Annotated in this window: 49 protein-coding genes (1 of these 49 only partly in view); 19 read left to right on the top strand and 30 right to left on the bottom strand. The window is 61.6% G+C overall.

Features of this window, described 5'->3' with window-relative positions:
* A protein-coding gene (glp, locus tag PspS34_RS19960; RefSeq protein WP_150812304.1) for a gephyrin-like molybdotransferase Glp crosses the window boundary here: on the top strand, positions 1-140 show its 3' end. It extends 1,087 nt beyond the left edge of the window; 140 of the gene's 1,227 nt are visible here — the last part of the coding sequence; its start codon lies off the left edge, out of view; its stop codon occupies positions 138-140.
* A 63-nt stretch (positions 141-203) separates the two neighbouring features.
* Here glp and PspS34_RS28705 read toward each other — a convergent pair whose 3' ends face one another.
* Positions 204-518 carry a hypothetical protein gene (locus PspS34_RS28705; RefSeq protein WP_223473696.1) on the bottom strand — a complete coding sequence of 105 codons (315 nt, stop codon included), beginning with the start codon at positions 516-518 and terminating at the stop codon, positions 204-206.
* Positions 519-726: 208 nt separating this feature from the next.
* On the opposite strand from PspS34_RS28705, the gene yegS reads away from it, so the two are divergent.
* Positions 727-1,644: a lipid kinase YegS gene (yegS, locus tag PspS34_RS19950; protein WP_154860228.1), complete on the top strand. Its 918-nt coding sequence runs from the start codon at positions 727-729 to the stop codon at positions 1,642-1,644.
* Here the strand turns inward: yegS and PspS34_RS19945 are convergent.
* The 3 genes from PspS34_RS19945 to PspS34_RS19935 all read right to left on the bottom strand — a co-directional run bounded on the left by PspS34_RS19945 (position 1,628) and on the right by PspS34_RS19935 (position 4,047).
* Positions 1,628-2,287, bottom strand: coding sequence for a response regulator transcription factor (locus PspS34_RS19945; RefSeq protein WP_150812306.1), 660 nt, complete (start codon positions 2,285-2,287; stop codon positions 1,628-1,630). The genes yegS and PspS34_RS19945 overlap by 17 nt on opposite strands.
* Positions 2,284-3,177 (bottom strand): sensor histidine kinase, encoded by an 894-nt coding sequence (locus PspS34_RS19940; protein WP_159390422.1) that lies wholly within the window; start codon positions 3,175-3,177, stop codon positions 2,284-2,286. The genes PspS34_RS19945 and PspS34_RS19940 overlap by 4 nt, the downstream gene beginning before the upstream one ends.
* 399 nt (positions 3,178-3,576) lie before the next feature.
* Positions 3,577-4,047, bottom strand: coding sequence for a hypothetical protein (locus PspS34_RS19935; RefSeq protein WP_154860227.1), 471 nt, complete (start codon positions 4,045-4,047; stop codon positions 3,577-3,579).
* Between the two features lie 463 nt (positions 4,048-4,510).
* Here PspS34_RS19935 and PspS34_RS19930 point away from each other — a divergent pair, with 463 nt between their 5' ends.
* Together PspS34_RS19930 and PspS34_RS19925 are read left to right on the top strand one after the other, a co-directional pair.
* Positions 4,511-5,446 (top strand): chemotaxis protein CheV, encoded by a 936-nt coding sequence (locus tag PspS34_RS19930; protein ID WP_007973464.1) that lies wholly within the window; start codon positions 4,511-4,513, stop codon positions 5,444-5,446.
* Between the two features lie 187 nt (positions 5,447-5,633).
* A complete protein-coding gene (locus PspS34_RS19925) occupies positions 5,634-6,440 on the top strand; it encodes an MOSC domain-containing protein (protein WP_150812308.1) in 807 nt (268 codons plus the stop codon).
* Between the two features lie 72 nt (positions 6,441-6,512).
* Here the strand turns inward: PspS34_RS19925 and PspS34_RS19920 are convergent, their stop codons facing one another.
* From PspS34_RS19920 to PspS34_RS19885, 8 genes are all read right to left on the bottom strand, one after another.
* Entirely contained in the window at positions 6,513-6,797 is a 285-nt protein-coding gene (locus tag PspS34_RS19920; RefSeq protein WP_007940055.1) for a pyrimidine/purine nucleoside phosphorylase, read from the bottom strand.
* Positions 6,798-6,866: 69 nt separating this feature from the next.
* Positions 6,867-7,409: an exonuclease domain-containing protein gene (locus PspS34_RS19915; protein WP_057713849.1), complete on the bottom strand. Its 543-nt coding sequence runs from the start codon at positions 7,407-7,409 to the stop codon at positions 6,867-6,869.
* Between the two features lie 70 nt (positions 7,410-7,479).
* Entirely contained in the window at positions 7,480-9,441 is a 1,962-nt protein-coding gene (locus PspS34_RS19910; RefSeq protein ID WP_154947029.1) for an acetyl/propionyl/methylcrotonyl-CoA carboxylase subunit alpha, read from the bottom strand.
* Between the two features lie 117 nt (positions 9,442-9,558).
* Positions 9,559-10,356 carry an enoyl-CoA hydratase-related protein gene (locus PspS34_RS19905; protein WP_154947028.1) on the bottom strand — a complete coding sequence of 266 codons (798 nt, stop codon included), beginning with the start codon at positions 10,354-10,356 and terminating at the stop codon, positions 9,559-9,561.
* Positions 10,353-11,510 (bottom strand): citronellyl-CoA dehydrogenase, encoded by a 1,158-nt coding sequence (atuD, locus tag PspS34_RS19900; protein WP_154947027.1) that lies wholly within the window; start codon positions 11,508-11,510, stop codon positions 10,353-10,355. The genes PspS34_RS19905 and atuD overlap by 4 nt, the downstream gene beginning before the upstream one ends.
* Positions 11,511-11,535: 25 nt before the next feature.
* Positions 11,536-13,152, bottom strand: coding sequence for a geranyl-CoA carboxylase subunit beta (atuC, locus tag PspS34_RS19895; RefSeq protein WP_154860222.1), 1,617 nt, complete (start codon positions 13,150-13,152; stop codon positions 11,536-11,538).
* 3 nt (positions 13,153-13,155) lie between these two features.
* Positions 13,156-14,025: an SDR family oxidoreductase gene (locus PspS34_RS19890; protein WP_057713854.1), complete on the bottom strand. Its 870-nt coding sequence runs from the start codon at positions 14,023-14,025 to the stop codon at positions 13,156-13,158.
* Between the two features lie 12 nt (positions 14,026-14,037).
* Positions 14,038-15,840 (bottom strand): acyclic terpene utilization AtuA family protein, encoded by a 1,803-nt coding sequence (locus PspS34_RS19885; protein ID WP_154947026.1) that lies wholly within the window; start codon positions 15,838-15,840, stop codon positions 14,038-14,040.
* Positions 15,841-16,018: 178 nt separating this feature from the next.
* Between PspS34_RS19885 and PspS34_RS19880 the strand changes: the two genes are divergently transcribed.
* From PspS34_RS19880 to PspS34_RS19870, 3 genes are all read left to right on the top strand, one after another.
* On the top strand, positions 16,019-16,642 hold the full coding sequence (locus tag PspS34_RS19880; protein WP_150812314.1) for a TetR/AcrR family transcriptional regulator: 624 nt from the start codon (positions 16,019-16,021) through the stop codon (positions 16,640-16,642).
* 97 nt (positions 16,643-16,739) lie between these two features.
* The gene (locus tag PspS34_RS19875) at positions 16,740-17,558 is read left to right on the top strand and encodes a transporter substrate-binding domain-containing protein (RefSeq protein WP_150812315.1); all 819 of its coding nucleotides are present in this window, start codon (positions 16,740-16,742) and stop codon (positions 17,556-17,558) included.
* 75 nt (positions 17,559-17,633) lie between these two features.
* Entirely contained in the window at positions 17,634-18,647 is a 1,014-nt protein-coding gene (locus PspS34_RS19870) for a GNAT family N-acetyltransferase (protein WP_154860220.1), read from the top strand.
* Between the two features lie 133 nt (positions 18,648-18,780).
* Here the strand turns inward: PspS34_RS19870 and PspS34_RS19865 are convergent, their stop codons facing one another.
* The gene (locus tag PspS34_RS19865; protein ID WP_046040580.1) at positions 18,781-19,329 is read right to left on the bottom strand and encodes an RNA polymerase factor sigma-70; all 549 of its coding nucleotides are present in this window, start codon (positions 19,327-19,329) and stop codon (positions 18,781-18,783) included.
* A 376-nt stretch (positions 19,330-19,705) separates the two neighbouring features.
* Between PspS34_RS19865 and PspS34_RS19860 the strand changes: the two genes are divergently transcribed.
* Both PspS34_RS19860 and PspS34_RS19855 read left to right on the top strand, forming a co-directional pair.
* The gene (locus PspS34_RS19860; protein ID WP_159390282.1) at positions 19,706-32,704 is read left to right on the top strand and encodes a non-ribosomal peptide synthetase; all 12,999 of its coding nucleotides are present in this window, start codon (positions 19,706-19,708) and stop codon (positions 32,702-32,704) included.
* 211 nt (positions 32,705-32,915) lie between these two features.
* Positions 32,916-33,728 carry an alpha/beta fold hydrolase gene (locus tag PspS34_RS19855; protein ID WP_057713861.1) on the top strand — a complete coding sequence of 271 codons (813 nt, stop codon included), beginning with the start codon at positions 32,916-32,918 and terminating at the stop codon, positions 33,726-33,728.
* Positions 33,729-33,822: 94 nt separating this feature from the next.
* Here PspS34_RS19855 and dsbG read toward each other — a convergent pair whose 3' ends face one another.
* The 3 genes from dsbG to dsbD are packed head-to-tail and all read right to left on the bottom strand — an operon-like array spanning position 33,823 to position 37,156.
* Positions 33,823-34,590 (bottom strand): thiol:disulfide interchange protein DsbG, encoded by a 768-nt coding sequence (gene dsbG, locus PspS34_RS19850; protein ID WP_154947024.1) that lies wholly within the window; start codon positions 34,588-34,590, stop codon positions 33,823-33,825.
* Positions 34,566-35,420 (bottom strand): TlpA disulfide reductase family protein, encoded by an 855-nt coding sequence (locus PspS34_RS19845; protein WP_154947023.1) that lies wholly within the window; start codon positions 35,418-35,420, stop codon positions 34,566-34,568. The genes dsbG and PspS34_RS19845 overlap by 25 nt, the downstream gene beginning before the upstream one ends.
* Positions 35,420-37,156 (bottom strand): protein-disulfide reductase DsbD, encoded by a 1,737-nt coding sequence (dsbD, locus tag PspS34_RS19840; protein ID WP_154860218.1) that lies wholly within the window; start codon positions 37,154-37,156, stop codon positions 35,420-35,422. Before dsbD ends, PspS34_RS19845 begins: the two co-directional genes overlap by 1 nt.
* Before the next feature lie 154 nt (positions 37,157-37,310).
* Here dsbD and PspS34_RS19835 point away from each other — a divergent pair, with 154 nt between their 5' ends.
* The 4 genes from PspS34_RS19835 to PspS34_RS19820 all read left to right on the top strand — a co-directional run bounded on the left by PspS34_RS19835 (position 37,311) and on the right by PspS34_RS19820 (position 41,211).
* Positions 37,311-37,991 (top strand): response regulator, encoded by a 681-nt coding sequence (locus tag PspS34_RS19835; protein WP_057713866.1) that lies wholly within the window; start codon positions 37,311-37,313, stop codon positions 37,989-37,991.
* On the top strand, positions 37,988-39,313 hold the full coding sequence (locus PspS34_RS19830) for an ATP-binding protein (protein WP_150812323.1): 1,326 nt from the start codon (positions 37,988-37,990) through the stop codon (positions 39,311-39,313). The genes PspS34_RS19835 and PspS34_RS19830 overlap by 4 nt, the downstream gene beginning before the upstream one ends.
* Before the next feature lie 188 nt (positions 39,314-39,501).
* Positions 39,502-40,902 (top strand): aspartate aminotransferase family protein, encoded by a 1,401-nt coding sequence (locus tag PspS34_RS19825; RefSeq protein WP_057713868.1) that lies wholly within the window; start codon positions 39,502-39,504, stop codon positions 40,900-40,902.
* An 81-nt stretch (positions 40,903-40,983) separates the two neighbouring features.
* Positions 40,984-41,211, top strand: a complete 228-nt coding sequence (locus tag PspS34_RS19820) for an MbtH family protein (protein WP_057713869.1) — start codon at positions 40,984-40,986, stop codon at positions 41,209-41,211.
* Positions 41,212-41,388: 177 nt separating this feature from the next.
* Here the strand turns inward: PspS34_RS19820 and PspS34_RS19815 are convergent, their stop codons facing one another.
* The 10 genes from PspS34_RS19815 to soxR form a co-directional block, all read right to left on the bottom strand.
* Positions 41,389-42,291, bottom strand: coding sequence for a zinc ABC transporter substrate-binding protein (locus tag PspS34_RS19815; RefSeq protein WP_154947022.1), 903 nt, complete (start codon positions 42,289-42,291; stop codon positions 41,389-41,391).
* Positions 42,292-43,191 (bottom strand): metal ABC transporter permease, encoded by a 900-nt coding sequence (locus tag PspS34_RS19810; RefSeq protein WP_154947021.1) that lies wholly within the window; start codon positions 43,189-43,191, stop codon positions 42,292-42,294.
* Positions 43,191-43,949, bottom strand: a complete 759-nt coding sequence (locus tag PspS34_RS19805) for a metal ABC transporter ATP-binding protein (RefSeq protein ID WP_154947020.1) — start codon at positions 43,947-43,949, stop codon at positions 43,191-43,193. The genes PspS34_RS19810 and PspS34_RS19805 overlap by 1 nt, the downstream gene beginning before the upstream one ends.
* A complete protein-coding gene (locus PspS34_RS19800; RefSeq protein ID WP_154947019.1) occupies positions 43,946-44,872 on the bottom strand; it encodes a metal ABC transporter substrate-binding protein in 927 nt (308 codons plus the stop codon). Before PspS34_RS19800 ends, PspS34_RS19805 begins: the two co-directional genes overlap by 4 nt.
* A gap of 35 nt (positions 44,873-44,907) precedes the next feature.
* Positions 44,908-45,483 carry a DUF6162 family protein gene (locus PspS34_RS19795; protein ID WP_154947018.1) on the bottom strand — a complete coding sequence of 192 codons (576 nt, stop codon included), beginning with the start codon at positions 45,481-45,483 and terminating at the stop codon, positions 44,908-44,910.
* Positions 45,480-45,809, bottom strand: coding sequence for a hypothetical protein (locus tag PspS34_RS19790; RefSeq protein ID WP_057713874.1), 330 nt, complete (start codon positions 45,807-45,809; stop codon positions 45,480-45,482). Before PspS34_RS19790 ends, PspS34_RS19795 begins: the two co-directional genes overlap by 4 nt.
* On the bottom strand, positions 45,806-46,348 hold the full coding sequence (locus PspS34_RS19785; protein WP_154860210.1) for a thiamine pyrophosphate-binding protein: 543 nt from the start codon (positions 46,346-46,348) through the stop codon (positions 45,806-45,808). Before PspS34_RS19785 ends, PspS34_RS19790 begins: the two co-directional genes overlap by 4 nt.
* On the bottom strand, positions 46,345-47,547 hold the full coding sequence (locus PspS34_RS19780; RefSeq protein ID WP_154947017.1) for a PepSY domain-containing protein: 1,203 nt from the start codon (positions 47,545-47,547) through the stop codon (positions 46,345-46,347). The genes PspS34_RS19785 and PspS34_RS19780 overlap by 4 nt, the downstream gene beginning before the upstream one ends.
* 289 nt (positions 47,548-47,836) lie before the next feature.
* Entirely contained in the window at positions 47,837-48,295 is a 459-nt protein-coding gene (locus tag PspS34_RS19775; protein ID WP_057713877.1) for a VOC family protein, read from the bottom strand.
* A gap of 126 nt (positions 48,296-48,421) precedes the next feature.
* Entirely contained in the window at positions 48,422-48,877 is a 456-nt protein-coding gene (gene soxR / locus PspS34_RS19770) for a redox-sensitive transcriptional activator SoxR (protein ID WP_057713878.1), read from the bottom strand.
* 96 nt (positions 48,878-48,973) lie between these two features.
* On the opposite strand from soxR, the gene PspS34_RS19765 reads away from it, so the two are divergent.
* From PspS34_RS19765 to PspS34_RS19745, 5 genes are all read left to right on the top strand, one after another.
* Positions 48,974-49,345, top strand: a complete 372-nt coding sequence (locus PspS34_RS19765; RefSeq protein WP_154910787.1) for an antibiotic biosynthesis monooxygenase — start codon at positions 48,974-48,976, stop codon at positions 49,343-49,345.
* Positions 49,346-49,462: 117 nt separating this feature from the next.
* Positions 49,463-49,732 carry a hypothetical protein gene (locus PspS34_RS19760; RefSeq protein ID WP_057713880.1) on the top strand — a complete coding sequence of 90 codons (270 nt, stop codon included), beginning with the start codon at positions 49,463-49,465 and terminating at the stop codon, positions 49,730-49,732.
* Between the two features lie 101 nt (positions 49,733-49,833).
* A complete protein-coding gene (locus PspS34_RS19755) occupies positions 49,834-50,448 on the top strand; it encodes a LysE family translocator (RefSeq protein ID WP_090456994.1) in 615 nt (204 codons plus the stop codon).
* A gap of 206 nt (positions 50,449-50,654) precedes the next feature.
* Positions 50,655-51,812, top strand: a complete 1,158-nt coding sequence (locus PspS34_RS19750; protein ID WP_154947016.1) for an aminotransferase class V-fold PLP-dependent enzyme — start codon at positions 50,655-50,657, stop codon at positions 51,810-51,812.
* 65 nt (positions 51,813-51,877) lie between these two features.
* Complete coding sequence (locus PspS34_RS19745) at positions 51,878-53,686, top strand: aminopeptidase P family protein (protein WP_150812334.1); 1,809 nt, start codon at positions 51,878-51,880, stop codon at positions 53,684-53,686.
* Between the two features lie 88 nt (positions 53,687-53,774).
* Here PspS34_RS19745 and PspS34_RS19740 read toward each other — a convergent pair whose 3' ends face one another.
* Together PspS34_RS19740 and PspS34_RS19735 are read right to left on the bottom strand one after the other, a co-directional pair.
* Positions 53,775-54,365, bottom strand: a complete 591-nt coding sequence (locus PspS34_RS19740) for a 2-hydroxychromene-2-carboxylate isomerase (RefSeq protein ID WP_057713884.1) — start codon at positions 54,363-54,365, stop codon at positions 53,775-53,777.
* Positions 54,366-54,403: 38 nt separating this feature from the next.
* Positions 54,404-55,132: an SDR family oxidoreductase gene (locus PspS34_RS19735; protein ID WP_057713885.1), complete on the bottom strand. Its 729-nt coding sequence runs from the start codon at positions 55,130-55,132 to the stop codon at positions 54,404-54,406.
* A 93-nt stretch (positions 55,133-55,225) separates the two neighbouring features.
* On the opposite strand from PspS34_RS19735, the gene PspS34_RS19730 reads away from it, so the two are divergent.
* Positions 55,226-55,786: a TetR/AcrR family transcriptional regulator gene (locus PspS34_RS19730; RefSeq protein WP_090456989.1), complete on the top strand. Its 561-nt coding sequence runs from the start codon at positions 55,226-55,228 to the stop codon at positions 55,784-55,786.
* A gap of 14 nt (positions 55,787-55,800) precedes the next feature.
* Here the strand turns inward: PspS34_RS19730 and PspS34_RS19725 are convergent, their stop codons facing one another.
* On the bottom strand, positions 55,801-56,082 hold the full coding sequence (locus PspS34_RS19725) for a hypothetical protein (RefSeq protein WP_057713887.1): 282 nt from the start codon (positions 56,080-56,082) through the stop codon (positions 55,801-55,803).
* Between the two features lie 169 nt (positions 56,083-56,251).
* On the bottom strand, positions 56,252-57,139 hold the full coding sequence (gene rhtA / locus PspS34_RS19720) for a threonine/homoserine exporter RhtA (RefSeq protein ID WP_057713888.1): 888 nt from the start codon (positions 57,137-57,139) through the stop codon (positions 56,252-56,254).
* Positions 57,140-57,490: the final 351 nt, after the last annotated feature.

Genomic DNA, 57,490 nt, shown 5'->3' with positions numbered 1-57,490 from the left:
CGACGATCTACAAAAACCAGAGTTCCGGTGTTCTGCGCAGCGCTGCCTGGGCTGATGGACTGGTAGAGGTCCTGGAAGGTCGCACGCTGGTTCAGGGCGATAGCGTTTTCTTCATTCCGCTGAGCGAAGTCCTGAGCTGATAGCTTCAGCGGCGTTGTCACACAAGACCCGGTTGATTGAGTCGGGTCTTGTGTGGGAGCCACTCAATGGGCCAGAAGCAATGAAATAACCTGCTCGAAACGGCTATTGGCGATCCAGCCAAGGAGACAGAGGATCACGGCTGTTCCGCTGGCGGAATAGACAAGCCGGTGCCTGATGGATTTGACGTCATCCCGGGTTTCTTCAATGTCCCGGCGTATGCACTTGAGGTGTGTTTCCAGCTCGGTGACGCGAGGTTCCATATCAATTTCTCCCGTGGCTTTTGTGCTATTGCGGCATTCAGCTCGATGGCCTGTATTTTTGTTATCTGCGAGCGGCAAGACCAGGATGGCCGGTGATGCGAGGTTTTGGTGTTGCATGGCACGTCCTTGTGATGTCCAGCTGGATCCTCAAAGTCTACCAATTCAGATTTTCGGTCAATTGAGCCGATTCCTAACGTTTTGTAAGAAAAGTCCTGCCGTGTGGGGGCCAAGACTTTCCGACTGGAAATAATTCGATTTCTGGCGACTTTTACCGGAGCCTTCGCGGTCAACATCTCCCAGATGCCATTCAAACCGGGAGTGAGTAATGAGCGATCGCAAGGCGCTATTGATTCTGCATGGCAAGCAAGCGCTCAACGAGGCGGTTCGCACCGCCGTCGAAAGCCAGCGTGAGCGAGGTTGGGAGCTGGCTGTTCGATTGACCTGGGAGGCCGGCGATGCGCAAAGGCTGGTGGGCGAAGCGTTGGCGGCCGGGTATCGATACATCATTGCCGGTGGTGGCGATGGCACCTTGCGCGATATTGCCGAGGCTATGGCGCAGCATTCGATAAAAGCCAGCCTGGTATTGATGCCGCTAGGTACCGCCAATGATTTTGCGCGTGCGGCGGGTGTGTCCCTGGAACCCGATCAGGCGCTGGAGCTGCTCGATAGCGTGCCGACTGCCATTGATCTGGGGGAGGTTGATGGACAGATATTCCTGAACATGGCGACCGGTGGGTTCGGCAGTCATGTCACAGCGAACACCCCGGAGGATCTGAAGAAAATCCTCGGCGGTGCGGCGTATCTGTTCACCGGCTTGTCACGCTTCAATGAGCTGCATACCGCGTACGGTGAATTGCAGGGGCCGGACTTTCACTGGCGCGGCGATCTGCTGGCACTGGGCATCGGCAATGGTCGGCAGGCCGGAGGCGGGCGGGAATTGTGCCCGCAGGCACTGGTTGATGACGGTTTGCTGGATATCAGCATCCTGCCGGCACCGCAGGAGGTGGTCAGTACTTTGAAAAACCTGCTGACCGAAGGCTTTGGCATCGACAGCATGTTTGTTCGGGCGCGCCTGCCCTGGGTCGAGATCAAGGTTTCGGAAGGGCTGTACATCAACCTTGATGGTGAACCGCTGGAAGGGGACAGCCTGCGTTTCTCGGTTCGCCCGGCGGCGTTACTCGTGCATCTGCCTGAGAATTCGCCGTTGTTACGCGACAGTGAAGTGCCTAGTCATCGAGGCTGATGATTTGTTCACGCACGGCAAACAACACCAGGCCGGCCACATCGTAGATCTGCAAGCGCTTCATGATCTGCGAGCGGTGGGTTTCGACGGTCTTGACGCTCAACCCCAGGCCGTTGGCGATCTCTCGGGTGGATTTTCCGCGAACGATCAACCGCAGGATTTCCAGTTGGCGTGCCGTCAGGTTGTGCGAGTCGGCAGGTTCGGGTGGGTGCTTCTGGTTTCGGGTCAGTGCCTGAGTGATCACCGTGTGGGCAATGGCCGGGCTCAGATAGCGCTCGTTGTTGCGCAAGGCTTCCAGCGCGTGCTCGAGTTCGGTCGCCGTGGTGTCCTTGAGCAGGTAGCCATGGGCTCCGGACTCCAGCGCCTGCATGATCAGGGCAGGGTCGGTGTGCATCGAGAGGATCAGGACCTTGCTCTGCGGGCGCACTCGCTTGAGTTGCTGCAAGGCTTCTAGGCCGCCGGTCTGGCGCATCGAAATATCCAGCAGGATAATATCCGGGGACAGACGCCCAACCATTTCGAGCAGCTGCGAGCCGTCACTGGCCTCACCGATGACGGCGTAGCCAGGCAGATCCATTACCAGGGCGCGCACGCCAGCCCTGATCAGCGAGTGGTCATCCACCAGTAGTAAGTTACAAGTCAATACATAACCTTATTCGAACTGGCCCGTTCGAGCGCACGGGGCGCCCAGGGAAAAAGAGCTTCGATTTGAGTGCCTTTGCCCGGCTCGCTGGTAACGGTCAGTGTGCCGCCCAGTTGATCGATCCGTTCCGACATCCCGGCCATACCGCGCTGCCCTTCACGACCTGGGTCTGTTGCGGGCGCGAAACCCTGACCATCATCGCTGATCTGCAACTTCAGGCCTTGAGGCAGGCGCTGCAGGCATACCAGAAGGTTCTTGGCCTGGGCATGTCGCAGGATGTTGGTGACCGCTTCCTGGGTAATACGGAAAGCCGCCACGGCCATTTCCTCCGGTATGCCGGTCAGGCGCTGCTGGCATTCCAGGCTCCAGTGCACCGGGGTGTTGGCCAGGGTCTTGAGCAGGTGCGCCCGCAGACTGGCTTCCAGCCCAAGGCTGGTCAACTGCCGGGGATTGAGAATGGCGGATACGTCACGAACTTTGGCCAGGGTTTCTTCCAGCGTGTCGCAGAGGACCGCGCATTGTCCCTGGAGCTCTTCGGGCATCCGGCGTTTGAGCCAGTCGCTTTGCAGTTTGGCGGCGGTCAGCAATTGACCGATGTCGTCATGCAGTTCGCGGCTCAGCCGGTGCCGCTCGTTTTCCTGGACCTGCAACAGCCGGTCCGCCAGTTCCTGAGGCTGGAATTTGATCGATTTGCGCGAGAGGCAGTACTGCACGGCAACACTGGTCAGCGCGGCAACGTTGAGCACCAGCAATGACAGGGGCAACGGAATGGACAAGCCATGGACCAGCAAACTGCCGAGGGTCGAGCAGGCACATAGCAACAGCGTGAATAGGCGTGCATTTGCTCGGGAGGGTGGCCACGTGGCGATTGACTTGAGGCTGGCGTGCATAGCGGATGGAGCCAATGGATGTTCGCTGCGGGCTGACCGGTCATGCTGGCTGACAGGCCCCTGTTTTTTTTATGTGGAGCGCCGACGAGTTCAGCTGCGAACTGCAGCGACCTGTATTCAGCTGCGATCACACTGCCAATAATTGGCGTCAACTAACAGGCGGCATAGTAGCACCTAAGATACCGTTGGTCGCGTCCGTATGTATGTCCGAAAAGTCAGGAATCCAGTCGTTTTGACGATGCTTCCATAATGGAACAAGTGGGTTGTTGCCGTCGCAAAATGCCGGTTGTTTAAAAGTGTCGCTTATAGCTACGAAATATTCATTTGCGACATGTGCGCACTCAAGTTACAGCGCGGTATTGATAACCAAAACACACCATGCGGCATGGTTTGGCAAGTTCAGGCCTGTCGCTCTGAATAGGATACGAGGGTGAAGGGCCTGGAGTTGACAGGTGGTTGAAACCGGCTTTGCCCGACCTGAAAGGCAAAGGCTTCGATCAGGGTGACCTGCTCGCTGTCGTCGAGACTGAGCTGTCCGGTGGTCTGGTCGATGAGTTCGAGTTGCCAGGCAACCAGGGTCAGGCAGTCTTTCAGGGCACTCAGCGCCTCGTCGTGCAGACTCATGGTGTTCTGTGCGTGGTTCAGCAGGCCATGAATATGCAGAGAAAATTCAGACACGGCCGCCAACGCCAGGGCATCAGCCTTGTTGGCCAGCTTGAGCAGTGTGCTGAGCAAACAGTCGATGGCGTCCTTGTCATTGCTGATCAACTGCAGATGACTCAGGCATTCCTCGGTTTTAGCCAGGAGTGTTTCAGCCTCGACAAGAAACCCCGTGAGACGCTGGGCCCACTCTTTACGGTCGTTCGGCATACTTATCTCCACAACGTCATGTCAAATGAGGGGATATCGTGTGTGTCGACGAGGGCGGTCGGAACTCCGGCATTACCGAGTCGTCGGATGAACGAGTAGCGGCTGGCCCGGAAGCAGGCTGGGGAACACGAGAGGGTGGTTGGCCACTGACTTGCGATCGCACACAAAAGCCTGACTCCGTTCATGCAATGAGAATGGCGTCACATTAATGGCTATCGGATATTGCGAATATCAGGTTGCGCCTGATTATTGATAGGGGAATCCCTTACGTGGGGGAACCTTTCGCTCAAACAGTGGTCGCGGGGCGCAGAAGTGCAGCAGATGTAATCACCGCGCCAGTAAAGCATGATGTTAATGTGACATCAATGGCCGGGCGTGGCATTTTAGAGAGGGTCAAGCTTCGGCAAAAACAGCCGATAACCTTCCTTGAGTGAATTCATCCGAACAAGACCTGGAGTCATTGATGGCCGGCATTCTCGACACGGTAGACCAACGCACGCAACTGGTGGGTGAGAATCGCCTGGAAATTCTCATGTTCCGGCTCGCCGGACGGCAATTGTTCGCGATCAACGTCTTTAAAGTACAGGAAGTCCTGCAGCTGCCAAAGTTGACGCTGATGCCGCAGCGGCATCCTTTTGTGTGCGGCGTGGTCAACCTGCGTGGCCAGACCCTGCCGGTGATCGACCTTTCCCAGGCCATTGGCATGCGCCCGTTGGTGCCGGGGCCTGGCAGCACGATTATCGTCACCGAATACAACCGTTCGGTTCAGGCCTTCCTGGTCGGTGGCGTGGACCGGATCGTCAACATGAACTGGGAAGCCATCCTGCCGCCCCCGAGCAGCGCCGGCCGCCAGCATTACCTGACGGCCATCAGCAAGGTCGATGATCAACTGGTGGAAATCATCGACGTCGAAAAGGTTCTGGCCGAAATCGTCCCGTACAACGCCAAAGTCTCCCGCGACAAGCTCGAAGATCCGGTGCTGGAACGTGCCCGTGGCCGTGAGGTGCTGCTGGTGGATGACTCGAACGTGGCCCTGGCGCAATTGCGCGATACCCTGGGACAGCTGGGCGTGAAGATGCATATTGCCAGCGACGGGTTGAAGGCCTTGAACATGCTCAAGGCCTGGGCTGATACCGGCGTGGACATGACCGAAAAACTGCTGATGGTCTTCACCGATGCGGAAATGCCGGAAATGGATGGCTATCGTCTGACCACCGAGATCCGTAACGACCCGCGCCTGCGCGGCTTGTACGTGGTGCTGCACACCTCGTTGTCCGGCAGCTTCAACGACTCGATGGTGAAAAAGGTCGGTTGCGACAATTTTCTCTCCAAATTCCAGCCGGACAAACTCGTCGACGTGGTGCGCCAGCGTTTGATGCTCGACGAAGTACCGGCCTGATCAGGCCATGGTCAACCTGTAGGAGCGAGCTTGTTCGCGATGGTCTTGAACGATAACGCGTAAAACCAGATGCCCAGCGGCGTCCCTGGGTTTTTCGCGAGCGAGCTCGGTCCTGAAGGGTTTTTGCACTTTGATTCGCTGACCAAGCTCGTATAGGGTGGCGTTTTTACCTACCAGGGAGCTGGCCATGTTGCGTCTGAGCGCGCTGTATCGTTATCCGTTGAAATCCGGCAAGGGCGAGGTCTTGCAGCAAGTCGGCCTCGATAAGCTGGGGCTGGACGGCGATCGCCGCTGGATGCTGGTGGATGAGGCCAGCGGGCGTTTCCTGACCCAGCGGGCGGTGGCGCAGATGAGCCAGTTGTCGGCGCTGTGGAATGCCGAAGGTGGCTTGACCCTCAGCGCGCCCGGCCATTCGCCGATCGATATTGCCTTGCCCGGTAGCGATGCAGAACTGCGTGGCGTGACGATCTGGCGCGATACCTTGCGAGTCCCCGATGCAGGCGATGAAGCAGGTGCCTGGGTCAGTGAGTTCATCGGTAAACCGACGCGGCTGGTGCAAGTGCCACTGGAGCGTGCGCGTACAACCGAGGCGGGTTACGGCAAGGATGACGACCAGGTGGCGTTCGCCGACGGCTATCCGCTGTTGCTGATTGGTCAGGCCTCCCTCGAGGACTTGTCGCAACGGGTCGGGCGTCCGTTGGAGATGCTGCGTTTCCGGCCGAACCTGGTGATCGAAGGCAGTGCAGCCTTCGCCGAGGACGGCTGGAAGCGTATCCGTATCGGCGAGGTCGAGTTCCGCGTGGTCAAGTCCTGTTCACGCTGCATCCTGACCACCATTGACCCGCAAACCGGGGAGCGCAGCGATGATCGCGAACCCTTGGCCACCTTGCAGAAGTATCGCTCGCAGGCAGACGGTGCAATGTTCGGCCAGAACCTGGTCAACGACGGCAACGGACGACTCGAAGTCGGCATGCCGGTGGAGATCCTCGAGTAATTTTTGCGCAAAATAAAAAATGCCCGTGTCGAAAAACACGGGCATTTTTTATTGCAGTGAAGTCGGCGGGTTTTAGCCGCGGTATTCACACAGGTAAGCGGTGTCGACGGCGACTTTCAGCTGGAACTTGCTGTTGGCCGGCACGTTGAACTGGCTGCCGGCGGCGAAGGTTTCCCAATCGCTGCTGTCGGGCAGTTTGACGGTCAATGCGCCGCTGACCACGTGCATGATTTCGCGCTGGCTGGTGCCGAATTCGTACTCGCCCGGAGCCATGACGCCGATGGTCGCTGGACCTTCTGCGGTGCCAAAGGCGATCGACTTGACGGTGCCGTCGAAGTACTCGTTGACTTTAAACATGGGCGATTCCTCGAAAAGGGCTAAAAAGGGCCGGCCAGTATGCACAAGGCCCTTGGCGTCGTCACCTGTCTAAAGCGGCAAAACCAGCGGCAGCAGGCGTGCGGTATTGCGCGCATCTTCCAGCGCCCGGTGTTGTTGGCCGTTGAACTGCAAGCCGGCCAGTTGCAACGCGCCGTTTAATCCCAACGGACGTTCCAGGCGCCTGGCCTTGGCAAAACGCTGTTTGAGGTTCATGTGCGGCACGTTGGCCAGCATGCTGGCGAGTCCCAGTTGCTGCCAATCCTGAAGCAGTTGTTTGCGATCGTAATCGCCCCAACTGGCCCAGCCCTCAAGTCGCGTGTGGTGTTGGCCGAGCCAGCGTTCGAACGCCGGCCAGACTTCGCCCAGCGGTTGCGCGGCATCGATGTTGGCTTGGGTGATGTGCGTCAGCTCGCGGCAAAACGGCGTCAGCAACGGCCGCCGCACAGGGCGGACGAAGCGCTGGAACTGGTCCAGTTCACGCCCCTTGCGGTCCACCAGAGTGGCGCCGATTTCAATGATTTCCATATCTGTTACGGGCCATCCACCCTCATCGGTGGTGGCCTCCAGATCAATGACCAGCCAATGAGGCATTGCAGGGTTCCTGGTATCCGCGTCCTGATAGCTTTGAGCGTAGCCAACCCCGGCGGTTCCGCCTAGCGCCTTATTCGACCTCCAATAGAATCTGCCGGTTTTTCACCTGATCCCCGACTTTGACTTGCAAGCGCTTGAGAACACCGTCGATGCCCGATTTCAATGGGTGCTCCATTTTCATCGCCTCCAGTACCACCAGCAGTTGGCCCTTGGTCACCTGGCTGCCTTCGTTGACCAGGACGTCGACAATCGCCCCGTCCATCGGTGCCTTGAGGGTGCCGGAGCTGACACTGGCCTGGCCGGTAACCTGCGCCTGGGTGTGATCCATGAATTGCAGACTGCCCGGTCGGGTAAACAGCCAGAGACGCCCGGCCTCCAGGCGATAAGCGTGGCGTTGGCGAACGCCTTCGATTTCCAGGGTGGCCCAGCGTCCGTCGCTGTGGATGATCTTCAATTCGAGGCTGCGCTCGGCGACCTGAATGCGCAACGGCTCGCCCGGGATCGCCTGCAACGCTACCGGCCAGTCCTGATCCTCAAGGCCGATGCGATAGTGCAGCGGCACGCTGGCGTTGTTGCGCCAACCGCCAAGCGAGGCCAGGTGAGCCTGCGCCGCAGCCTGATAGAACAGGGCGGCGGCGATGGCCAAGTGGTGCGCGCCAGGGGGTTCGGGATGCAGGCAGGCGTGATCGGTGAAGTGCTGCGCGATGAACCCGGTACTGAAATCACCGCTGGCGAACTGCGGATGTTCCAGCAGGCTGGCAAGCAGGCGTTGATTGCTTTGCAGCCCCAGCAGCACGCTGTCCTGGACCGCCCGCAGCAATTTGCGACGGGCTTCTTCGCGGGTGGCACCGTGGGCGATGAGCTTGCCGAGCATCGGGTCGTAGAAAGGGCTGATGACCTGGCCTTCGATCAGGCCGTGGTCGATTCGCACGCCGTCCTGCAATGCCGGTTCCCAGGCCACGACGCGCCCGGTTTGCGGCAGGAAACCCTGGGCCGGGTCTTCGGCATACAGGCGCACCTCCATGGCGTGGCCCGTGAGTTGCACCTGTTCCTGGCGCAAGGGCAGCGGTTGCCCTTCGGCGATGCTCAACTGCCAGGCCACCAGATCCAGCCCGGTGATCAGTTCGGTCACCGGGTGCTCCACTTGCAGTCGGGTGTTCATCTCCAGGAAGTAGAACTGCCCGCGCGCATCCAGCAGAAACTCCACGGTGCCCGCGCCGACATACTTTACCGCTCGCCCGGCCTTGAGCGCCGCTTCGCCCATGGCCTGGCGCAGCTCGGCGGTCATCACCGGGCAGGGCGCTTCCTCGATGACTTTCTGATGCCGGCGTTGCACTGAACAATCACGCTCGCCGAGGTAAATCAGGTTGCCATGCCGGTCACCGAACAGCTGGACCTCGACGTGACGGGGTTCGACCAGTGCCTGTTCGAGGATCAATTCACCGCTGCCAAAACCGTTCAGGGCTTCGGAGCGCGCGGTGCGAATCTGTTCCAGCAAGTCGCTGGCGTCGTGCACCAGGCGCATACCGCGTCCCCCGCCGCCGGCGCTGGCCTTGATCATCAACGGATAGCCGATGCGCTCGGCTTCACGGCCCAGGGTGGCATCGTCCTGCCCGGCGCCTTGATAGCCGTTGATGCACGGCACACCGGCTTCGATCATGGCGATTTTCGACAGGCGCTTGCTGCTCATCAGTTCAATGGCCTCGGGGCTGGGGCCGATGAAGGTGATGCCAGCGTCCCTGCACGCGAGGGCAAACCCGGCGTTTTCCGAGAGGAAACCGTAGCCCGGATGGATCGCATCCGCGCCCGTGCGCCGGGCTGCGTCGAGGATGGCCTGGATGTTCAGGTAAGACTGTTGCACCGGGGCCGGACCGATGTTGACCGCCTCGTCGGCTATCCGCACGTGCAGTGCATCGGCGTCAGCGTCGCTGAACACGGCGACGGTGCGATAGCCCAGCGCCTGGGCCGTGCGCTGGATGCGGCAGGCGATTTCACCACGGTTGGCGATGAGGATTTTTTTGAGTCCGGGCATGGGTTGGCTCTCTGGATTTTGCGGTGTTTGTTCGGGCCTCTTCGCGAGCAAGCCCGCTCCCACAGGGTTTGTGAACGACACAAATCAACTGTGGGAGCGGGCTTGCTCGCGAAGCTTTTAAATTGCCCACCCCGGTTTGCGTTTTTGCACGAAGGCCATCGTTCCCTCGATGCCTTCGGCTCCGGTCACCGCTTCGCTGAACCATTCGGCAGCCTGATCCAGCAGGGCATCGGAGGGCTGATCCGCACTTGCCAGCAAGAGTTTCTTGGTCGCCGCATTCGCCCCCGGCGCGCAACACAACACATGGGCCAACACCTCATCGAGACGTTCGGCCAGGGCCTGCGGATCATGTTCGACAAAATGCACCAGGCCCATGCGCCGTGCCTGGGTACCATCAAAACGCGCCGCCGTCAGGGCCAGGCGCCGGGTCTGGGTCAAGCCGATGCGTTGCACCACGAACGGTACGATCTGCGCCGGCAACAGGCCGAGACTGGTTTCCGGCAGGCCGAATTGCGCCTGGTGATCGGCCAGGGCGATATCGCTGACACAGGCCAGGCCGAGACCGCCGCCGAGCACCGCGCCCTGCAGCACGGTAATCACCACTTGCGGAGCGTGTTGCACTTCTTGCAATAGCGCGCCGAACACCCGGTTCAGATCCCGGTGCGCAGTTGGGCCTTGAGCGCGGGCGTTGGCCATGTCCTTGATGTCACCGCCGGCACAGAAGTGCCCGCCGACGCCGCCGATCACCAGTGCGCGAACCCCTGGTTTATCGCGTACCGCGGCCAGCACCGAGCGCAACTCGGCGACCATTTGCAAGCTCATCGCATTGCGGCTTTCGGGGCGGTTGAGGGTGATGTGCAACACGCCGTTGTGCAGCTCCAGCAGCAAAGTCTGGCAAACCGGCAGGCTGTTCATTTCTTTTTCCCCGGCAGAATGCCCATGAGTTTGCAGATGATTCCCAGCATGATTTCGTCGGCGCCGCCGCCGATCGACACCAGCCGTACATCGCGGTAAGCCCGGGCCACCGGGTTGTCCCACATGAAGCCCATGCCGCCCCAGTATTGCAGGCAACTGTCACTGACTTCGCGGCCCAGCCGCCCGGCCTTGAGCTTGGCCATGGAGGCCAGGCGCGTGACGTCCTGGCCTTTGATGTATTGCTCGGTGGCCTGATAGACCAGCGCCCGCAGGCATTCGATTTCGGTTTGCAGTTCCGCCAGGCGGAAGTGGATCACCTGATTGTCGATCAGCGCATTGCCGAAGGTTTTGCGCTCCTTGCAGTATTCGATGGTGCTGTCGACGCAGTACTCCAGGCCCTTGATCATGTTGGCCGCGCCGAACAGGCGTTCCTCCTGGAACTGCAGCATCTGCATCATGAACCCCGTGCCTTCATGACCAATGCGGTTGCGCTGCGGTACACGCACGTTGTCGAAAAACACCTGGGCGGTTTCCGAGCTGCGCATGCCGAGCTTGTCCAGGTGCGAACTCAAGCTGATGCCCGGTGTGTTCATCGGCACCATGATCAGCGACTTGTTGATGTGCGGTTTGTCGTCCGAGGTGTTGGCCAGCAGGCAGATGAAGTCGGCGCTCGGCGAGTTGGTGATCCACATCTTGCTGCCGTTGATCACGTAATCGTCGCCGTCCTTGCGCGCCGTGGTTTTCAGCCCGGCGACGTCAGAGCCGGCGCCGACTTCGGAGACGCCGATGCAGCCGACCTGCTCACCGCTGATGGCCGGGCGCAGGAACTCCTCGCGCAGTTCATCGGAACCGAACCGAGCCAGCGCAGGCGTGCACATGTCGGTCTGCACGCCGATGGACATCGGAATGCCACCGCAATGGATGGTGCCGAACTCTTCGGCGGCGACGATCGAATAGCTGTAGTCGAGTCCCATGCCGCCGAATTTTTCCGGTTTCGAAATACCCAGCAATCCGAGGTCGCCGGCCTTGCGGAAGATCTCGTGGATGGGGAAGCGCCCGGCCTTTTCCCATTCCTCGACATGCGGGTTGATCTCGTGCTCGACGAACTGGCGAACGGTGCGGCGCAGTGCTTCGTGTTCCTGGGTGAAGATCATTTTTATTGTTCTCCTGATAGTCGGCTTAGAACCGCGCCACACCGAAACTGTTGGCCTGCAATGGCCGCACCTCGGCCTCGTGACAGATATCCAGCAAGTAACCCAGCAAGGTCCGGGTATCGCGCGGGTCGATCAAACCATCGTCCCAGAGGTTGGCGCTGCCATAGAGCGCCGTGGACTGGCTGTCTAGTTTCTGCGCGGTGACCTGTTCGAGCATGTCGAGCATTTTCGGATCGGGTACCAGGCCGTCCTTGGCCTGTTTGGCCTCGGTGACGATGCGCAGGACCTTGCCCGCTTGCGCGCCGCCCATCACGGCGGTACGGCTGTTGGGCCAGGCGAAGATGAAACGCGGGTCGAGACCGCGACCGCACATCGCATAGTTGCCCGCGCCGTAGGAGCCGCCAACCACGATGGTTAGCTTCGGCACCCGGGCGTTGGCCACCGCCTGAATCATCTTCGCGCCGTGCTTGATCACGCCTTGCTGTTCCGATTCGGTGCCGACCATGAACCCGGTGGTGTTGTGGAAAAACAGTAGCGGCGTCTGGCTCTGGTCGCACAGCTGGATGAACTGGGCGGCCTTGCTCGCGCCTTTTGGTGTGATCGGGCCGTTGTTGCCGATGAAGCCACAGGCGCGGCCCTGAATTTTCAGATGACCGCACAGGGTCTGCTGATCGAATTCGCCCTTGAATTCAAGAAAGTTCGAAGCGTCGGCGAGGCGAGCGATGATTTCGCGCGCGTCGTAGGGTTTTTTCGGATCATCCGGGATCAGGCCCAGCAGTTCGTCGATGGGGTAGAGCGGCTCCTCCCAGCGACGTTCGGGGAGTGGAGGCAACTGCTCGTTCCACGGCAGCAGGCTGATAATCTCGCGTACTTGTCGCACGCCATCGGCGTCGTTTTCAGCCAGGTATTCGGCGGTGCCGGCGGTTTGTGCGTGCATCTCGGCACCGCCCAATTCTTCATCGGTGGCGACTTCGCCGGTCGCGGCTTTGAGCAGTGGGGGACCTGCGAGAAACAGCTTGGCCTTGCCGCGCACCACCACCACGTAATCCGACAGCCCCGGCTGATAGGCGCCACCCGCCGTGGCGGAGCCGTGCACCACGGTGACCTGGGGCAACCCCATGGCCGACATCCGCGCCTGATTGGCAAAGCTGCGCGCGCCTTCGACGAAAATTTCCGCCGCGTAATTGAGGTTGGCGCCGCCGCTTTCGGCGAGGGTGATAACTGGCAGTTTGTTTTCCATGGCGATCTGTTGCAGGCGCAGGGATTTCTTCAAGCCGCTGGGGGAGATGGTCCCGCCCCTGATCGCGCTGTTGTTCGCCACCACCAGTACACGCACGCCGGACACGTAGCCGATACCGGCGATCAAGCCGCCACCGGCGGAGCTGCCATCCTTGTCGTCGTGCAGCTTGTAGCCGGCCAGGCTGGCCAGTTCGAGAAACGGTGCGCCGGGGTCCAGCAGCAGATTGAGGCGCTCGCGAGGCAGCAACTGGCCGCGTTTTTCGAACTTCGGCCTGGCTTCGGCGGCCTTGTTCAGCAGGTTCTGTTCGAGCACGCGAACTTGCTCGATGGCGCTCAGCATCGCCGCACGGTTCTGAGCGAACGACTCGCTGTGGGAGTCGAGTTGCGACTGAATCACCGGCATGGGTTATTCCTTGTCCTTCAACACGTCTGGTATGTAGGCGCGGTGGAAGCCGTTGTACGACTCGCTGTTGGTCGCCTTGTGGATCGGCCAGGCGCGGCCGCCGAGGCTGGCGGCGCCGTCGATGCGCAAGGTGCTGCCGCTGACAAACGCCGCTGCCGGGCTGAGCAGGAAAACTATCGCCGCGCTGACTTCCGATTCGGTGCCGATGCGCTTGAGCGGTACGTGTTCGCGCAGGGTCGGGATCACGGCCTTGAAGGCGCCTTCGTAGGTGTCCATGCCGCTGGAGGCGATCCAGCCCGGCGCCACGGCGTTGACCCGCACCCCGGCATGCCCCCATTCGTACGCGGCGGTCTTGGTCAGGTTGTCCATGCCCGAACGTGCCGCGCCGGAGTGGCCCATACCGGGCATGCCGCCCCACATGTCGGCGAGCATGTTGACGATGGCCCCGCCGTGCTTGCTCATGGACTGGTTGAACACTTCCCGGGCCATCAGGAAGCCGCCCACCAGATTGGTACGCATCACGGTTTCGAAACCCTTCTGATTGATCGAGGCCAGGGGCGAGGGGTACTGCCCGCCAGCATTGTTGACCAGGCCGTGGATCGGACCGTGCTTGCGGATAAGCTCGCTGACCAGATGCGTCACCGCTTCTTCCTCGCGGATATCACAGGTGCTCCAGTCGGCCTTGCCGCCGTCGTCGGCGATCTCCGCCGCAACGGTTTTCAGCTTGTCGGCATTGCGCCCGACCAGCAGCACATGGGCGCCGAGGGCCGCCAGTTCGTGGGCAGTACAGCGGCCGATGCCACTGCCGCCACCGGTGACGATGATGTTTTGGCCAGCAAACAAATCGGCTTTGAAAATCGAATCGTAGGCCATGGCGGCAATCCTCTAGTTGAACTGGTCGGCGATGCGCTGCGGCACCGGGATCTGGATTTCCAGCAGTTGCTGGGCGAAGGCTTTGCCTTGCGGATCGATTCGCAGGCTGGCGACACCGCCGCCGCCGAGGGCGTTTTCCAGCAGGAAATTCAGGCTGTGGCTGGCGGGCAAGTACCAGCGCTCGACCCGCCCGTGGATTGGATCGAGGACGTGGCCCATCCAGTCGACGATCACTTCCGGGGTCAGGGCTTCGGCGATCCATGGCAGGAATTCGGGCTCGCGGGCCATGACACCGATATTGCTGTGGTTGCCCTTGTCACCCGAGCGGGCGACCGCCAGTTTGACCAGGGCCACACTGGCGTCGGCCAGGCCATCCGGTTTCGGTGGCGCGAGCAGGGCTGGCAGGTCCAGCGGGTCGAGCACATCGAGGGCGGGCAGGGCACACGGGTGGCGCTGACCCATGAAATCAATGTCCAGCGTGCAGGCGGTTTTGTCGATCAGGAACGAGAACAGCCGGATCAGCGGGTACACCGTCGGCCGGCCACCGACAATGCCGGTCAGCCCCGGCGCCATGCCGGTGGCGGCCTGGGCGATTTCCCGGGAGAACACGACCAGTGCCTGCTTGTCCGGATGGCGCACCGCGAGCTTGATCACCACTTCGCGGCTGTCCTGACGCTGGCCGTGGGGGCCGTAGGTGGCCTCGCTGCCCAGCAACTCGATATTCACCTCGCTGTACGGCGCCCAGCCGCGCTGGCGGAACATTTCCGAGGTCTTGTTGATGATCGCATCGCCGACACGCCGCGCCTTGTCGACGGCATCGATGCCGGCGATCAGGCAACTGGCGGTGCAGCGAAAACCATCGGGGTACGTGGCGCTGACTTTGTATTGAGCGGTCGGCGGCAGGCCTTTGGCACCGTGCACCTGCACCGCGTTCTTGCCTTGTTGCAGCAGTTTGACCTGAGTGAAATCGCACACCACGTCGGGCAGCAGATACGCGCGCGGGTCACCGATTTCGTACAGCATCTGTTCGCCCACCGTCAGCGGCGTGACCAGCCCGCCCGTACCTTCGGGTTTGCTGACGATGAACTGGCTGTCGGCGCTGACTTCGACGATGGGAAAACCGATGTGTTCGTAGTCGGGCACGTCGCGCCAGTCGGTGAAGTTACCGCCCGTGCACTGGGCGCCGCATTCGATGATGTGCCCGGCCAATGCCGCCTGGGCGAGCTTGTCGTAGTCGTGCCACGACCAGCCGAACTCATGCACCAGCGCGGCGCTGACCACCGCACTGTCGACCACGCGCCCGGTGATCACGATGTCCGCCCCCAGGCGCAGGGCTTCGACAATGCCGGGTGCGCCGAGGTAGGCGTTGGTCGAGACGCACATCGATGGCAGGGGCGCGCCGCTGAACATTTCATGAATGTCCAGGTTGCCCGGCTTTTTGAATTGCGGCTGCAGGTCATCACCCAGCAGCACGGCGATCTTCAGCGCCACCCCGGCCTTGTCGCAGGCCGCTTGCAGGGCGGCGGCGCAGGCTTGGGGGTTGACCCCGCCGGCATTACTGATGACCCGGATGTTTTGCTGCGCGAGTTGCCCCAGCAAGGGCGCGAGCACTTCGATGAAGTCGCCCGCATAGCCGGCCTGGGGATCTTTCATCCGCGCGCCGGCCATGATCGACAGGGTGATTTCGGCCAGGTAATCGAAGACCAGATAGTCCAGATGCCCGTGTTCCACCAGTTGCGCGGCAGCGGTCGAGGTATCGCCCCAGAAGGCGCTGGCACAACCGATGCGAATTGTTTCAGGCGCAGTCCATTCCATAGCCACCTCCAACCGAAGTGCGTCGACATTACCAAGCAAGCGCTTGGTTTGTAAATGACTTGATTATCTTCTGCCCAAGCGCTTGCTTGGTTGCATCCATGCGCTTAAATTGCCCGCGCAACCCCGCTGTTTTCGAGGGGATTGGCGTTATTGATTGAACGACTGTAGGAGAGAACGGGTGGACGAGCAAAAAGCCCTGAGGGTGATGCGCCAATTGGTGGACGACGGCCAATTGACCGACCCGGACAGCGCCCGCGGCAAATTGCTGCAAGTGGCGGCCCACCTGTTCCGCAATAAAGGCTATGAGCGCACGACCGTGCGCGACCTGGCCGGCGCCGTGGGCATTCAGTCCGGGAGCATTTTCCATCACTTCAAGAGCAAGGACGAAATCCTGCGCGCCGTGATGGAAGAAACCATACGCTACAACACTGCGTTGATGCGTGCGGCCATCGCCGAGGCCGGCAATGTGCGTGAGCAGGTGCTGGCGCTGATCCGCTGTGAATTGCAGTCGATCATGGGCGGTAGCGGCGAGGCCATGGCCGTGCTGGTCTACGAATGGCGCTCGCTGTCCGAAGAGGGCCAGGCCAGGGTCCTGGCGCTGCGGGACATCTACGAAGACATCTGGCTGCAAGTACTGGGCGAAGCCAAGGCCGCCGGATTTATCCGCGGCGATGTGTTCATCACTCGACGGTTCCTGACCGGCGCATTGTCCTGGACCACCACCTGGTTTCGCGCCGGGGGCAGCATGACCCTCGATCAGTTGGCCGATGAGGCGTTGATTCTGGTGCTGGAAGACCGGTAATAAAGTTGTGTTGGCCAACTTTAAACTGGCTAACTGGACGAAACCGCCTAGCTTGAATGCATTGGTACCGTTTTATTAGGGGAGTGGGGACGTTTTGATGGGTTCGCCAATTCGATCAGCCTCGCGGCTTTTGCTGACGATGCTTGCGGCGTCAACGATGATGCCGTCCCAGGCTGCACAACTGGTGCGCATTGGTGCCGCGCACTTTCCTCCCTACACCGTGCGCCCGGAATCCGGGGCCGATACCGGGTTGCTGCCGCAACTGGTCGAGGCGATGAACGCATCGCAAAGCGACTACCAGTTTGTCCTGGTACCCACGTCCGTTCCCCGGCGTTTTGGTGACTTCGAGCAGGGCCGGATCGACATGGCCATCTTTGAAAATCCCGCCTGGGGTTGGGAAAAGTTCCCCCACACGGCCGTCGACATGGGGCTGGAGGACGCCGAGATTTTTGTTGCGCAACGCCTGCCCGATCGGCAGCAGAGCTATTTTGCCGACCTGAGCGGCAAGCGTCTGGCACTGTTCAGCGGCTATCACTACGAGTTCGCCAACTTCAATGCCGACCCCCTGTACCTGGCGAAAAACTACAACGCCACGCTGACCTATTCCCATGACAGCAATCTGCTGATGGTATTGCGCGGCCGGGCCGACATCGCGCTGGTCACGCGTTCGTACCTGAGCGACTACTTCCTGCGCAATGAAAAAGTTGCCAGCGAGTTGCTGGCGTCCCAACGCATCGATCAGGTCTATCACCATTACGCCATCCTGCGCCCGACGGCTCCCATCAGCGGCGAGGCATTCGCCAAGGTGCTGCAAGGCTTGCGGGACAACGGCCAGATGCTGAGGATTTTCGATCCGTACAAGATTGCCCTGGTGCCGGTCCAGCGCAACGCAGCGGCGCCACAAGTTGCCAATTGACTGTCTTTGGCTAAATTTCCCGCCCTGGCTCACGTCACTTCGTTGAACTGTCGACGATTATCGTGAGCCCGACCCATGCCCAATCTGAATGACCTGACTGCCCTGTGTCTGCCGACAGGCAGTCGTCTTGCCGCCGATGAAACCGATTGCCGCCTGAGCCTCAGCCTGGAAGGGCAACCGTTGCTTGCCCTGCGGCTGAATCGTGGCCCCGAGTTGCACGTGCAACTGGAGCAGCGTTTCAGTCGCCCTGAAGGACAGTCATTGTGGGTGGCCTGTTACTGGCTGTTCGCTCGCAACCCCGACTGTCAGCGCCTGATCTGGCAACTGCAGGACGTGCCGAACGAAGCCGTGTCCAGCGGCTTGCTGATTGCGACCCCCATCGGCGGCCAGTATCACTGCGAGCGCACCTTGTTCTGGCAGTTGCCGCAGCCTTGGCTGGAGCATTCCCTGACCGGCAGCTACCCGCAGCAAATGCTCATCACCGACGGCAAGCGTCATCCACGGCGGCCGGTCAAACCCCGTGGTGAAGTGTATCAACGCTTCGATGCGCGGCTGGGTGCCCGGGTTTCCCTGCGCACGCTGGACATCGAGCAAGACCTGGTGCGCTTCAATCGTTGGCAGAACAGCCCGCGTGTCGCGAGTTTCTGGCAGGAGGAGGGCAGCCTCGAACAGCATCGCCAATACCTGAGCAAACTCGAAGCCGACCCGCACACGCTGACGCTGATCGGTTGTTTCGACGATCAGCCCTTCGCTTATTTCGAAGCCTACTGGGCCAGGGAAGATCGCATCGCGCCGTTCTACGAGGCCGGCGATTACGACCGTGGCATTCACATGCTGGTGGGCGAAGAAAATCACCGCGGTCCGCACAAGGTGGCGAGTTGGTTATCGGCGCTGGTGCATTATCTGTTTCTCGATGACCCGCGGACGCAGCGCGTGGTTGCCGAGCCGCGTGCCGATAACGCGAAGATGATCGGATACATGCAAGAGCAGCGCTTTCACTGCGAGAAAGAGTTCGACTTTCCGCACAAGCGCGCGGCCCTGATGGTGTTGGGGCGGGAGCGGTTTTTTGATCGGTGCGCACTGGCCTGAGGCTTGAGGGTCAAGATTCGTTGCGGTCTTGAGTGCGCCTTCGCGAGCAAGCCCGCTCCCACATTTTCCCTGTGTTCGCAGGACACTGTGGGAGCGAGCTTGCTCGCGATGGGCGCGATGCAGATCTCGGATCTTATTGGCGAGCAGCCATATCGCCACGCTTGCCCGACACCTTGCGGCAGTGCACCAGCGCATCACGGATCATGAAGTTCACCAGGGTCGGCGAGACGCCGAGTTCCTTGGCGATGTCTTTTTGCGGTACGCCGTGCAGGCGGTACATCTCGAAGGCGTAGCGGGTGCGGCTCGGCAACTCGGTCAACGCATCGGCGATGTGCTCCAGCGTCGAGAAATTGATGTGCGACGTTTCCGGTGACGCACCCTGGATCACCACATTCAGCCCTTCCTCTTCAGGGCCGGAATACTTCTGCTCCAGCGCCTGTTTGCGGTAGTGGTCGATCGCCAGGTTGCGCACGATCTGGAACAGGTAGCTGAGCTGAGCCTTGATCGAACTGGTGATGGGTGGGGCCGATTGCAGCCGGAAGAATGCATCCTGCACAACATCTTCGGCACGTGAGCGGCAACCGGTAATTCGGGCTGCGATCTTCACCAGAATCAATCGATTGTCGACGAATGCCTGAAGTAGCGGTGTATCGCACCTGCTTGTGGATACTGGTTCCATCATGGAAATCACCTTGCTGCCAAAAGGTTAGTGGGACGGCGAATGAGCCGGGGGGCCGTCCTACACATCGAGCGACAAATTAGGCTTAATGATAATGATTGTCAAATGAGAAAAAGAACTAATGCGTTACAAAGGTAAAGAGTGAGAACTGCGACACGCTGACTCACTTCAGTCCGCTTTGCGTTCCAGCCTGGCGACTAATTATTTCCAGACGTCATCCGTTCTCATTGGTGAATTGCACAGCGCAACCCTCATCACCCTGTAGGAGCGAGCTCGCTCGCGATGGTCGTCAACGATGGGCGCCTGACACCCCGCGGCGTTCTCCGGATTTTCGCGAGCAGGCTCGCTCCTACCAAGCCGAATTCAGGCAGGAAACCTCATGACCGACGCGTTCGAACTCCCCAGCACAATGGTCCAAGCCCTTCAGCGCCGCGCGGCGCTGACGCCGGATCGGGTGGCCCTGCGCTTTCTCGCCGAGACCCCGGACCAGGCTGTGGTGCTCAGCTATCGCGAACTGGATCTGCGGGCGCGGACGATTGCCGGTGCGTTGCAGGCCCAGACGGATGTCGGCGACCGAGCGGTGTTGCTGTTCCCCAGCGGCCCGGATTACGTCGCGGCGTTCTTCGGTTGCCTGTACGCCGGGGTGATCGCGGTGCCGGCCTACCCGCCGGAGTCGACACGACGTCATCACCAGGAGCGCCTGTTGTCGATCATCAGCGATGCCCAGCCGCGCGTGCTGTTGACCAGCGCCGGGCTGCGCGATGGGTTGCAGCAGATCGAAGGCGCGCCGCCACTGCTGTGTGTCGATACCCTCGACGGTGCACTGGCCGAGCGTTGGGTCGCGGTGGACTTGCAGAACGATCACATCGCCTTCCTGCAATACACCTCTGGCTCCACCGCGCTGCCCAAAGGCGTGCAAGTCAGCCACGGCAATCTGGTGGCCAACGAATTGCTGATTCGCCACGGTTTCGGCATTGACCTGAACCCCGACGACGTCATCGTCAGCTGGCTGCCGCTGTATCACGACATGGGCCTGATCGGCGGCTTGCTGCAGCCGATTTTCAGCGGCGTGCCTTGCGTGTTGATGTCCCCGGCGTATTTTCTCGGTCGGCCGTTGCGCTGGCTGGAGGCGATCAGCGAATACGGCGGCACCATCAGCGGCGGGCCGGATTTTGCCTATCGCTTGTGCAGTGAGCGGGTCAGCGAGTCGGCCCTGGAACGGCTCGACCTGAGTGGCTGGCGCGTGGCGTATTCCGGTTCCGAACCGATTCGCCTCGACACCCTGGAGCGGTTCGCCGGGAAGTTCGCGACCTGTGGCTTCACCGCGGACAGTTTCATGGCCTCCTACGGTCTGGCCGAAGCCACCTTGTTCGTGGCCGGCACAGCGCGCGGCCAGGGCATCGGCAACCTGCGGGTTGACGATCAGGCCCTGGCGCAGAACCGCATCGAAGCGGGCGAGGGCAGCCCGATCATGAGTTGCGGTATCAGCCAGCCGGCGCACGCGGTGTTGATCTTCGATCCTGTCTCGCTCAGCGAACAGGCCGACAACGTCGTCGGCGAAGTCTGGGCCAGCGGGCCGAGCATCGCCTCAGGCTATTGGCGCAACCCCGAAGCGTCCGCCAAGACCTTCGTCCAGCACGCCGGGCAGACCTGGCTGCGTACCGGTGACCTGGGTTTTCTGCGCAACGGCGAACTGTTTATCACCGGGCGCCTGAAGGACATGCTGATCGTGCGCGGGCACAACCTGTACCCGCAGGACATCGAGCAGACTGTCGAGCGTGAAGTGGAAGTGGTGCGCAAAGGACGCGTCGCCGCTTTCGCCGTCACGGTTGACGGTCAGGAAGGCATCGGCATCGCCGCTGAAATCAGCCGCAGCGTGCAGAAAATCCTGCCGCCTGAATCCTTGATCAAAGCCATTCGCCAGACCGTCGCCGAGGCGTATCAGGAGGCACCGAGCGTGGTGGTGCTGCTCAATCCGGGCGCGCTGCCCAAAACGTCCAGCGGTAAATTGCAGCGCTCGGCGTGTCGCAATCGCCTGGCGGACGGCAGCCTCGACAGCTACGCGGTGTTCCCGTCGGCCAGCAACGAAAGCACGGGCAATAGCGAGTCGGAATCGACGCTGCAAAGCTTGATCGCACGTATCTGGTGTGAGCAGTTGCAAGTGGTGCAGGTGGGCGCCGACGATCATTTCTTCCTGCTTGGCGGCAACTCCATTGCAGCGACGCAAGTGGTGGCGCGTCTGCGGGAAGAGTTGGGTCTGGAGTTGAGCCTGCGCCTGCTGTTCGAAGCGCCGACCCTCGGCACATTCGCCGATGTCGTGACCCGTCTGCAACAGGACGGTGGCCTGGCCCAGGGCGCGATCACGGCCCTGTCGCGCCAGCAACCGATGCCGCAATCCCTGGCACAAAACCGCCTTTGGATCACCTGGCAACTCGACTCATACAGCAGCGCCTACAACATTCCTGGCGGCTTGCGCCTGCGCGGCGAGCTGGATGAGCACGCCTTGCGCGCCAGTTTCCAGCAGTTGATCGAGCGCCACGAATCCCTGCGCACGCGATTCTTCGAGCGTGATGGCGTGGCGCTGCAACAGGTCGATCCGGCCGGTGAGTTCAACCTGCAACTGATCGATATCAGCGACCTGCCGGCCGCCGAGCGTGAGGCCCGGGCGCATCAGATCCGCGAGGACGAAGCACGGACTCGGTTCGATCTGGAGAAAGGCCCGTTGATGTGGGTGACGCTGGTGCGCCTCGACGACGAAGACCATCAGTTGTTGGTGACCCTGCACCACATCATCGCTGACGGCTGGTCGCTGAATGTGTTGATCGACGAGTTCTCGCGCCTGTATGCGTCCGCCTCCCAGGGCCTGCAAGCGGTGCTGGCGCCATTGCCGACGCAGTACGCCGACTACGGCAGTTGGCAACGGCAATGGCTGGCGCAAGGGGAAGGCGAGCGGCAACTGGCTTATTGGAAAGACCGCTTGGGTGATGAACATCCAACCCTGAGCCTGGCCACCGACCATCCACGCTCAGCACAACAACTGCACAGCGCCGCTCGCCACACCGTACGTCTGGGCGCGGCCCTGAGCGATGCGATTCGTCAGACCGCCCAGGCCCATGATTCGACCGTCTTCATGTTGTTGCTGGCTGCGTTCCAGACCTTGTTGCACCGCTACAGCGGCCAACGAGATATCCGCATCGGCGTGCCCAATGCCAACCGTCCGCGCCTGGAAACCCAGGGTCTGATCGGCTTCTTCATCAATACCCAGGTGCTGCGTGCCGAAGTGGACTCAAGTCTGCCATTCGTTGAGTTGCTGGCGCAGACCCGTCAGGCGGCGTTGGGTGCGCAAGCGCATCAGGACCTGCCGTTCGAGCAACTGCTCGAAGCCTTCCCGCAGGCCCGTGAACAGGGCCTGTTCCAGGTCATGTTCAACCATCAGCAACGCGACCTTGGCGCCTTGAAGCGCCTGCCGGGGCTGTTGGCCGAAGAGTTGCCGTGGCATAGCCGCGAAGCCAAGTTCGATGTGCAGCTGCACAGCGAAGAAGACCGCAACGGTCGCCTGACGTTGTCCTTCGACTATGCCAGCGAATTGTTCGATGCCGCGACCATCGAGCGCCTGGCCGACCATTTCAGCAACCTGTTGCGGGCTGTCTGCGAGCAAGCGGACATCGCCATCGGTGACCTGCCGCTGTTGACGGCCGCCGAGCAGCATCAGCAATCGGACTGGGCCAGCGCACCCTGCGCAGCGGCCAGTCAATGGCTGCCCGAATCGCTCAACCAACAAGCCCGGCTGACACCTGAGCGCCCGGCGTTGATCTGGGAGGGCGGCCAGATGGACTTCGCCGAACTCCACACCCAGGCCAACCGTCTGGCCCATTACCTGCGCGACAAAGGCGTCGGCCCGGACGTCTGCGTGGCCATCGCCTGCGAGCGTTCGCCGCAACTGCTGATCGGCCTGCTGGCGATCATCAAGGCCGGTGGCGCCTACGTGCCGCTGGACCCGGACTACCCCGCCGAACGCCTGGCCTACATGCTCAGCGACAGCGGTGTTCAATTGCTGCTGACGCACACCCGACTGCTCGAGCGCTTGCCGGCCAGCGAGGGTGTCAGTTCGATCGCCATGGACACCCTGCACCTGGACAGTTGGCCAAGCCATGCGCCGGGGCTGCATCTGCACGGCGACAATCTTGCCTATGTGATTTATACCTCCGGTTCCACCGGCCAGCCCAAAGGCGTCGGCAACACCCACGCGGCGCTGGCCGAGCGCCTGCAATGGATGCAGGACACTTATCGCCTGAACGAAACCGACGTGCTGATGCAAAAGGCGCCGATCAGTTTCGACGTGTCGGTGTGGGAGTGCTTCTGGCCGCTGATCACAGGCGCACGTCTGTTGATCGCCGGTCCCGGCGAACACCGCGATCCACATCGCATCGCACAGCTGGTGCAAGCTTACGGCGTGACCACGTTGCACTTCGTGCCGCCGCTGCTTTCGCTGTTCATCGACGAACCGCTCAGTGCTGAATGCACCAGCCTGCGCCGGCTGTTCTCCGGGGGCGAAGCCTTGCCCGCGGAGCTGCGCAACCGGGTGCTGGCGCAGCTGCCGGCGGTGCAACTGCACAACCGCTACGGACCGACCGAAACCGCGATCAACGTCACCCACTGGCAATGCTCCAGCGCCGATGGCGAACGCTCGCCGATTGGCCGGCCGCTGGGCAATGTGATCTGCCGCGTGCTCGACAGCGACCTGCATCCCGTTCCGGTCGGTGTGCCGGGTGAGTTGTGCATCAGCGGCGTTGGCTTGGCCCGTGGTTACCTCGGTCGCCCGGCGTTGACCGCCGAACGATTCGTGGTCGATCCGTTGGGCGAGCCGGGCGCACGCCTGTATCGCACCGGCGACCGGGCACGCTGGACGGCGAATGGCGTGATCGAATACCTCGGCCGTCTCGATCAACAGGTCAAGTTGCGCGGGTTCCGGGTCGAGCCGCAGGAAATCCAGGCACGGCTGCTGGCCCAGGACGGCGTTGCGCAAGCCGTGGTGCTGGTGCGCGACACCATGGCCGGGGCGCAGTTGATCGGTTACTACACCGCTGCGGACAATGCCGGGGACGAGGTCGAGCAAACCGCGCGCCTGAAAAGCGCATTGGCCGCCGAACTGCCGGAATACATGGTGCCGGCGCAACTGATGCGCCTGGACAAAATGCCCCTCGGCCCGAGCGGCAAGCTCGACCGCCGCGCGTTGCCGGAACCGCAGTGGCAGGTTCGCGAGCACGTCGAGCCTGTGACAGAACTGGAACAACACATCGCCGGTATCTGGCGCGAAGTGCTGGGTTTGACGCAAGTCGGTTTGCGCGATGATTTTTTTGCCCTCGGCGGTCACTCGCTGCTGGCCACACAAATCATCTCCCGCACCCGCCAGGCCTGCGACGTCGAGTTGCCGCTGCGGGCGCTGTTCGAGCACAGCGAACTCGGTGCGTTTGCCGAACAGGTTCGCCTGATCCAGGCCAGTGGCAGCACCAACAAACAGCCGCCGATTGAAAAAGTCGACCGCGGGCAGGCGGTGCCGCTGTCCTATTCCCAGCAGCGCATGTGGTTCCTCTGGCAGATGGAGCCCGACAGCCCGGCCTACAACGTCGGCGGCATGGCGCGGCTGCGTGGCGTGCTCGATGTGGCGCGCTTCGAGGCCGCGCTGCAAGCCCTGATCCTGCGTCACGAAACCCTGCGCACCACGTTCCCGAGCATCGACGGCGTCGCCCGCCAGCAAGTACACGCGCAAACCGGCGTGCGCATGGCGTGGAAGGATTTCACCGCGCTGGATGCCGAGGTCCGCGAGTGGCAGGTCCAGCAACTGGCCGACGACGAAGCGCACCAGCCGTTCGATCTGGAGACCGGACCGCTGTTGCGCGCCTGCCTGGTCAAGACCGCCGAACAGGAACACTACTTCGTTCTGACCCTGCACCACATCGTCACCGAAGGCTGGGCGATGGACATTTTTGCCCGGGAACTCAGCGCGCTGTACGAAGCGTTCGTCGATGACCGTGAATCACCGCTGGCGCCGTTGCCGGTGCAGTACCTGGATTACAGCGTGTGGCAGCGTCAGTGGCTGGAGTCCGGCGAGCGTCAGCGCCAGCTCGATTACTGGACCACGCAACTGGGCCGCGAACACCCGCTGCTGGAGTTGCCGGCCGACCGTCCACGTCCACCGGTGCAAAGCCGTCAGGGTGAGTTGTATCGCTTTGACTTGAGCGACGATCTCGCGGCACGGGTCCGCGCGTTCAATGCGCGACACGGCCTGACCCTGTTCATGACCATGACCGCCGCCCTGGCCACGCTGCTGTACCGCTACAGCGGCCAGACCGATCTGCGCATCGGCGCGCCGGTGGCCAACCGCATTCGCCCGGAAAGCGAAGGGCTGATCGGCGCGTTCCTCAACACACAGGTGCTGCGCTGCCAGCTCGACGGGCAGATGTCCGTGGGCGAATTGTTCGAGCAGGTGCGCCACACGGTGATCGAAGGCCAGTCCCATCAGGACCTGCCGTTCGATCATCTGGTGGAAGCCTTGCAACCACCCCGCAGCGCGGCCTACAACCCATTGTTCCAGGTGATGTGCAACGTGCAGCGCTGGGAGTTCCAGCAAAGCCGCACCCTGGCCGGCATGACGGTCGAGTACCTGGTCAACGATGCCCGCGCGACCAAGTTCGACCTCAACCTGGAAGTCACCGACCTGGACCATCGCCTGGGTTGCTGCCTGACCTACAGCACCGATCTGTTCGACGAACCGCGCATTGCGCGCATGGCCGGGCATTGGCGCAACCTGCTGGAGGCGCTGATTGCCGATCCGCAGCAGCGCTTGAGCGAACTGCCGCTGCTGGCGTGTGGTGAACAACAACATCTGCTCGACAGCCTCGGCGTCGAGCCGGGCGAGCATCGGCTGGACCAGTGCATCCATCACCTGTTCGCCGAGCAAGCCTTGATGCGCCAGGACGCTCCGGCCCTGACCTTCGCCGGGCAAACCCTGAGCTATGCCGAACTCGACGGCCGGGCCAATCGCCTGGCCTGGATGCTGCGCGAGCGAGGCGTCGGACCGCAGGTTCGTGTGGGGCTGGCTCTGGAGCGCTCGCTGGAGATGGTCGTCGGCCTGCTGGCGATCCTCAAGGCCGGTGGCGCCTATGTGCCGCTGGATCCGGAATACCCGCTGGACCGCTTGCATTACATGATTAAAGACAGCGGTATCGGTTTGCTGCTCAGCGATGCGGCGATGTTCAAGGCCCTGGGCGAGTTGCCGGCGACCGTCGGCCGCTGGTGTCTTGAAGAAGACGCCGCTGCACTGGCCAACTACCCGGCCACCGAATTGCCGATGATCAGCCTGCCGCAGCATCAGGCCTACCTGATTTACACCTCGGGCTCGACCGGTAAACCGAAAGGCGTGGTGGTATCCCACGGCGAAATCGCCATGCACTGCCGCGCGGTGATCGAGCGTTTCACCATGCGCCCTGACGATTGCGAACTGCACTTCTATTCGATCAACTTCGACGCCGCCACTGAGCGTCTGCTGGTGCCGCTGCTCAGTGGTGCGCAAGTGGTGCTGCGGGCTCAAGGGCAGTGGGACGCGGAAGAAATCTGTGGCCTGATCCGTCGTCATCAGATCAACGTCCTCGGATTCACGCCGAGCTATGGCAGCCAGTTGGCGCAATGGCTGGCAACGCAAAATGAAACCCTGGCGGTGCGCATGATCATCACCGGCGGCGAAGCGCTGACCGGTGAACACCTGGCGCGCATTCGCGCAGCCTTCAAGCCGAGCCTGTTCTTCAACGCCTACGGCCCGACCGAAACCGTGGTCATGCCGCTGGCCAGTCTCGCCCCTGAAGTGCTGGAAGAGGGCGCCGGCAGCGTGCCGATCGGAAGCGTGATTGGCGACCGCGTGGCCTACATTCTCGACGCCGACCTGGCGTTGGTGCCGCAAGGCGCGACGGGCGAGTTGTACGTCGGTGGCGCGGGTCTGGCCCAGGGTTATCACCAGCGTCCGGGCATGACCGCGGAGCGCTTTGTGGCCGATCCGTTTGCCGCCAACGGCGGACGTATCTACCGCACCGGCGACCTGGTGCGCCAGCGCGCCGACGGCCTGGTGGAATACCTTGGACGCATCGACCATCAAGTGAAAATTCGTGGTTTTCGCATCGAACTGGGCGAGATCGAAACCCGTCTGCTGGAGCACGAATCGATTCGTGAAGCCGTTGTGCTGGCGCTCGATGCACCGAGTGGCAAGCAACTGGTCGGCTATCTGGTGACTGACGTCGCCGAACAGAGCGAAGCACAGCAATCGGTCTTGCGCGAGGCCCTCAAGGCGCATCTGAAATCGCAACTGCCAGACTACATGGTGCCCACGCACCTGATCCTGCTGGGCCGCATGCCGCTGACCGCCAACGGCAAGCTCGACCGCCGCGCGCTGCCGGCGCCGGACCCGGAGCTGAATCGCCATCACTACGTAGCACCGAGCAGCGAGCTTGAAGTCATCCTCGCGCAGATCTGGTGCGAAGTGCTGAACGTTGGACAGGTCGGCCTCAACGACAACTTCTTCGAGTTGGGCGGTGACTCGATCCTGTCGATCCAGGTGGTCAGCCGGGCACGGCAGCAGGGCATTCACTTCAGCCCTCGCGACCTGTTCCAGCACCAGACCGTGCAGACCCTCGCCGCCGTGGCCAGCCGCAGCGAGCAGGTCAGCGCCGAGCAGGGCTTGATCATGGGGGAGTCGCGTCTGACGCCGATCCAGCACTGGTTCTTCGACACCGACATCCCGCAACGCCAGCACTGGAACCAGGCGTTGTTGCTGCAACCGACCGCACCTCTGGAGCCCCATCGACTGGAGCAAGCGCTGCTGGCGGTAATCGAACAGCACGACGCCTTGCGTCTGCGCTTCAGCAAGCTCGCCGGTCAGTGGCAAGCACAGCATCAGCCGATTTCCGAGGCGCCGGTGCTGTGGCAGGTACGCGTTTCGTCCATGGACAAATGTGCGGCCTTGTTCGCCGATGCCCAGCACAGCCTTGACCTCGAAGAGGGACCGCTAATACGCGTGTTGCTGGTCGATGGTCCCGAGGGCCAGCAACGGCTGTTCATCGCGATTCACCACTTGGTCGTCGACGGTGTTTCATGGCGCGTGCTGCTGGACGATCTGCAAACCGTGTATCGCCAACTGGACGCGCAGCAGTCGGTGAAACTGCCGGCGAAAACCAGCGCCTTCAAGGACTGGGCCGCACGGCTGCAAGCCTACGCCGGCAGTGAGTCCCTGCGCGAAGAACTGGGCTGGTGGCAGGCGCACCTGGCCGGGCCCACTGCCGATTTGCCCTGTGATCACCCCGCTGGCGGGCGGCAGAATCGTCATGCGCAAACCGTCAGCGTGCGCCTCGACAGCGAGCGTACCCGGCAGTTGCTACAACAGGCACCGAGTGCCTATCGCACCCAGGTCAACGACTTGCTGCTGACCGCACTGGCCCGCGTGCTGTGCCGCTGGAAGGGTCAGCCATCGGCGCTGATTCAACTGGAAGGCCACGGCCGCGAAGCGCTGTTCGACGAGATCGACCTGACCCGCACCGTCGGCTGGTTCACCAGTGCCTACCCACTGCGCCTGACGCCGCTGAACATCGAAGAAGCCGCCGGGCAGGGCGTGTCGATCAAGGCGATCAAGGAGCAATTGCGTGCCGTGCCGCACAAAGGCCTGGGCTATGGCGTGCTGCGTTACCTGGCCGATGACCTGAGCCGCCACAGCATGGCGCAGTTGCCGGTGGCGCCGATCACCTTCAACTATCTCGGCCAGTTCGACCAGAGCTTCGGGGCGGACGCGCTGTTCCATCCACTGGATGAAGCCATTGGCGCGGCCCACGATGCCAATGCCCCGTTGCCCAACGAGCTGAGCGTCGACGGTCAGGTGTATGGCGGTGAACTGGTACTGCGCTGGACTTTCAGCGCCGAACGCTTCGATGGGCAAACCATCGACGAGTTGGCCGATGCCTACCTCGGTGAGTTGAACAGCCTGATCGAACATTGCCTGCGCGACGACGCGGGTGGCCTGACGCCGTCGGACTTCCCGCTGGCGAATCTCAGCCAGACTCAACTGGATGCGCTGCCGGTCCCGGCCGCCCTCATCGAAGACGTCTACCCGCTGACCCCGATGCAGGAAGGCATGCTGTTGCACACCTTGCTGGAGCCGGGCACCGGCCTGTACTACATGCAGGACCGCTACCGCATCAACAGCGAACTCGACCCGCAGCGTTTCACCCAGGCCTGGCAAGCAGTGATCGCCCGCCACGAAGCATTGCGCGCGTCGTTTTGCTGGAACGTCGGCGAAGACATGCTGCAAGTGATCCACAAACCGGGCAGCACGCCGATCGAATACCTCGACTGGAGCGCTATCAGCGAAGCCGAGCAAGAGCCGAGGCTGCAAACCCTGCTCAAGACCGAACGCGAGGCGGGGTTCGATCTGCTCAACGAGGCGCCGTTCCACTTGCGTTTGATCCGTGTGGGCGCGGCGCGCTACTGGTTCATGATGAGCAACCACCACATCCTCATCGATGCCTGGTGCCGTTCGCTGCTGATGAATGATTTCTTCGAGATCTACAGCGCCCTCGGCGAAGGCCGGGAAGCGCAGCTGCAGGTACCACCACGTTATCGCGACTACATCGGTTGGCTGCAGCATCAGAGCCTGGCCGAAGCACGGCAGTGGTGGAAAACCAACCTGCAGGGGTTCGAACGGACCACGCCGATCCCGAGCGACCGGCCATTGCTGCGCGAACATGCCGGCGACAGCGGCGGCATGATCGTCGGCGACCGCTATGCAAGGCTCGATGCCCGTGACGGTGCGCAATTGCGCGAACTGGCCCAGGCCCATCAGTTGACCATCAACACCTTTGCCCAGGCGGCGTGGGCGCTGGTGCTGCGGCGCTTGAGCGGTGATCGCGACGTGCTGTTCGGCGTCACCGTGGCCGGGCGTCCGGTGGACATGCCGCAGATGCAGCGCACCGTCGGCCTGTTCATCAACAGCATCGCGCTGCGGGTGAAAATGCCTGAGGACGGCCAGCGATGCAGCGTGCGCCAGTGGCTCAGCGGTCTGCTCGACCACAACATGCAACTGCGTGAATACGAATACCTGCCGCTGGTGAACATTCAGGAACAGAGCGAATTGCCCAAAGGCCAGCCGCTGTTCGACAGCCTGTTCGTGTTCGAAAACGCCCCGGTGGAAGTCTCGGTGCTCGACCGTGCGCAGAGCCTCAACGCGACCTCGGACTCGGGCCGAACCCATACCAACTTCCCGCTCACGGCCGTGTGCTATCCGGGCGATGACCTGGGCTTGCACCTGTCCTACGACCAACGCTACTTCGATGAGGCCACGGTTGAGCGCATGCTCGCTGAGTTCAAGCGTCTGCTGCTGGCATTGGTGGAAGGTTTCCATGGCGACATGGCCGACCTGCCGTTGCTGGGGGCTGAGGAGCAGGACTTCCTCATCCATGGCTGCAACCAGAGCGAACACGATTACCCGCTGGAGCAGAGCTACGTTTCATTGTTCGAAACGCAGGTCGCCCGGCACCCACTGCGAATTGCCGCCAGTTGTCTGGACCGGCAATACAGTTATCTGGAGCTGAACCAGCGCAGCAACCGCCTCGGTCATGCATTGATCGCCGCCGGTGTCGGGCGCGATCAACCGGTGGCCTTGCTGGCCGAACGCAGCCTCGACTTGCTGGGCATGATCATCGGCAGCTTCAAGGCAGGGGCGGGCTACCTGCCGCTGGATCCGGGTTTGCCGAGTCAGCGTCTGAGCCGGATCATCGATCTGAGCCGCACGCCATTGCTGGTGTGCTCGCAAGCCTGTCGTGAGCAGGCGCAAGCCTTGCTCGAGGAGTTCGGCTGCTCCAGCCGGCCACGGCTGCTGGTCTGGGAGGAAGTCCAGGCCCTTGCGCTGTCGGCGGACAATCCTGGTGTCTACAGTGGTCCGGACAACCTCGCCTACGTGATCTACACCTCTGGCTCCACCGGTTTGCCAAAAGGCGTGATGGTCGAACAGCGTGGCATGCTCAACAACCAGTTGAGCAAGGTGCCATACCTGAACCTGAGCGACGCCGACGTGATCGCGCAAACCGCGTCGCAAAGCTTCGACATTTCCGTGTGGCAGTTCCTCGCCGCGCCGTTGTTCGGCGCCCGGGTGGACATCGTGCCGAACACCATTGCCCACGATCCCCAGGGTTTGCTGGCCCATGTGCAAAGCCAGGGCATCACCGTGCTGGAAAGCGTACCTTCGCTGATCCAGGGCATGCTCGCCCAGGAACGCATGAGCCTCGATGGCCTGCGCTGGATGTTGCCGACGGGGGAGGCGATGCCGCCGGAACTGGCGCATCAATGGTTGCTGCGCTATCCGCAGATCGGCCTGGTCAATGCCTATGGCCCGGCGGAGTGCTCGGATGACGTGGCGTTCTTCCGCGTCGATATGGCGTCGACTCGCGGCAGTTACCTGCCGATCGGTACGCCGACTGACAACAACAAATTGTACCTGCTCGACGGAGCGCTGGAACTGGTGCCGCTGGGCGCGGTGGGTGAACTGTGCGTGGCGGGGACCGGGGTCGGTCGCGGCTATGTCAGCGATCCGCTGCGCACGGCACCGGTGTTTGTGCCGAACCCGTTCGGCGCACCGGGTGAGCGCCTGTATCGCACTGGCGACCTGGCACGCCGTCGCAGTGACGGCGTTCTGGAATATGTCGGCCGGGTCGACCATCAGGTGAAGATCCGCGGTTACCGCATCGAGCTCGGTGAAATCGAAGCTCGCCTGCACGAACAACCGCAAATCCGCGATGCGGCGGTGGGTGTGCAGGAAGGGGCGAACGGCAAGCACCTGGTGGGCTATCTGGTCGCGGCGGATGTTGCGCTCGATCCGGCTGAACGCCTGGAGCGAATCAAGCAACGTCTGCGTGTCGAGTTGCCGGAATACATGGTGCCGCTGCACTGGTTATGGCTGGACAAGCTGCCGCTCAACGCCAACGGTAAACTGGACCGCAAGGCCCTGCCGACGCTGGAGATCGGTCAATTGCAAAGCCAGGATTACCAGGCGCCGCGCAATGAGCTGGAGCAGACCCTGGCAGACATTTGGGCCGAGGTACTGAAGGTCGAGAAGGTGGGCGTTCGCGACAACTTCTTCGAGTTGGGCGGGCATTCGCTGCTGGCCACGCAAATCGCCTCGCGGGTGCAGAAAACCCTGCAACGGGATGTGCCGTTGCGGGCGATGTTCGAATGCAGCACGGTGGAAGAACTGGCCCTGTACATCGACGGGTTGACGGCCAGCGAACTCACCGAGGAGAAGGTGGATCGCTTGAATGATTTGATGGCGGAGCTGGAGGGGCTTTGATTCCCTGGCGTCAGTACTGGCCCCATCGCGAGCAAGCTCGCTCCCACAGTGGGTAGTGAACACATCATTTGTGATCAGCGTAAATCCCTGTGGGAGCGGCGATCCGACTTGCCCGCGATGGCGGTTGTACAAACGCATACATTCTCGCGATTGACTGCGATCCGTCAGCCGCTCAGTCTTCGGGCTCCCTTTTTGCTCGCGGAGACAGTCGATGCCCTTCGTAACGATAGACGGACAAGCCCTCCACTACATCGATCAAGGTACCGGCCCGGCGGTGCTGCTGGCCGGTAGTTACCTGTGGGACCAGGCCATGTGGGCGCCGCAGATTGCCGCGCTATCGCAACAGTATCGTGTGATAGCCCTGGACCTGTGGGGGCACGGCCAATCCGGGCCGTTGCCTGTCGGTACGACGTCGCTGGATGACCTGGCGCGTCAGGCCCTGGTCCTGCTCGATCATCTGGACATCGAGCGGGTCACGCTGGTCGGCCTGTCGGTCGGCGGCATGTGGGGCGCGCGCCTGGCCTTATCGGCAGCGCAGCGGATCAACGGACTGGTGCTGATGGACACCTACGCCGGCGCCGAACCGGAGCCGACTCGCCAGTACTACTTTTCACTGTTGAAGCAGATCGAAGAGGCGGGTGTCATCACGCCAGCGCTGCTGGATATCGTGGTGCCGATTTTCTTCCGGCCGGGCATTGATCCGCAGTCGGCGCTCTACCGGGATTTTCGTGCTTCCCTCGCGGCTCTACCCGCGGATCGCCTGCGTGAAAGCATCGCGCCGATGGGGCGGATTACATTTGGGCGCGATGACCAGTTATCGCGTCTGGGCGAACTGGACGCAGCGACCACACTGGTGATGTGCGGCGATCAGGACAAGCCTCGGCCACCGGGTGAAGCCCGTGAAATGGCTGAGCTGATTGGCTGCCCGTGGGTGCTGGTGCCGGAGGCGGGGCATATTTCCAATCTGGAGAACCCTGGGTTTGTGACTGAAACCTTGTTGGCATTTTTGGCCGACAGAAATTAGTCGAATCTACCTACGCCATCGCGAGCAAGCTCGCTCCCACAGGTGATCACCTTCCCCTGTGGGAGCGAGCTTGCTCGCGATGGGGGCGCTGAACTCACTTCGGCCCGAGAATCTTCGCCAGCTTGTCCGGCGACGGCGCGCCTTGCTGCTGTTGCAGATTGCCCTTGTCATCCATGTAGAAAATCGCCGGCGTCGCCTGCAACTCCAGCTCTTCCATCAATTGCATGTTGGCCGCGAACTTTGCCTGAATCGCCGGCGGCACTTCCTTCAAGGCCTTGAGCGAACTCTCCTTGCCAGCGCCTTCGTGATCCTGCAGGGCTTTTTCCGGGTCTTTGGCGGCGAGCAGCGCGGCGGATTTTCCGGGGCTGTCTTCGCGGATGATGCCCACCATGATGTGGCGCAACTGCACCTTGCCGGCCTTGACCCACGGCCGGGCCTGTTCCCAGAACATGTTGCAGTACGGGCAGTTCGGGTCACTGAACAGGTACACCACGCGCGGCGCATCCTTCTTGCCGTCGCCGATCCAGTTGCTGGTTTCGAACTTGGCCCAGACTTCCTTGGCCATCGGTGCATACACCAGTTTCTGCAAAGGTGCGCTGCTCAGGTCATTGCCCTCGGCGTCATACAGGTTGCCCAGCAACACGTGTTTGCCATCCGGGGTCAGGTACAGAGCCATGCCGCGGTTCTGGTATTGCGCGGCATAACCACGCAAGCCGTCGGGGGCGTCGAACTGGCCGACGATTTTCGCGCCTTTGGCCTCGATTTTCTTGATGGCATCTGGCAACTCTTCGGCCTGCACCGATGGCAGGTGCAACAGGGCAGCACCAAGGCTCAGGGTCAGCAGGTGGCGGAGGCGGGGCATGGCAGTTTCCTTGAAGAGGTGGCGGGTACGGTGTCGAAGTTTTCCAGCGCGCGGGCCAGGCTGGCTTCCGACAACTCGCCCAGATGGCTGCCCAGCAGGCGACCCTCGGGGTTGTAGAACAGCGTAGTCGGCAATGCCATGGAACCGACGGCCTGGCTCAGACGCCCACTGCCGTCGAACAGCACGTTGGACAGGCTCAGGCCCTGGGTTTCCAGAAAGATCGCGACGCTTTGCATGCTTTCTGCCTGATTGACGAACAGGAACGTCAGGTCCGGCCGGTGTTGCTGGGCGTTTTCCAGCACCGGCATTTCCCGGCGGCACGGCGGGCACCAGGTGGCCCAGAGATTGATCACCAACGGGCCTCCCTTGTAGTCGGCCAGTTGCACGGTTTCGCCGGCGGCGTTGCGCAGGGTGATTTCCGGCAGGCGTGTGCCTTGTTCATAAATCGACAGGGAGAACGTCGCCAACAGCCAGAACGCCAGGCCACTTGCCACACCAAAGCCCAATGGACGGCGCAGACCCGGGCGACGCCAGCCGCGATACAGCGTGGCGAGCAAAACGACCACGACCCCCGGCCAGGCGAGGAAACCGCCATCGCGCAGGTCGATGACCTGCCACGGATCGTTGCGATAGTGCACCCAATAGGCCGCCACGAAACTGATTCGGGCTGCCAGCATGCCCATCAGAAACAGGCTGAACAGCACCGACTCAGGGTTTTCACCACCACGCTTGGCGACCCGCCAGCCGACAAAAGTGGCCAGCGCCAGCGCACTGATCAACAGCAGGTGATTGAGCGCGATGGCAAAGGTGCCGAGGGTGAAAGTCAGCATTAACGGGCGTCTCGGGTGGTGGTCCAGCGTTGCAGGAATGTATCGGCATCGACCTCGCCGGTGATGCGCTGGCTGCGCCGCTCTTCACCGTCCACGCCAATCCACAGCAGGCTCGGTGGCCCTGGCACTTGGTAACGGCCGAGCAGTTCACGGCTGGCGGCATTGTCGGCGGTGACGTCCAGTCGCAGCAAGCGCACATCGCTCAAGGCTTCAAGGACACGGGTTTTGCCGAAGACCTGTTTTTCCATGACCTTGCACGACACGCACCAGTCGGCGTAGTAGTCCAGCAGCACCCACTGGCCTTGAGCCTGCGCGTCGTCGAGTTCCCGTTGCAGTGCCTGCGGATCCTTGATGGTGGTGAAGGCATCGTGGCCAACCGGCACGGCGGCCACAGCCTGGTTCGAGGCGCGGTAGACCTGCAATGGCTTGAACGGATCATCGCCGCCACCGGCTGCACCGATCACCAACAGGCCACCCCATAAACCGAGCAGTAACGAACTGGCGCCAAACAGGTGCGCGATACGGCCAAAACCTTCCGATTGTTTCCAGGCGCTGTAGGCCGCGATCAACAGCAGCGCACCGCACAAGCCGACCCACAGGGATTCGTCGAGCACCGGACGCAGCATCAACAATGCGGTGGCGAGGAACAGGAAGCCGAAAATGCCTTTGACCAGGTTCATCCAGGCGCCTGGCTTGGGCATGAAACGATTGCCGACGGTCACCAGCAGCAACAGCGGCACACCGATGCCGATGCCCATGGCGAACAGAATCAATCCGCCATGCAGCGCGTTACCGCTTTGCGCGATGTAGAGCAGGGCGCCGGCCAGTGGCGCGGTCATGCAGGGGCCAACCAGCAGACCGGACAGCGCCCCCAGTACCCCGGCGCCGATCAGACTGCCGCCGCGTTGATTGCGCGAGACGTTTTCCAGGCGATCACGCACGGCCACCGGCAGTTGCAGTTCGAAGAAACCGAACATCGGCAGCGCCAGCAGCACGAAAATCGCCGCGAAACTGCCCAGTAGCCAGGGGTTCTGCAACCAGGCTTGCAGGTTCGCCCCGAGGGAGGCGGCCAGGACACCCATTGCCGCATACACCAGCGCCATGCTGACTACATAACTGCTGGCCAGGGCGAATCCGCGTCTGGGCGTGGCGCCACTGCCGACGATCAACCCGGCCAGAATCGGCAGCATCGGTAATGAACATGGCGCGAAGGCCAGCAACAGGCCCAGGCCGAAGAACACCAGAAGGCTCCAGCCCAGCGCCCGTTGCTGCAGGCTGCTGGCCAGCGCCTGGTCCGGCGCTTCAGTGGCCGCATTCAATGCATTGGTATTGCCCAGGTCCACGACTCTGGTTTGTGGCGGATAACACAAACCGGCATCGGCGCAGCCCTGGTAACTGACCTTGACCTGACCGCTGGCACCCGCCGGAATTTTCAGTTCCAGGCCCTGACGGTAGACTTGCTGTTCACCGAAAAACTCGTCGCTGTGGGCTTCGCCTTCCGGTAGCGGGGGATGTTGCCCGACAGGTAATCCATCGAACTTCAAGCGTTTCTGATACAGGTAATAGCCGTCGGTGATCTGCCAATAGAGCTGGGTTTCACCGGATTCCAGGCGTTCAGTGGTAAACGCGAAGGCTTTATCAACCGGGAGGAATTCAGGTTTGGTGTCGAACGGATTGGTTCCTGCCTGGGCCAGACCCACGATCAAGAGAGTACAAAGTAAAAACAGACGACGCATGGATAAGCCTTTGTCCTGTGCTAATGAGGTGCACAGTGGCGGGTGGCGATTAACCGATGATTAACCGCCCCGGCCTTGTGGCGGTGGCGCTTGCGGCATAATGTCGACTTAATCGGTCAACGGCTTAATAGGCTTTATTTCTACGAGGCTTCCCATGCACGTACTGGTTTGCGAAGACGATGAATTGATCGCCAGCGGTATCGTCGCCGGCCTGACCGCCCAGGGCCTGACCGTGGAACACGTCGCCACGGCGTCCGCCGCCCGGGCGATGCTCAAGGTGGCGGAGTTCGACGTGATGGTGCTCGACCTTGGGTTGCCGGACGAGGATGGCCTCAAGCTGCTGCAGCAGTTGCGCCATCAAGGCCTGGAGTTGCCGGTTTTGATCCTCACCGCCCGGGACTCGGTCACTGATCGCGTCGATGGCCTGCAAGCCGGTGCCGACGACTATCTGCTCAAACCGTTCGACTTGCGCGAACTCGCTGCACGCTTGCACACGCTGTTGCGGCGAGTGGCGGGGCGCAGCGTCAACCTGATCGAGCATGGTGCCCTGACCTACGACCCGAGCAGCCGCGAAACCACGCTCGCGGGGCAACCGGTGGACCTGTCGCGCCGTGAACAGTCATTGCTGCAAGCCTTGCTGCATAACCGTGGCCGTGTGTTGTCCACCGAGCAACTCAAGGACAGCGTCTACGGTTTCAACGACGAACTGGAAAGCAACGCCCTTAACGTCCATATCCATCACCTGCGGCGCAAGCTCGGCAACGGCATTGTCGAGACCGTGCGCGGCCTGGGCTATCGCCTGGGGCCGGCTGATGGCGGAGAAAAATCGAAGTGATGAGTCTGCGTTTGCGCCTGAGTCTGACGCTCGGCGCCGCATTTGCCTTGATCTGGGCCCTGGCCGCGGCCTGGATGCTCAGCGATCTGCGCAATCAAATGATGTTTTCCCTCGACCAGCGCCTGGTGGCCTCGGCACGCATGGTCGCCGGCCTGATGGAGCAACTGCCGCCCGTGCCGAGCAAGGGCGAGGGCACCCACTTCAGTGCCGAACAGCTGAACATTCCGGGTGGCATGGCGTGCCAGGTCAGCTCGTTGCGCGGCGAAATCCTTGCCCGCAGTCACTCCGATCCGCAGCAGACCCTGGAGGCCGAGAAACTCGGGTTTCACGATCAGATGATCGACGGCGCGCCGTGGCGCAGTTTCACATTGGCCCGGGGCGATCTGCGCATCACCACCGCTGACCGGCAGATCGAGCGTGAGGCGTTGAACATGTCGATCCTGCTGGCCGCTTCGGTGCCGGTGGGCGTGGCGCTGCTCGGTTGCCTGTGTTTGCTCTGGCTGGGCATCGGCCAGGGGCTGGCGCCGCTCAACCGCATGCGCGATGCCTTGATGCGCCGCAGCGCCGACTCCCTTGAACCCTTGCAGATCCAGCCACTGCCCAGTGAGCTGCAACCCTTGCTGGAAACCCAGAACCAGTTGCTCCAGCGCATCGGCAAGACCATTGAGCGCGAACGTCGCCTGACCGGAGACGCGGCCCACGAACTGCGCAGCCCGCTGACCGCGATCAAGACCCACCTGCAAGTGGCGCGGATGACGCAAGGCAGCGCCCGGGACCAGTCCCTGGCCCGGGCCGAAGAGGGCGCCGACCGCATGCACCGGACCCTCGAACAATTACTGTTGTTGGCGCGCGTCGAGGGCAGCCTGTCATTCGACGACGGTGTGCAGTGCAACGCCGAACAAGTGGCGAAACTGGCGATCCAGGACGCGGCAAGCGGCGATCGCCAGCGCATCAGGTTTCAGGCGCCGGGCAAGGTTTCCGCCGCGCCGGTACAAATGCCCGCCGTGCTGTCGATTGCCGCGCTGCGCAACTTGCTCGACAACGCACTGCGCCATACCCCCGCCGACAAAGCGGTGGAGTTGAGCCTGGAAACCACCGGCAATCGTGTGCAGTTTGTGGTGCGCGACCATGGGCCGGGGATTGCCGAAGAAGATCTGCAACACCTGACCCAGCGCTTCTGGCGCAACGGTCAGAGCACCGGTTGTGGTCTGGGGCTGGCGATTGTGCAGGCCATCGTTCAGCGTTGCGGTTGCACGCTGCATTTCGATAGCCGACCGGACGGCTTGCGGGTTGAGCTGACGATGCCGCTGCAACCGGTCTGACCCCCCCTGTAGGAGCGAGCTCTGCTCGCGATGGTCGATAACGATAACGTGTGCTTTCTGAATGCACGCGGTGTTCTTGAGTCCATCGCGAGCGAGCTCGCTCCTGTAAAGGTTTCCGTGTTACCGCCTAAATCCCTCAAGCGCTGATGCGTTTCCAGAACAGGAAAACCTTATTGAGGGGTCGAGAGATGTCAGTCGCTACCAACCTTATCGAAGAGCAGCCGGCGACGTCCGCCGAGACGCTTTATCAATTCAACGAATCGCCATTGCTCGCCCGTCAGAGCCGGCAGGAATCCAACGCCCGCAGCTATCCGCGACGCATTCCCCTGGCACTCAAGCGCGCCAAGGGCATCTACGTCGAAGATGTCGAAGGCCGCACCTTCATCGATTGCCTGGCCGGAGCCGGAACCCTGGCCCTGGGGCACAACCACCCGGTGGTGATCGAAGCCATCCAGCAAGTGCTGGCCGATGAGCTGCCGCTGCACACCCTGGACCTGACCACGCCGGTCAAGGACCGGTTCGTCCAGGATCTGTTCGGGCTGCTGCCGCCTGCCCTGGCCGCTGAAGCGAAGATCCAGTTTTGCGGCCCGACCGGCACCGACGCCGTGGAAGCGGCACTGAAACTGGTGCGTACCGCCACTGGTCGCAGCACCGTGATCTCGTTCCAGGGTGGCTATCACGGCATGAGTCAGGGCGCGTTGAGCCTGATGGGCAGTCTGGGGCCGAAAAAGCCCTTGGGCGCCTTGCTTGGCAGCGGCGTGCAGTTCATGCCGTACCCTTACGATTACCGCTGCCCGTTCGGGCTCGGCGGCGCGCAAGGGGTCAAAGCCAACCTGAGTTACCTGGAAAACCTGCTCAATGATCCCGAGGCTGGTGTGCAATTGCCGGCGGCGGTGATCGTGGAAGTGGTGCAGGGCGAGGGCGGGGTGATTCCGGCGGATCTGGACTGGTTGCGCGGTGTGCGGCGGATCACTGAACAGGCGGGTGTCGCGCTGATCGTCGACGAAATCCAGAGTGGCTTCGCCCGCACCGGCAAGATGTTCGCCTTCGAGCATGCCGGGATCATTCCCGATGTCGTGGTGATGTCCAAGGCCATCGGTGGCAGCCTGCCGCTGGCGGTGGTGGTCTATCGCGACTGGCTCGACACCTGGCTGCCGGGCGCCCATGCCGGGACGTTCCGTGGCAACCAGATGGCCATGGCCGCCGGTTGCGCGGTGATGCGTTATCTGGTCGAACACAAGGTCTGCGAGCATGCCGCCGCGATGGGCGAGCGTCTGGCCGAGCACCTGCGCATCCTGCAGCGGGACTTCCCGCAACTGGGGGACATTCGCGGACGTGGCTTGATGCTCGGCGTCGAACTGGTGGACCCGACGGGCGCGCTGGATGCCCAAGGCCATCCACCGGCTTTCGCCCGTCTGGCACCACTGGTGCAGCGCGAATGCCTCAAGCGTGGCTTGATCCTGGAACTCGGTGGCCGTCACGGCGCGGTGGTGCGCTTCCTGCCGCCACTGGTGATTACCGCTGCGCAAATCGATCGCGTGGCCGAGATTTTCGGGCGAGCCCTGGCCGCCGCCACGGCCAATCCTTAAATTTTCCGCCCTGCGGATCGTTCCTTCTACATAACGGTTGCGTGCACAACGCAACCCGCCCGAAAACGATGGAGAGACAGCATGACGTCAGTATTCGACCGCGAGGACATCCTCTTTCAGGTCGTGGTCAACCACGAAGAGCAATACTCGATCTGGCCCGACTACAAAGCCGTGCCACAAGGCTGGCGCACCGTGGGTAAAAGCGGGCTGAAAAAGGAATGCCTGGCCTACATCGAAGAAACCTGGACCGACATGCGTCCATTGAGCCTGCGGCAGAAGATGGACGAGCAGGCGGCTGTGGCGCACTGATCCGTCACGCAAAAAGAAGCCCGCTGGACTGGTGACAGTCAGCGGGCTTTTTCAGGTCTGGAGTCTTGTGTCGCCTATCAGGCCGCCTTCGCGAGCAAGCCCGCTCCCACAGGGGACCGCATTTCAAATGTGGGAGCGGGCTTGCTCGCGAAGAACGATAACGCGGTCCAACCGAGGTTACACGCCACTAAGCCCCTTGATGACCAAATCCACATTCCCCTCCAGTTCCGCCACCGGATCCTCGGCATCGGTACTCAACACCACCAATCGGCTACCCGACCCGGCAATCACCGCTTTCAGCGCATCCGACGGCTGCCGGTGATGCAGCACCACCGTCACGTCATTGTCCTTGAGCGTTGCGCCCAACTGCTTCAGCGCCTCCGGTGTCCACTCGGCATCGGCGCGTGCGTCCTGGCCGATCAATTCCAGATTGAGACCGCCGATCAGGTAGCCGAAGTGATCGCTGAGACTCATCACACTGAGGTTGTCCACATTGGCCAACCGCGCTTCGCTGTCGGCGCTCAGCTTGAGCAAACGCTGTTTGAGCGTTGCCAGGTTGGCGTCGATCTTCGGCTTGGCCTTGGGGGCCAGGCGCACCAGGTCCGCCGCCATCACATCGGCCATGCGCCCCATGTTATTGCTGGAGAACCACGGCTGACTGTTCAGCCCGTCGACCTTGTTGTCGGGCTGTACGGCTATGCCGGGCAGGGCGCCATCCACGGGACGAGCGGCATCGACTTCGACGATGCGGATATTGCTGCGCCGGGCGATCGGGTACAGCGGGTCATCCGGCCACAGTGAGCGCAGGCCGATCACCGCATCGGCGTCGCTTGCCAGTTTGGCCAGCGACGGGGCGCCACGACCGGTGAAGTAGGCGGTCTGGCGGCTGCCGGGCAGGTTGGTCGGGGCCGCGCGTTCGAGGCTGACATCGGTGCCCTTGAGCAAGACCTCACCGAGACCATAAGTAATCGGCAAGGAGGCCAGCACACGCAGCGGTTTGCCGTTGTCGGCGGCCATGGTCGTTGTCGCCAGCCCGCACAGGGCGATGGCGAGGGTCAGTTGGCGCAGTGAAAAAATCATTTATCCAAGGTTCCCTTTCAGGCTGGGGACGACGCCGCGCGCGATGGCGGCCAGGGCGAAGGCGATACCGGCCACGAGGATGATCGCGGCGCCGGACGGGATCGGCAGGTCGAAGACAATCGGTGCAAGAATCCCGCACAGTGTGCTGACCGTGGCGATCAGCACCGAACACCAGAAAAAGCCCTTCAGCGATTGGCTGAGCAGGCGTGCCGCGGCGGCCGGAATCACCAGCAGGGCACCCACCAGAATCGCGCCGATGACCTTCACGGCGGCAACGGTGATCAGCGTCACCAGAATCACGAACAGATAATCCAGGGTTTTCACCGCCACCCCGCGCACCGCCGCCAACTGCGGGTTGAAACTGGCGAGCATGATGCGGTTGTACAAAGGCAAGGCCAGGGCCATGACCAGCGAACCGACGATGGCCAGCACCAGCAGGTCATTGCCATTGACCGTCAGCACCGAGCCGAACAGCACGTTTTCCAGAATGTGCACGTTGATCTTGCCCGCCAGAATCAGCAGCAGGCTCGCGCCCAAGGCGAGCGACACCGAGAGAAACACGCCGATCAGAGTGTCCGGGGCCAGACCGGTGCGGTTGCGCAGGTAATTGAGCAGGATGCCGAACAGCAGGCAGTAGCCGAACAGGCTGCTGTAGGGGCCGGTGTAGGGTTCGCCGAGCAGGATGCCGATGGCCACGCCGGTCAGGGCGGCGTGACCGACCGCCTCGGAGAAAAACGCGAAGCGCTTGACCACCACCAACGTGCCCAGGCCTCCCAGTACCGGGCCGATCAACAGACCGGCGAGCAGGGCGTTGACCACGAATCCATAGGCCAGCGCCTCGGGCAGATAACCCGACGACGCCCAGCCCTGGACCATCAGGCGAAAAGCTTCGTAACTCATCAGGCAAGGCTCCGTGGGTGGGTCGAGAACAGGTTCAACAGACGCTCCGGTGTCAGCGCCTGTTGCGGCGTGGCGTCGAACAGCACCCGGCGATTGAGCCCGGTGACGTGATCGGCCAGGCGCCCGACCGCTTCCAGGTCGTGCTCGATCCACAGTACGGTGATGCCCGCCGCTCGCCAGTCGCCGAGCAAGCGTTCGAACACCCGGATACCGGCCTCATCGAGGGCCGACATCGGTTCGTCGAGCACCAGCAATTGCGGAGGCGGAATCAGCCCCTGGGCCAGCAACACCCGTTGCCGTTCGCCGCCGGACAGCGCGCCCATGCGGCGCTTGCGTTTGTCCTGCATGCCGACCCGCTCCAGCGCCTCGCCAATCGCCGTCGCGTAGTGTTTGCTCAAGCCGAGAAAGGCCGGGCGACGCTGGCACATGGCGGCCATGAAATCGTCGACGGTCATTGGCAAGCCCCGGTCGAACTCCAGTGCCTGTGGCACATATCCGATGGTCCCCGGCTCGCCTGGCCAATGCAGGCTCAAGCGGCCCTGGTGAGGCATTTGCCCGAGCAGGGTCTTGATCAGCGAACTCTTGCCGCCGCCATTGGGGCCGACCAACGCGTGCACGCTGCCGGGGGGGACCTGAAAGGTTACGTTGTCGAGGATGGTGGTGCGCCCGAGGGTCAGGCTGACGTCGGCAAAATCCAGCGTCGGCCCCAAAACCTGTGGGGATTCTGCATCGGCCAGGATGGTTTCTTTCGATGTCATTGGCCGGACTCCTGAATCGCCCGCACCACGGTGTCGAGGTTGCCGGTCATTTCCTTTTCGTACTTGTCGGCGGTGTATTCGCCGTAGGAAATATGCGACAGCGGATACAGCTTCACGCCGGATTCGCGCTGGATGGTGTCGACGTAAGTGGAAGGAAAGTCCATCTCCGAGAAGATCACCTTCACGTCCAGTTCACGCAGTTGATCGATGGTTTTTTTCAGCTGGCTCGGGCTTGGCTCGATACCGTGGGCCGGCTCGACCACGGCCGTCACTTCGAGGCCGAATTCGCGCAGCAGATAGTCGTAGGCCGCGTGTACCGTGGCCACCGGCAGTTCCGCGTTCGGTGCCTGGGTCAGTTTGGCCAGGGCGTCGGCGCGCATCTTGCGCAGGCGCTTGCCGTAGGCGCGGGCGTTCTCGGTGTAGGTTTTGGCATTGGCGGGATCGAACTTGCCTAGCTCCCGGGCAATGTTGTTGACCTGGGCAATCGAGGCGCTGATCGACAGGAAGGTGTGCGGGTTCACCACCTTGCCGGCACCGCGTGCGGCCACGCCGGTGGCGGCCAGTAGCGGTACGTTCTCGTTGGCTTCGATTACCGGCACGTTCGGCGTTTCGCTGGCGGCGATCATGCGGTCGGCGAAGTCGTCATGGCCGACACCGTTGAGCACAATCACGTCCAGCCCGCTGATGCGCTTGATGTCTTGGGCGCGAGGCTCGTAGGCATGCGGGTTGAAACCGGCTGGAATCAGCGGCACCACCTCGGCCTTGTCGCCGACGATGTTCGCCACGTAGCTGTAGTAGGGATGCAGGGTGATGCCGATGCGCAGGCGCTTGGCTTCGTCGGCGCTGGCCAGGGATGGCAGCAGGCAGGCGAGCAAGCCGACCAGCAGCAGGCGCAAAAAAGAACATTGAGATGAATTGGGCATGGGAAAGCGGTCTTCTCTCGGAAAAAGGCGAGGGTTCAGTGCCGGTGCTGGCGGGTCACACCGGCATCGAATTGCGCGATGACCTGCTGCCAGCCGGCGCTTTCGAGCGCGACGTCGCTGAGGTCGGCCGGTGCCGTGAGCGTGCTGGTGCGGTTGAGCCAGATGTCCGGTGCAGCGTCGGCGGTTGCGCTCAGGCGCAGCAGAAACGAACCGGCGACCGTCGGCTTCTGGCTCTGGCCGAAATAGGCCTTGGCGTCGAGCATTTGCCAGGCATGGCCACCCCGGCTGACGGAGCTGGCGTCCCGGGCAAACGGGGCAAAACCTTCCTCGGCCAGCAACTCGGGTGTCGGCAGCGCTTGCTGTTCCTGGCGCAGCAAATGGATCTCGTCCAGCGTCACCCGCAAATCGGCGTAGATACCTTGCTCGGATGCACTGAGGCCACGGCGTGCATCCAGTTGATGGCTGCTGACGCTGCTCACCTCATGGGATTCACCGCGCCAGAGCACCACCGAGCCGGCCACCGCCAGGATCGTCAGGCACAGCAGCAGAACATAGAGGGTTTCGTGACCGGCCCCGGCCGGGCGCACGACTTGGGTCGTTGGAGTGCTCATGGTGCCTCGATGTCCGCCTGGTCGATTTCCACGACGTGACCGGGGCCGGCATCGAACAGCACATAGAACTCGGCGCCGGGCTTCTTGAAGGTCAGGGTCGAATCAGGCCCGAGCTTGCCCGGCACCAGGATGGTTTCGTCGTAGCCGATCACATCGAGGGTCACGCCAGGAGCGCCGCTGCCGTCGGAAAAACCGCCGGTGCACTTGATCTGCTCCGCGTCGATGGCCTTGCATTCGCACATCGGATTGTGGGCTAGGGCTGCGGCGCTGAAGCCGGCGCAGAGCACCAGCAACACGGCGTTGAGCGGGCGAAGAGGGGTGATCATGGTTTGCCTCCTTGTTTGTTCAGCCAGGCGATGGTGGCGGGGGAGGCCTGGCTCAAAGGAATGGATGCCTGATGCATGGCGCCGTCCCAGCCTTCCATGGTGATCCACAGTTCGGCGTCGGCCGTGGTCTTTTCCGGGACGGGCAGCGAGGCGCCCATGCGGTACGGGGTGCCGAAGAAAATCACCCCGGCGGCGCGCAGGCTGCGGGGCTTGCCGATACGCAGGTAAGTGGCCTTGACCTGGCCGATACAGGCCTCGCACAACGCGGCGTTGAAACCTTTCATGTAACCGGCCGGGCCGTCGAGCATGGGCGCGGCGTTGCGCAATTCCGCCAGGCGCAGGCTCCAGGGACCGACCCGGACTTCGCCGACCTCCCGTTCGCCAAGGCCACTGTCGCCGCGCATCAATGCCTCGTCGGCGAAGTACTTGGGCATGAAACCCAGGGGAATCAGCAGTAACAGGACGTTCAGATGAAAGCGCCATTTGTGCCAGAACACGTGCAGGCGCGAGGGTTGCGAGGCCGCAATGACTTTGCTCACAGGTGGGCCTCCGAGGGTTCGTTGTTCGTGACCGGTTGCGCCGCGGTGCCACGCTGTTTTTTGTTGCTGCGCTTGAAGGCATTGGCCGTGGCCAGTGCCGTGCGTTTGGTCCAGATCAGCAGACCGCTGAGCACCATCATGCTCAGCAACAGGCCGAAGAACGCCCAGATCAGCTTGATCCACAGGCCGCCGAAATCGCCGGTGTGCAGCGGGCGCATGGATTCGGTGACGAACTCCAGGGTCGAACGGTCCGAGATCAGGCGCGAGGCGGCGATTTCGCCGTTGTACGGGTTGATCGTGGCGGTCTGGAACATCAACGGATACCAACCGCGTCCGCCGACATCCAGGTGGCTGTAGGCATTGCCCGGCAAGCTGACAAAGCTGGCCTCCAGCCCGGAGATTTTCTGCGTGGCGATTTCAATCGCGCGATCAAGGTCGATACGCGGCGGGGGCGAGCCATCGGCTGACAGCGGCACCGCTTCGCGGGACATCGCCGGGATGATCTTTTCCGTGGAAATGGAAATCTGGTTATCGAACAGCAATGCCTGGATCAGGAACCAGGTGCCGGTGATGGAAATCACCGCGATGAACCAGATCGACCAGATGCCGCTCAAACGGTGAAAGTCGCCCCAGAAAATCCGCGCGCCGTGGCGAATACGCAGGGTTGGCCGAAAAAAGCCTTTCCAGAAGCGTTTGTAGACCACCAGCCCCGTGACCAGCGACGCCAGTAGCGGCAAGCCGAGAAACGACACCAGGTACCAGCCCCAGCTGTAACCGTTGGTGAACGGCACCAGCCACCAGCCGTGCAGCGCCCGGGTGAAGGCGCGGAAGTTGAACTCCGGCGCGACACCCTGGATCACGCCGCTGTACGGATTGACATAAATCACTACCGAGCGCCCGTCGGGGTAGCTGACTTCGACATCCAGGGCGAAATGCGACTCGTCGGGGCGGCTGATGCTCTGCACCACGGTCTGCGGTTCGGCCTTGTTGATGGCCTCGATGACCTGCTGATAACTGAGTAGCGGGGCGTCGTCCGAGGGCTGGCTGGCGCGCATTGGCGGGTTGGTCAGCCAGACGATCTCCTGACTGATGACGGCCAGGGTTCCGGTTACACAGACGATCAGCACGAAAAACCAGATCGGCAATGCCAGCCAGCTATGGACCAGGAACCAGATTTTTGAACGGGACTTCTTTGACATGTTGGAGGTCTTGCCTGGATGAGAGGCAGCTCGGCTGCGGGCTTCGCAGGGATGAGCGCCCAGAAGGTCCGGTCGTGGCTTTTGCCTACGCGAAAGGACTGCATCTAAGTAGGACGGATGAGCAGGGGAAATCCCGAAAGGGGAAATGAAAGAAAATGTTTCTCATTGTCGACAGGTCGCGGGCGGGCTTGCTTGCGCAAGTGATTGGCATGTCGGCGGTGGTGCTGAAGTCGGGACCCTTGTGGGAGCGAGCCTGCTCGCGAAGAGGCCCGCTCCATCACCAGGGATTTCAACCTTGGGCAAACATCTCCTTGGCCCGTTGCTCGATCTGTTCCTGGGTCAGGTCTTCCTTGTGCGTGGCCAGGAACCACAGGTGCCCGTAGGGATCCTTCAAGGTCCCTGAACGGTCGCCGTAAAACTGATCCTTGACCTCCGATACAACGGTTGCGCCGGCATCGATCGCCTGTTTGTAGGACTTGTCGACATCCGTCACGTACAAATGCAGACCCACGGACGGCGAATTGTCCGGGTTGCTCAGCGGTCCTTGATCGCATGGTGTGCCCAGCATGATCGGGCAATCGCCAATGCGCAGTTCCGCGTGGCCGACACCGCCATCGGGCATGTCCAGGCGCATGATTTCAATGGCGCCGAAGGCTTTTTTGTAGAAGGCGATGGCTTCGGCGGCTTTGTTGATGCCCAGATAGGGGGTGACGCTGTGATACCCCTCTGGAATGGGTTTGACGCTCATGATGGAACTCCCTGTTGTTGTTTTGTGAATGGAAAGTACCTGTGCCGTTGTACGACCGAATAAATATAGGCCAGCCTCTTTCGCCTCACCGAGTGCCCGACGAGCAGCAGCGCCATTCAAGTGCCATCAAGTTGGCTCCAACCAGTGCGCTCCCGGCCCGCGCTCTCCCAGCACATCGCCTGCGTTGCGCAATGGACAAGCCTCCATCGACAGGCAACCACACCCGATACAGCCGTTGAGGCGATCGCGCAGCAGGGTCAGTTGGTTGATGCGCTCATCCAGTTCCCGACTCCATTGCGCCGACAGCATTTTCCAGTCCGCCGCCGTGGGCGCCCGGTTGTCGGGCAGTGACTTGAGGGCTTCGCCGATTTCCGCCAAAGGAATTCCCAGGCGCTGGGCAACCTTGATTAAGGCCACCCGTCGCAGCACTTCCCTGGGATAACGGCGCTGGTTGCCTTGATTGCGGTTGCTCTTGATCAGCCCCCTGGACTCATAGAAGTGCAGCGCCGTGACCGCCACACCGCTGCGCGCCGCGACTTGGCCGACGGTAAGTTCCTTGTGCAGGTTTTCCGGGGTGATCATTTAAAAATTGCCTCTTGAGCTCTAGTTAACTTGAGGTTTTACCCTGCACACCTTTGGATCGCAAGATTCGACTTACATGTGAGTGGGGGACATTTCATGCAAGCCTCAGAGAACAATCGCAGCTTTACCCAACTGATCGAATTCCAGATCGAGCCGCATCAACAATCCGCGCTGGTATTGGCATTGTCGGCACAGACCGAACATCTGGCCCGGCAGCACCGCGGCTTTCTCAGTGCCAGCATCCAGGCCAGCGATGATGGCCGGCGGGTACTCAATTATCTGCAATGGCAAACCCGCGAAGCCGGGGAGGCTGCGTTCCGGTCGTTTGAAAACGGCGAAGAGGATTTCTGGCAGTTGATCCGCGCCCATCAGGCGAAGGCCGTGACCTTCGGCTCGTTCCAGGTCCTGCACAGCCTGGAGCGCAGCCACGACAATGCATTGCACTGCAGCCTGGTGGACTGGCGCTGACAAGGGCAATGATCGCCATTTCTTGATAGCCACTATTGAAAGCGTTGATTTCTGCTGCCCGGGAGGCGCGGGTAGCCTGTGTTCATTGCCTCGAACCCAGTTGCCAGGACGCCAGAAATGAAACCGATGATCGCCACTTTGCTGATGCTCGCCGTCTCCGTACTCGCCGGATGTGCCAGCCATGTTTCCCCTGAGCTTCGGCCTTACACGGCTGAAGAAAGCAAGGAACTGGCGCTGGAAGCGCTGAACCGCCGCGGATTGTCCTTCGACGAGTACCACGCGAAAAAAGCCGAGCTGCTCGGTCAGCCGCAAAAGTCGTTCGGTTTCGACAACCAGGGTGAAATGAACGTCGGGCGATCTGTACAGCTTCACGGTCGTCCGAGCTGAGGCGAAACTGTACTGCTCCAAGTTTCGCGTAACTGTCCATGGGTTTCGCCGAAGGTGTGCGATAGGGTCAACACCTGACCGACCCTGACGGACTGCCACCCATGACGCTCTCACTCGACCTGCTGCTGGGCTTCGCCCTGTTTGCCCTCGTCACCTCGATCACGCCCGGCCCGAACAACACCATGTTGCTGGCCTCCGGGGTGAACTTCGGCTTCAACCGCACGATTCCGCACATGCTCGGCATCACTTGTGGCTTCTTCATACTGGTGGTGGCGGTCGGCTTTGGCCTTGGCGCGGTGTTCCAGACCTACCCTTTGCTCTACACCGTGCTGCGTTATGTGGGGGCGGCGTATTTGCTGTATCTGGCGTGGAAAATCGCCCATTCCGGGCCAATGTCGGAAAGCCAGCAGGGCGAGGCGAAACCGATCAGCTATCTGGGGGCCGCCGCGTTCCAGTGGGTCAATCCCAAGGCCTGGATCATGGCCATCGGCGCTATCAGCACTTACACGCCGATGCAGGGGTACTTCACGAATGTGATCGTGATCGCGGCCGTCTTTGCGATCATCAACCTGCCGAGCGTGGGTGTCTGGGCCGCTTGCGGCACGCTGTTGCGCAATGTTCTGAAGGATCGCCGCTGGCTGCGCCTGTTCAATTGGGGCATGGCCGCGCTGCTTGTGGGTTCGCTGTATCCGCTGATACTCGAAAGCTTTAGCTGACGCATTGCTTCAACCGGTTGCCCGATGCCTGTTAAGCTGACTTTTCAGGAGCGTTCCTACGCACTTTTAAATGAAGTAATTCTTCTTTAACGGCATCCGATCAGGTATTGGTAACGTTCTGAAAACCGCGCGCAGCTCACAAGGCTGCGCTTTGCCGTTTGCAGTCACGAGCTTCCTGATCCCGGAACACGCTCTGCGAGTCTTTTATGAATAAACGTCCGTTGTATTTCGATTACGCCGCCACCACGCCGGTGGATGAGCGGGTCATCAAGGTGATGGTCGAGTGCCTGGGCTTTACCGGCAATTTCGGCAACCCTGCCTCCAGTTCCCACGTTTTCGGCCAGCAGGCCCGGCAATCGGTCGAACAGGCGCGACGTCAGGTCGCCGAGCTGGTCGGCGCGACGCCCGGGCAGATCGTCTGGACCTCAGGCGCCACCGAATCCAACAACCTCGCGCTCAAAGGCGTGGCCCAGGCCCGCCGCATTGGCGGGGGCCATATCATCACCAGCCAGATCGAACACAAGGCCATTCTCGATACCGCCAGGCAACTGGAGGATGCCGGTATCGCGGTGACCTACCAGGTGCCGGACGCCGAGGGCCTGATCACCGCGCAGGCGGTCAGCGAAGCCATGCGCGAAGACACCTTCCTGGTGTCGCTGATGCTGGTCAACAACGAACTGGGTACCCTCAACGACATTCCCGCCATCGGTCAGGTCGTGCGTGATCGCGGGGCGTTGTTCCATGTCGACGCCGCACAGGGCGCGGGCAAAGTGGCGATCGACCTCGCACTGTGGCCGGTGGACCTGATGTCGTTTTCCGCGCACAAGCTCTACGGCCCCAAGGGCATCGGCGCGTTGTACGTCGGTCCGCGTGCACAACAGCGTTTGCAGGCGCAGATCCATGGCGGCGGGCATGAGGGCGGTTTGCGCTCCGGCACACTGGCGACCCATCAGATCGCGGCCATGGGCGCGGCCTTTGCACTGGCGGCGGCTGCGTTCGATGAAGAGAAAGCCACCATCGTGCGTTTGCGTGAGCGCTTGCTCGAGCAATTGCAGAGCGTTCCCGGCGTGCGTCTCAACGGCAGCCCGACCCGGCGCATTCCCCATACCCTGAGCCTGACCTTCGACGAAGGCGAGTTCAACCCGGCGGCGTTGCTGGCCTCGATCGCGTTTTCCGCGACCTCGGCCTGCAATTCCGCGAGCAATACCCCATCCCATGTACTGCTGGCCCTGGGGCACGATGCCCGCTCGGCCGGTCGCACCATCCGCTTGAGCCTCGGGCGTTTCACCACCGAGCAGGACATCGACCAGGCGGTTCAACTGATCAAGGCAGCCTGCGCCAGTGCTCCGGCATTCTGGCAATAGGGCGACGAAGCGCTGACATTGATCGGCACTCAACAATAATGATGAAGTGGTTAGCAGGAGACACGATGAATACGCAGCTTTCGATCAATGGATCGGTGCCCCAGCGCCTGGCGCAAACCCGCGAACTGATGAGCCGGGAGGGCATTCACGCCTTGCTGGTGCCGTCGGCCGACCCGCACCTGTCCGAATACCTGCCGGGTTACTGGCAGGGGCGCCAGTGGTTGTCGGGTTTCCATGGTTCGGTCGGCACCCTGATCGTGACCCCGGATTTTGCCGGCGTCTGGGCCGACAGCCGTTATTGGGAGCAGGCGACCAAGGAGCTCAACGGCAGCGGCATTGATCTGGTCAAGCTGCAACCGGGTCAACCCGGACCACTGGAATGGCTGGCCGAGCAAACCCCCGAGGGTGGCGTTGTCGCGGTCGATGGCGCGGTCATGGCCGTGGCTTCGGCACGGACCCTGGGCGGTAAACTGGAAGAGCGTGGCGCTCGCCTGCGCACCGACATCGACCTGCTGAGCGGCGTCTGGAGCGACCGCCCAGGCCTGCCGAACGAACCGATCTATCAGCACTTGCCACCACAGGCGACCGTCAGCCGTGGCGAAAAACTCGCCAAACTGCGTGAAACCCTGCAGGCGCGGGGTGCCGACTGGCATTTCATCGCCACCCTGGATGATATCGCCTGGCTGTTCAACCTGCGTGGCGGCGACGTTTCGTTCAACCCGGTGTTTGTTTCTTTCGCCTTGATCAATCAGCAACAGGCCACGCTGTTTGTCGCCTTGAGCAAAGTCAGCGCCGAACTGCGCGCCATCCTCGAACGGGACGGGGTGACCTTGCGCGATTACAGCGAAGTCGCTACTGCATTGCGTGCCGTACCGAGCGGCGCGAGCCTGCAAGTCGATCCGGCGCGGGTCACGGCGGGGTTGCTGGACAACCTCGACAGCGGGGTGAACCTGATCGAAGGCCTGAACCCGACCACCCTGGCCAAATCGCAAAAAAGCCTGGCCGATGCCGAACACATCCGTCAGGCCATGGAACAGGACGGCGCAGCACTGTGCGAATTCTTTGCCTGGCTGGATTCGGCGCTGGGGCGCGAGCGCATCACCGAACTGACCATCGACGAAAAACTCACCGCGGCCCGTGAACGTCGTCCGGATTATGTGTCTCTGAGTTTCAACACCATTGCCGCGTTCAACGCCAATGGCGCGATGCCGCATTACCATGCCACCGAAGAAGAACACGCGGTGATCGAAGGGGACGGCCTGCTGCTGATCGACTCCGGCGGCCAGTACCTGGGCGGCACCACCGACATCACGCGCATGGTTGCGGTGGGCACACCGACCGATGAGCAAAAACGCGATTGCACCCGCGTGCTCAAGGGGGTGATTGCCTTGTCCCGCGCGCAGTTCCCGAAAGGCATTCTGTCGCCGCTGCTCGATGCCATCGCCCGTGCGCCCATCTGGGCGGAAAGTGTCGACTACGGTCACGGCACCGGTCATGGCGTCGGTTACTTCCTGAACGTCCACGAAGGTCCGCAAGTCATTGCTTATCAGGCCGCGCCTGCCCCGCAAACCGCGATGCAACCCGGCATGATCACGTCCATTGAACCGGGTACCTATCGTCCGGGTCGTTGGGGTGTGCGTATCGAGAACCTGGCGATGAACCGTGAGGCAGGCAAAAGCGAATTCGGCGAGTTCCTCAAGTTCGAAACGCTCACCCTGTGCCCGATCGATACGCGCTGCCTGGAAACCTCGCTGCTGTCGGACGAGGAAAAGCAGTGGTTTAACGCCTACCACGCCGAAGTGCGCGAGCGCCTGAGTCCGTTGGTCGAAGGTGCCGCGCTGGAGTGGCTCAATACCCGCACGGCGGCTATCTGATCGGGTGCTGCTATTGGTTATGTGCAGCTCAGGCGCTTTATCCAGCGCCTGAGCCATAGGGCGGCGAAGGGCGGTTGGTGGTCGAGATTCAGCTCAAGGCTTCGAGCACGAAGTCCAGCCGATCCTGGCCGAAGTACAACTGATTGTCGACAAACATGCTTGGGGCTCCGAATACGCCTCGCTGTACGGCTTTTTCGGTGTTGTCCTTGAGCAGGGCTTTTACTTCTTCATCGGCGGTCAGGGCCAGCACCTCTTGCGGATCGAAAGCGTTTTCGCTGAGCACTGCCGCGACGGTTGCCGGTTCATCCAGGCTGCGACCCTCGACCCATATGGCCTTGAACAGGCAATCGATGAAAGCTGCAAAGCGTTCAGGGTGGCGCAACTGCATGCCTGTTACGGCGCGCATGAGCATCAAGGTGTTGATCGGGAAGTGGGGATTGAATTTCAGAGGCACGCCATAGCGTTTGGCGTAGCGGTCCAGATCCTCAAACATGTAGCGGCCTTTGGCCGGGACAGTCGCCGGAGAGGCGTTACCGGTGGCTTTGAACACTCCGCCCAACAAGAGCGGAATGTAGATCAACCGGGTGTCGGTTTGCGCGCAGATCTTCGGTAGCTGGGTGTAGGCCAGATAGGTGGCGGGGCTGCCGAGGTCGAAGTAGAACTCCACGGTTTTGCTCATGTTCAAGGCGCTCGTCTTGTTGTTGTGTGTGGGGGGAATTACCAGCGTTCGCTCCAGGGGCGCAGGTCCAGTTCGAAAGTCCAGGCGTCGCGGGGCTGGCTGTGCAGGTACCAGTAATTCTCGGCAATGTGTTCGGGGTTAAGGATGCCGTCCTGATCCTTGGTCGCGTATTTCTCGGGGAAGCTGTCGCGGATGAAGTCGGTATCGATGGCACCGTCGACGACGACATGGGCAACGTGAATGTTCATGGGGCCGAGCTCTCGGGCCATGCTTTGCGCCAGCGCGCGAATGCCGTGCTTGGCACCGGCAAATGCGGCGAAGCCGGCTGCGCCACGCAGGCCTGCAGTGGCGCCGGTGAACAGGATCGTGCCCCGCTGGCGCTTGGCCATGCGTTTGGCCACTTCACGCGCATTGAGAAAGCCGGAAAAACAGGCCATTTCCCAGATCTTGAAATACTTGCGGGCGGTTTCTTCGAGAATGCTGCACGGCACGTTCGCGCCGATGTTGAACACGAATGCCTCGATAGGGCCGATCTCGCTTTCTATCTGCTCGACCAGTGCGACCACGTCGTCTTCCTTGCGGGCGTCGCAGGCGAAACCGTGGGCCTCGCCACCATCGGCCTTTATGGCATCCACCAATGGCTGGAGCTTGTCCGCACTGCGGCGGGTAACGCAGGTGACAAAACCTTCCCGGGCAAAACGCTTGGCAATGGCGCCACCCGTGGCATCACCTGCACCGACGATAAGAACGACCTTCTTGTTATTCATGGGTAGATCCCTTTTGGTAAACGTTCGTTAACTAAACGAACGTTATGCTATGATTCGACAGACGTCAAGGCGAGCAAGCTAGGGAGAAAGGCAATGCGTTATTCGGCCAGTCACAAGCTGGAAACCAGGCAAAGGCTGCTGGAAAGCAGTGCGGTATCGGCCAAGAAGTCCGGATTTTCAACGGTGGGCGTGGACGGCCTGATGAAAGCGATTGGCTTGAGTGGCGGCGCCTTCTATAGCCATTTCTCGTCGAAAGACGAGTTGTTCGCCAGCATTGTCGAGCGTGAGTTGGGGCAAAGCCTGACGCGACTGGGGGAGGGAAAGGACCGTGACAAGCTGGAACGCTGCTTGAAGCAGTACCTGAGTATGTCTCACGTCGAGAATCCGGAAACCGGTTGTGCATTGCCGGCATTGGGGGCGGAAATTGCCCGTTCCGACCTGACTGTCCGTCAACAGGCAGAGCACTGGATTTGTCGGCTTCAGGAAAGTTGGGCGGGTATTCTGCAAAGCGACAGCCTGGCGTGGGCGATTCTGTCGCAATGTATTGGCGCGCTGGTCGTAGCGCGGATGCTGGCTAGCCCGGATATCCAGCGCACAGTGCTGAACTCCAGCTACGAGGAAATTGGCCGTCAGATCGCAAGCCCGAGAACCTGACCCGACGGCCCTGCCTATTTGCAGATGACAATCATGCTGCGGCTGGTATAGCCCGCAGGATTGAGGCCAAACGGGTAATCGCCGGGCTCTTCCACTGCATCTCCCGACTTGGCAATGACCTTGTATCCCTTGGGGGCGCAGGAATTGGCGGCGCTGGCGTAGCACTTGTCCCAGGACGAAGACAGTCCGGAACAGTTGATGTGCAGCCCTTTCTTACCGTGCTTGATCTGTGTTTCCGAAGTCGCTGCGCAGCCCGCAATTGCAAGTACGGCGATCAGCATCAAAAATCGTTTCATTACTGTCCTTATAGCGTCCCCGGATCTTGTGCCCGGGTTTGGCTGCTTTCACTTTCGCTTGACGCGTACCGATATCCCTATCTGAAATGATCCATGTCATGACTCTGGGGTGCGGGGCTAAACATGGCCTAATTGAGCGGCAAATACCAGAGCCGTTTCATATCTGCTTTCAATCCGCCGCTACGGCTGGTCTGGTGCTAGTGCTCATGGTCATGGTGGCACCGACGGATGCCAGAATGATGCACATGATTGCCATCCATTGTGACAGCGAGAGGTATTCATGAAGGAACAGCAAGCCAGATAGCGCGCCGAAGGCTGGCTCGATACTCATCAGTGTGCCGAAGGTTCTGGCTGGCATGCGGGTCAGCGCGACCATCTCCAGGGTGTAGGGGAGGGCTGTGGACAGGATGGCGACGCCAAGGGCTATAGGGATCAATGACGGGCTCAGCAGAGCTGAGCCTGCATGGACAATACCGATGGGGGCTACGAAGAGCGCAGCGATCATTACCCCCAGCGCAGCGGTTTGCACGCCATTGTCGGCCCCGGCTTTTTGACCGAACAAAATGTACAGTGCCCAGCAGACCCCTGCGCCCAAGGCATAACCGGCGCCTACAAGATCGATGCCGGTGGTCGTTTCTCCCGTCGGTATCAGTAACAGTAAGCCTGCGGCAGCCAGGGCAATCCACAAAAAGTCGATCGCGCGACGCGAGGCGTAGATCGCCACCGCCAGTGGGCCGGTGAATTCAAGCGCCACCGCGATGCCCAGCGGGACGGTTTGCAACGACATATAGAAGAGGAAGTTCATGCCGCCCAGCGCCATTCCGTAGACGATGACGGTGCGCAGGGACTTTGCAGTGAATTTTGCCCGCCATGGACGCAGTATCAGCATCATGATCACACTGGCAAAAATCAGTCGTAATGTTGTCGTCCCCTGGGGGCCCACAACGGAGAACATGCTTTTGGCCAGGGAGGCTCCGGACTGGATCGATGCCATGGCTATGAGCAGCAGCCCAACCGAGAACAGGGTAGAGGCTAGGCTGCGAGGCTGGTCATTCATTACGTGGCATCGTCCGAAATATAGGAATCAGGGCGTTTCTATTTGTGTTGGGCAATATACTGCGCATTCCTTGCAGGCGCGTCTATATATAAGCAGTGTTTTTGCACATGTCGATAGAAAACCTAAATCAGTGCTTGACGGCAGATTCCAGGTGTCTATAATTCGCCCCACTTCCGGCGCAGTCGAAGCGGAAAACTCCTTGGTAAACAAAGAGTTACGCAGTTTTCGGCAGCAGGTTGCTTCAGTTCATCGAAGCCGAAAGGGAGTTGAAAAAGAGGTGTTGACAGCAGCGTGTAACGCTGTAGAATTCGCCTCCCGCTGACGAGAGATCTGAGGCGCAAGTGGTTGAAG

It is taken from the genome of Pseudomonas sp. S34 (assembly GCF_009866745.1).
Taxonomy (GTDB): Bacteria; Pseudomonadota; Gammaproteobacteria; order Pseudomonadales; family Pseudomonadaceae; genus Aquipseudomonas; species Aquipseudomonas jessenii.
The sequence above is the reverse complement of the archived record's forward strand: the minus strand, read 5'-3'. Positions and strand labels throughout refer to the sequence as shown.

Coding starts and splice junctions, on each gene's coding strand:
- PspS34_RS28705 (WP_223473696.1), bottom strand. CDS start 518: ATGCAACACCAAAACCTCGCATCACCGGCCATCCTGGTCTTGCCGCTC.
- yegS (WP_154860228.1), top strand. CDS start 727: ATGAGCGATCGCAAGGCGCTATTGATTCTGCATGGCAAGCAAGCGCTC.
- PspS34_RS19940 (WP_159390422.1), bottom strand. CDS start 3,177: ATGCACGCCAGCCTCAAGTCAATCGCCACGTGGCCACCCTCCCGAGCA.
- PspS34_RS19935 (WP_154860227.1), bottom strand. CDS start 4,047: ATGCCGAACGACCGTAAAGAGTGGGCCCAGCGTCTCACGGGGTTTCTT.
- PspS34_RS19930 (WP_007973464.1), top strand. CDS start 4,511: ATGGCCGGCATTCTCGACACGGTAGACCAACGCACGCAACTGGTGGGT.
- PspS34_RS19925 (WP_150812308.1), top strand. CDS start 5,634: ATGTTGCGTCTGAGCGCGCTGTATCGTTATCCGTTGAAATCCGGCAAG.
- PspS34_RS19920 (WP_007940055.1), bottom strand. CDS start 6,797: ATGTTTAAAGTCAACGAGTACTTCGACGGCACCGTCAAGTCGATCGCC.
- PspS34_RS19915 (WP_057713849.1), bottom strand. CDS start 7,409: ATGCCTCATTGGCTGGTCATTGATCTGGAGGCCACCACCGATGAGGGT.
- PspS34_RS19910 (WP_154947029.1), bottom strand. CDS start 9,441: ATGCCCGGACTCAAAAAAATCCTCATCGCCAACCGTGGTGAAATCGCC.
- PspS34_RS19905 (WP_154947028.1), bottom strand. CDS start 10,356: ATGAACAGCCTGCCGGTTTGCCAGACTTTGCTGCTGGAGCTGCACAAC.
- atuD (WP_154947027.1), bottom strand. CDS start 11,510: ATGATCTTCACCCAGGAACACGAAGCACTGCGCCGCACCGTTCGCCAG.
- atuC (WP_154860222.1), bottom strand. CDS start 13,152: ATGCCGGTGATTCAGTCGCAACTCGACTCCCACAGCGAGTCGTTCGCT.
- PspS34_RS19890 (WP_057713854.1), bottom strand. CDS start 14,025: ATGGCCTACGATTCGATTTTCAAAGCCGATTTGTTTGCTGGCCAAAAC.
- PspS34_RS19885 (WP_154947026.1), bottom strand. CDS start 15,840: ATGGAATGGACTGCGCCTGAAACAATTCGCATCGGTTGTGCCAGCGCC.
- PspS34_RS19875 (WP_150812315.1), top strand. CDS start 16,740: ATGGGTTCGCCAATTCGATCAGCCTCGCGGCTTTTGCTGACGATGCTT.
- PspS34_RS19870 (WP_154860220.1), top strand. CDS start 17,634: ATGCCCAATCTGAATGACCTGACTGCCCTGTGTCTGCCGACAGGCAGT.
- PspS34_RS19865 (WP_046040580.1), bottom strand. CDS start 19,329: ATGATGGAACCAGTATCCACAAGCAGGTGCGATACACCGCTACTTCAG.
- PspS34_RS19860 (WP_159390282.1), top strand. CDS start 19,706: ATGACCGACGCGTTCGAACTCCCCAGCACAATGGTCCAAGCCCTTCAG.
- PspS34_RS19855 (WP_057713861.1), top strand. CDS start 32,916: ATGCCCTTCGTAACGATAGACGGACAAGCCCTCCACTACATCGATCAA.
- dsbG (WP_154947024.1), bottom strand. CDS start 34,590: ATGCCCCGCCTCCGCCACCTGCTGACCCTGAGCCTTGGTGCTGCCCTG.
- PspS34_RS19845 (WP_154947023.1), bottom strand. CDS start 35,420: ATGCTGACTTTCACCCTCGGCACCTTTGCCATCGCGCTCAATCACCTG.
- dsbD (WP_154860218.1), bottom strand. CDS start 37,156: ATGCGTCGTCTGTTTTTACTTTGTACTCTCTTGATCGTGGGTCTGGCC.
- PspS34_RS19835 (WP_057713866.1), top strand. CDS start 37,311: ATGCACGTACTGGTTTGCGAAGACGATGAATTGATCGCCAGCGGTATC.
- PspS34_RS19825 (WP_057713868.1), top strand. CDS start 39,502: ATGTCAGTCGCTACCAACCTTATCGAAGAGCAGCCGGCGACGTCCGCC.
- PspS34_RS19820 (WP_057713869.1), top strand. CDS start 40,984: ATGACGTCAGTATTCGACCGCGAGGACATCCTCTTTCAGGTCGTGGTC.
- PspS34_RS19815 (WP_154947022.1), bottom strand. CDS start 42,291: ATGATTTTTTCACTGCGCCAACTGACCCTCGCCATCGCCCTGTGCGGG.
- PspS34_RS19810 (WP_154947021.1), bottom strand. CDS start 43,191: ATGAGTTACGAAGCTTTTCGCCTGATGGTCCAGGGCTGGGCGTCGTCG.
- PspS34_RS19805 (WP_154947020.1), bottom strand. CDS start 43,949: ATGACATCGAAAGAAACCATCCTGGCCGATGCAGAATCCCCACAGGTT.
- PspS34_RS19800 (WP_154947019.1), bottom strand. CDS start 44,872: ATGCCCAATTCATCTCAATGTTCTTTTTTGCGCCTGCTGCTGGTCGGC.
- PspS34_RS19795 (WP_154947018.1), bottom strand. CDS start 45,483: ATGAGCACTCCAACGACCCAAGTCGTGCGCCCGGCCGGGGCCGGTCAC.
- PspS34_RS19790 (WP_057713874.1), bottom strand. CDS start 45,809: ATGATCACCCCTCTTCGCCCGCTCAACGCCGTGTTGCTGGTGCTCTGC.
- PspS34_RS19780 (WP_154947017.1), bottom strand. CDS start 47,547: ATGTCAAAGAAGTCCCGTTCAAAAATCTGGTTCCTGGTCCATAGCTGG.
- PspS34_RS19775 (WP_057713877.1), bottom strand. CDS start 48,295: ATGAGCGTCAAACCCATTCCAGAGGGGTATCACAGCGTCACCCCCTAT.
- soxR (WP_057713878.1), bottom strand. CDS start 48,877: ATGATCACCCCGGAAAACCTGCACAAGGAACTTACCGTCGGCCAAGTC.
- PspS34_RS19765 (WP_154910787.1), top strand. CDS start 48,974: ATGCAAGCCTCAGAGAACAATCGCAGCTTTACCCAACTGATCGAATTC.
- PspS34_RS19760 (WP_057713880.1), top strand. CDS start 49,463: ATGAAACCGATGATCGCCACTTTGCTGATGCTCGCCGTCTCCGTACTC.
- PspS34_RS19755 (WP_090456994.1), top strand. CDS start 49,834: ATGACGCTCTCACTCGACCTGCTGCTGGGCTTCGCCCTGTTTGCCCTC.
- PspS34_RS19750 (WP_154947016.1), top strand. CDS start 50,655: ATGAATAAACGTCCGTTGTATTTCGATTACGCCGCCACCACGCCGGTG.
- PspS34_RS19745 (WP_150812334.1), top strand. CDS start 51,878: ATGAATACGCAGCTTTCGATCAATGGATCGGTGCCCCAGCGCCTGGCG.
- PspS34_RS19740 (WP_057713884.1), bottom strand. CDS start 54,365: ATGAGCAAAACCGTGGAGTTCTACTTCGACCTCGGCAGCCCCGCCACC.
- PspS34_RS19735 (WP_057713885.1), bottom strand. CDS start 55,132: ATGAATAACAAGAAGGTCGTTCTTATCGTCGGTGCAGGTGATGCCACG.
- PspS34_RS19730 (WP_090456989.1), top strand. CDS start 55,226: ATGCGTTATTCGGCCAGTCACAAGCTGGAAACCAGGCAAAGGCTGCTG.
- PspS34_RS19725 (WP_057713887.1), bottom strand. CDS start 56,082: ATGAAACGATTTTTGATGCTGATCGCCGTACTTGCAATTGCGGGCTGC.
- rhtA (WP_057713888.1), bottom strand. CDS start 57,139: ATGAATGACCAGCCTCGCAGCCTAGCCTCTACCCTGTTCTCGGTTGGG.